This is a genomic window from Lachnospira pectinoschiza, assembly GCF_020564355.1.
Classification (GTDB): domain Bacteria; phylum Bacillota; class Clostridia; order Lachnospirales; family Lachnospiraceae; genus Lachnospira; species Lachnospira intestinalis.
Genome location: NZ_JAJCRR010000002.1, coordinates 519,043 through 576,713, shown reverse-complemented (window position 1 = coordinate 576,713; position 57,671 = coordinate 519,043). Strand labels below are relative to the sequence as shown.

At 41.2% G+C, this 57,671-nt stretch carries 53 protein-coding genes, 2 pseudogenes and 1 other annotated feature (2 of these 56 only partly in view); of the genes and pseudogenes, 6 read left to right on the top strand and 49 right to left on the bottom strand.

Features of this window, described 5'->3' with window-relative positions; all coding sequences use genetic code 11:
- The 24 genes from minE to LI288_RS05765 all read right to left on the bottom strand — a co-directional run.
- A protein-coding gene (gene minE / locus LI288_RS05880) for a cell division topological specificity factor MinE (RefSeq protein ID WP_022432902.1) crosses the window boundary here: on the bottom strand, window positions 1–33 show its 5' end (the start). It extends 243 nt beyond the left edge of the window; only the first 33 of its 276 coding nucleotides appear in the window; it begins with the start codon at window positions 31–33; the stop codon falls past the left edge of the window.
- 30 nt (window positions 34–63) lie between these two features.
- Window positions 64–873 (bottom strand): septum site-determining protein MinD, encoded by an 810-nt coding sequence (minD, locus tag LI288_RS05875; protein WP_022432901.1) that lies wholly within the window; start codon window positions 871–873, stop codon window positions 64–66.
- 70 nt (window positions 874–943) lie between these two features.
- A complete protein-coding gene (minC, locus tag LI288_RS05870; protein ID WP_227089757.1) occupies window positions 944–1,645 on the bottom strand; it encodes a septum site-determining protein MinC in 702 nt (233 codons plus the stop codon).
- A gap of 117 nt (window positions 1,646–1,762) precedes the next feature.
- Window positions 1,763–4,549, bottom strand: coding sequence for a penicillin-binding transpeptidase domain-containing protein (locus LI288_RS05865; RefSeq protein WP_227089756.1), 2,787 nt, complete (start codon window positions 4,547–4,549; stop codon window positions 1,763–1,765).
- On the bottom strand, window positions 4,542–5,060 hold the full coding sequence (gene mreD, locus LI288_RS05860; RefSeq protein WP_227089755.1) for a rod shape-determining protein MreD: 519 nt from the start codon (window positions 5,058–5,060) through the stop codon (window positions 4,542–4,544). Before mreD ends, LI288_RS05865 begins: the two co-directional genes overlap by 8 nt.
- A gap of 16 nt (window positions 5,061–5,076) precedes the next feature.
- Window positions 5,077–5,919: a rod shape-determining protein MreC gene (gene mreC, locus LI288_RS05855; RefSeq protein WP_022432897.1), complete on the bottom strand. Its 843-nt coding sequence runs from the start codon at window positions 5,917–5,919 to the stop codon at window positions 5,077–5,079.
- Window positions 5,920–5,950: 31 nt separating this feature from the next.
- Window positions 5,951–6,973, bottom strand: a complete 1,023-nt coding sequence (locus LI288_RS05850; RefSeq protein WP_227089754.1) for a rod shape-determining protein — start codon at window positions 6,971–6,973, stop codon at window positions 5,951–5,953.
- Window positions 6,974–6,990: 17 nt separating this feature from the next.
- A complete protein-coding gene (gene radC / locus LI288_RS05845) occupies window positions 6,991–7,695 on the bottom strand; it encodes a RadC family protein (RefSeq protein WP_227089753.1) in 705 nt (234 codons plus the stop codon).
- A 44-nt stretch (window positions 7,696–7,739) separates the two neighbouring features.
- Complete coding sequence (locus LI288_RS05840) at window positions 7,740–8,003, bottom strand: DUF4321 domain-containing protein (protein WP_022432894.1); 264 nt, start codon at window positions 8,001–8,003, stop codon at window positions 7,740–7,742.
- Between the two features lie 122 nt (window positions 8,004–8,125).
- Window positions 8,126–9,379 carry an aminotransferase class I/II-fold pyridoxal phosphate-dependent enzyme gene (locus LI288_RS05835; protein ID WP_440311444.1) on the bottom strand — a complete coding sequence of 418 codons (1,254 nt, stop codon included), beginning with the start codon at window positions 9,377–9,379 and terminating at the stop codon, window positions 8,126–8,128.
- Window positions 9,380–9,408: 29 nt separating this feature from the next.
- Window positions 9,409–10,359 carry a tRNA (adenosine(37)-N6)-dimethylallyltransferase MiaA gene (gene miaA, locus LI288_RS05830; protein WP_227089752.1) on the bottom strand — a complete coding sequence of 317 codons (951 nt, stop codon included), beginning with the start codon at window positions 10,357–10,359 and terminating at the stop codon, window positions 9,409–9,411.
- A 163-nt stretch (window positions 10,360–10,522) separates the two neighbouring features.
- The gene (mutL, locus tag LI288_RS05825) at window positions 10,523–12,469 is read right to left on the bottom strand and encodes a DNA mismatch repair endonuclease MutL (protein ID WP_227089751.1); all 1,947 of its coding nucleotides are present in this window, start codon (window positions 12,467–12,469) and stop codon (window positions 10,523–10,525) included.
- A gap of 53 nt (window positions 12,470–12,522) precedes the next feature.
- Window positions 12,523–15,177, bottom strand: coding sequence for a DNA mismatch repair protein MutS (gene mutS / locus LI288_RS05820; RefSeq protein WP_227089750.1), 2,655 nt, complete (start codon window positions 15,175–15,177; stop codon window positions 12,523–12,525).
- Window positions 15,177–16,610 (bottom strand): tRNA (N6-isopentenyl adenosine(37)-C2)-methylthiotransferase MiaB, encoded by a 1,434-nt coding sequence (miaB, locus tag LI288_RS05815; RefSeq protein ID WP_227089749.1) that lies wholly within the window; start codon window positions 16,608–16,610, stop codon window positions 15,177–15,179. The genes mutS and miaB overlap by 1 nt, the downstream gene beginning before the upstream one ends.
- 124 nt (window positions 16,611–16,734) lie before the next feature.
- Complete coding sequence (locus tag LI288_RS05810) at window positions 16,735–18,405, bottom strand: bifunctional diguanylate cyclase/phosphodiesterase (protein ID WP_227089748.1); 1,671 nt, start codon at window positions 18,403–18,405, stop codon at window positions 16,735–16,737.
- A 57-nt stretch (window positions 18,406–18,462) separates the two neighbouring features.
- Window positions 18,463–19,710: a glutamate-5-semialdehyde dehydrogenase gene (locus LI288_RS05805; protein ID WP_227089747.1), complete on the bottom strand. Its 1,248-nt coding sequence runs from the start codon at window positions 19,708–19,710 to the stop codon at window positions 18,463–18,465.
- 70 nt (window positions 19,711–19,780) lie between these two features.
- On the bottom strand, window positions 19,781–20,323 hold the full coding sequence (locus LI288_RS05800; protein WP_227089746.1) for a 5-formyltetrahydrofolate cyclo-ligase: 543 nt from the start codon (window positions 20,321–20,323) through the stop codon (window positions 19,781–19,783).
- A 17-nt stretch (window positions 20,324–20,340) separates the two neighbouring features.
- The gene (locus LI288_RS05795; protein ID WP_022432885.1) at window positions 20,341–20,607 is read right to left on the bottom strand and encodes a DUF896 domain-containing protein; all 267 of its coding nucleotides are present in this window, start codon (window positions 20,605–20,607) and stop codon (window positions 20,341–20,343) included.
- A gap of 17 nt (window positions 20,608–20,624) precedes the next feature.
- Window positions 20,625–21,833 carry a hypothetical protein gene (locus LI288_RS05790; RefSeq protein WP_227089745.1) on the bottom strand — a complete coding sequence of 403 codons (1,209 nt, stop codon included), beginning with the start codon at window positions 21,831–21,833 and terminating at the stop codon, window positions 20,625–20,627.
- Between the two features lie 19 nt (window positions 21,834–21,852).
- Window positions 21,853–22,701, bottom strand: coding sequence for a glutamate 5-kinase (gene proB, locus LI288_RS05785; RefSeq protein WP_022432883.1), 849 nt, complete (start codon window positions 22,699–22,701; stop codon window positions 21,853–21,855).
- Between the two features lie 85 nt (window positions 22,702–22,786).
- On the bottom strand, window positions 22,787–24,406 hold the full coding sequence (locus tag LI288_RS05780; protein WP_227089744.1) for an NAD(P)/FAD-dependent oxidoreductase: 1,620 nt from the start codon (window positions 24,404–24,406) through the stop codon (window positions 22,787–22,789).
- A complete protein-coding gene (locus LI288_RS05775; RefSeq protein ID WP_227089743.1) occupies window positions 24,393–25,670 on the bottom strand; it encodes an NAD(P)/FAD-dependent oxidoreductase in 1,278 nt (425 codons plus the stop codon). Before LI288_RS05775 ends, LI288_RS05780 begins: the two co-directional genes overlap by 14 nt.
- Before the next feature lie 147 nt (window positions 25,671–25,817).
- A complete protein-coding gene (locus LI288_RS05770; protein WP_227089742.1) occupies window positions 25,818–26,216 on the bottom strand; it encodes a hypothetical protein in 399 nt (132 codons plus the stop codon).
- An 81-nt stretch (window positions 26,217–26,297) separates the two neighbouring features.
- Entirely contained in the window at window positions 26,298–27,185 is an 888-nt protein-coding gene (locus tag LI288_RS05765) for a LysR family transcriptional regulator (RefSeq protein WP_022432879.1), read from the bottom strand.
- 248 nt (window positions 27,186–27,433) lie between these two features.
- Between LI288_RS05765 and LI288_RS05760 the strand changes: the two genes are divergently transcribed.
- Window positions 27,434–28,120, top strand: coding sequence for a DUF6198 family protein (locus LI288_RS05760; protein ID WP_227089741.1), 687 nt, complete (start codon window positions 27,434–27,436; stop codon window positions 28,118–28,120).
- Here LI288_RS05760 and LI288_RS05755 read toward each other — a convergent pair.
- The 8 genes from LI288_RS05755 to LI288_RS05720 form a co-directional block, all read right to left on the bottom strand.
- Window positions 28,106–28,624, bottom strand: a complete 519-nt coding sequence (locus LI288_RS05755; RefSeq protein ID WP_022432877.1) for an HD domain-containing protein — start codon at window positions 28,622–28,624, stop codon at window positions 28,106–28,108. The two genes, LI288_RS05760 and LI288_RS05755, sit on opposite strands and share 15 nt — an antisense overlap.
- 110 nt (window positions 28,625–28,734) lie before the next feature.
- Window positions 28,735–29,364, bottom strand: a complete 630-nt coding sequence (upp, locus tag LI288_RS05750; protein ID WP_227089798.1) for a uracil phosphoribosyltransferase — start codon at window positions 29,362–29,364, stop codon at window positions 28,735–28,737.
- Window positions 29,365–29,418: 54 nt separating this feature from the next.
- Window positions 29,419–30,831: a uracil-xanthine permease family protein gene (locus LI288_RS05745; protein ID WP_227089740.1), complete on the bottom strand. Its 1,413-nt coding sequence runs from the start codon at window positions 30,829–30,831 to the stop codon at window positions 29,419–29,421.
- 112 nt (window positions 30,832–30,943) lie between these two features.
- A complete protein-coding gene (locus LI288_RS05740; protein WP_227089739.1) occupies window positions 30,944–32,995 on the bottom strand; it encodes an MATE family efflux transporter in 2,052 nt (683 codons plus the stop codon).
- Between the two features lie 24 nt (window positions 32,996–33,019).
- Complete coding sequence (locus LI288_RS05735; RefSeq protein ID WP_227089738.1) at window positions 33,020–33,325, bottom strand: hypothetical protein; 306 nt, start codon at window positions 33,323–33,325, stop codon at window positions 33,020–33,022.
- A gap of 64 nt (window positions 33,326–33,389) precedes the next feature.
- The gene (locus tag LI288_RS05730; RefSeq protein ID WP_227089737.1) at window positions 33,390–35,057 is read right to left on the bottom strand and encodes an endonuclease NucS domain-containing protein; all 1,668 of its coding nucleotides are present in this window, start codon (window positions 35,055–35,057) and stop codon (window positions 33,390–33,392) included.
- A 61-nt stretch (window positions 35,058–35,118) separates the two neighbouring features.
- Entirely contained in the window at window positions 35,119–36,156 is a 1,038-nt protein-coding gene (locus LI288_RS05725; protein WP_227089736.1) for a virulence RhuM family protein, read from the bottom strand.
- Between the two features lie 218 nt (window positions 36,157–36,374).
- Complete coding sequence (locus tag LI288_RS05720) at window positions 36,375–37,073, bottom strand: metallophosphoesterase (RefSeq protein WP_227089735.1); 699 nt, start codon at window positions 37,071–37,073, stop codon at window positions 36,375–36,377.
- Window positions 37,074–37,184: 111 nt separating this feature from the next.
- On the opposite strand from LI288_RS05720, the pseudogene LI288_RS05715 reads away from it, so the two are divergent.
- Window positions 37,185–37,340, top strand: a pseudogene (locus LI288_RS05715) (transposase domain-containing protein); the annotation flags it as partial.
- An 85-nt stretch (window positions 37,341–37,425) separates the two neighbouring features.
- Here LI288_RS05715 and LI288_RS05710 read toward each other — a convergent pair.
- The 5 genes from LI288_RS05710 to tnpA all read right to left on the bottom strand — a co-directional run bounded on the left by LI288_RS05710 (window position 37,426) and on the right by tnpA (window position 40,958).
- Window positions 37,426–38,835, bottom strand: coding sequence for an Alw26I/Eco31I/Esp3I family type II restriction endonuclease (locus LI288_RS05710; RefSeq protein WP_227089734.1), 1,410 nt, complete (start codon window positions 38,833–38,835; stop codon window positions 37,426–37,428).
- A gap of 261 nt (window positions 38,836–39,096) precedes the next feature.
- On the bottom strand, window positions 39,097–39,279 hold the full coding sequence (locus LI288_RS05705; protein ID WP_227089733.1) for a hypothetical protein: 183 nt from the start codon (window positions 39,277–39,279) through the stop codon (window positions 39,097–39,099).
- Window positions 39,280–39,301: 22 nt separating this feature from the next.
- Complete coding sequence (locus LI288_RS05700; protein WP_227089732.1) at window positions 39,302–39,460, bottom strand: hypothetical protein; 159 nt, start codon at window positions 39,458–39,460, stop codon at window positions 39,302–39,304.
- Between the two features lie 278 nt (window positions 39,461–39,738).
- Window positions 39,739–40,446 carry a hypothetical protein gene (locus LI288_RS05695; protein WP_227089731.1) on the bottom strand — a complete coding sequence of 236 codons (708 nt, stop codon included), beginning with the start codon at window positions 40,444–40,446 and terminating at the stop codon, window positions 39,739–39,741.
- Window positions 40,447–40,529: 83 nt separating this feature from the next.
- On the bottom strand, window positions 40,530–40,958 hold the full coding sequence (tnpA, locus tag LI288_RS05690; RefSeq protein WP_227089730.1) for an IS200/IS605 family transposase: 429 nt from the start codon (window positions 40,956–40,958) through the stop codon (window positions 40,530–40,532).
- A 393-nt stretch (window positions 40,959–41,351) separates the two neighbouring features.
- Between tnpA and LI288_RS05685 the strand changes: the two genes are divergently transcribed.
- Window positions 41,352–41,492: a hypothetical protein gene (locus tag LI288_RS05685; protein ID WP_227089729.1), complete on the top strand. Its 141-nt coding sequence runs from the start codon at window positions 41,352–41,354 to the stop codon at window positions 41,490–41,492.
- Between the two features lie 284 nt (window positions 41,493–41,776).
- Entirely contained in the window at window positions 41,777–42,280 is a 504-nt protein-coding gene (locus LI288_RS05680; RefSeq protein ID WP_227089728.1) for a hypothetical protein, read from the top strand.
- A gap of 34 nt (window positions 42,281–42,314) precedes the next feature.
- Here the strand turns inward: LI288_RS05680 and LI288_RS05675 are convergent.
- The 8 genes and pseudogenes from LI288_RS05675 to LI288_RS05640 all read right to left on the bottom strand — a co-directional run.
- Window positions 42,315–43,240: pseudogene (locus tag LI288_RS05675) on the bottom strand (IS3 family transposase); the annotation flags it as partial.
- Window positions 43,241–43,457: 217 nt separating this feature from the next.
- On the bottom strand, window positions 43,458–46,487 hold the full coding sequence (locus LI288_RS05670) for an Alw26I/Eco31I/Esp3I family type II restriction adenine-specific DNA-methyltransferase (protein ID WP_227089727.1): 3,030 nt from the start codon (window positions 46,485–46,487) through the stop codon (window positions 43,458–43,460).
- Between the two features lie 12 nt (window positions 46,488–46,499).
- Window positions 46,500–46,964, bottom strand: a complete 465-nt coding sequence (locus LI288_RS05665) for a hypothetical protein (RefSeq protein WP_227089726.1) — start codon at window positions 46,962–46,964, stop codon at window positions 46,500–46,502.
- Between the two features lie 14 nt (window positions 46,965–46,978).
- The gene (locus LI288_RS05660; protein ID WP_227089725.1) at window positions 46,979–47,176 is read right to left on the bottom strand and encodes a helix-turn-helix domain-containing protein; all 198 of its coding nucleotides are present in this window, start codon (window positions 47,174–47,176) and stop codon (window positions 46,979–46,981) included.
- Between the two features lie 335 nt (window positions 47,177–47,511).
- On the bottom strand, window positions 47,512–48,684 hold the full coding sequence (rlmD, locus tag LI288_RS05655) for a 23S rRNA (uracil(1939)-C(5))-methyltransferase RlmD (protein ID WP_227089724.1): 1,173 nt from the start codon (window positions 48,682–48,684) through the stop codon (window positions 47,512–47,514).
- 272 nt (window positions 48,685–48,956) lie between these two features.
- Entirely contained in the window at window positions 48,957–49,310 is a 354-nt protein-coding gene (gene rpoZ / locus LI288_RS05650; protein ID WP_022431229.1) for a DNA-directed RNA polymerase subunit omega, read from the bottom strand.
- Window positions 49,311–49,313: 3 nt separating this feature from the next.
- The gene (gene gmk / locus LI288_RS05645) at window positions 49,314–49,949 is read right to left on the bottom strand and encodes a guanylate kinase (RefSeq protein WP_227089723.1); all 636 of its coding nucleotides are present in this window, start codon (window positions 49,947–49,949) and stop codon (window positions 49,314–49,316) included.
- 66 nt (window positions 49,950–50,015) lie between these two features.
- On the bottom strand, window positions 50,016–50,894 hold the full coding sequence (locus LI288_RS05640) for a YicC/YloC family endoribonuclease (RefSeq protein ID WP_227089722.1): 879 nt from the start codon (window positions 50,892–50,894) through the stop codon (window positions 50,016–50,018).
- A gap of 157 nt (window positions 50,895–51,051) precedes the next feature.
- Between LI288_RS05640 and LI288_RS05635 the strand changes: the two genes are divergently transcribed.
- Complete coding sequence (locus LI288_RS05635) at window positions 51,052–52,785, top strand: Rqc2 family fibronectin-binding protein (protein ID WP_227089721.1); 1,734 nt, start codon at window positions 51,052–51,054, stop codon at window positions 52,783–52,785.
- Here LI288_RS05635 and LI288_RS05630 read toward each other — a convergent pair.
- The 3 genes from LI288_RS05630 to mtaB all read right to left on the bottom strand — a co-directional run bounded on the left by LI288_RS05630 (window position 52,738) and on the right by mtaB (window position 56,976).
- Window positions 52,738–53,922, bottom strand: coding sequence for a hypothetical protein (locus tag LI288_RS05630; RefSeq protein ID WP_227089720.1), 1,185 nt, complete (start codon window positions 53,920–53,922; stop codon window positions 52,738–52,740). The genes LI288_RS05635 and LI288_RS05630 overlap by 48 nt on opposite strands.
- A 42-nt stretch (window positions 53,923–53,964) precedes the next feature.
- Window positions 53,965–55,188: a tyrosine--tRNA ligase gene (gene tyrS / locus LI288_RS05625; RefSeq protein WP_022431234.1), complete on the bottom strand. Its 1,224-nt coding sequence runs from the start codon at window positions 55,186–55,188 to the stop codon at window positions 53,965–53,967.
- A 126-nt stretch (window positions 55,189–55,314) separates the two neighbouring features.
- Window positions 55,315–55,567: a binding site (T-box leader), on the bottom strand.
- Window positions 55,568–55,647: 80 nt separating this feature from the next.
- Window positions 55,648–56,976 (bottom strand): tRNA (N(6)-L-threonylcarbamoyladenosine(37)-C(2))-methylthiotransferase MtaB, encoded by a 1,329-nt coding sequence (gene mtaB, locus LI288_RS05620; RefSeq protein WP_227089719.1) that lies wholly within the window; start codon window positions 56,974–56,976, stop codon window positions 55,648–55,650.
- Between the two features lie 100 nt (window positions 56,977–57,076).
- Between mtaB and LI288_RS05615 the strand changes: the two genes are divergently transcribed.
- Window positions 57,077–57,310, top strand: a complete 234-nt coding sequence (locus tag LI288_RS05615; RefSeq protein WP_022431236.1) for an HPr family phosphocarrier protein — start codon at window positions 57,077–57,079, stop codon at window positions 57,308–57,310.
- A gap of 90 nt (window positions 57,311–57,400) precedes the next feature.
- Here the strand turns inward: LI288_RS05615 and thiI are convergent, their stop codons facing one another.
- Window positions 57,401–57,671, bottom strand: partial view of a tRNA uracil 4-sulfurtransferase ThiI gene (gene thiI, locus LI288_RS05610; RefSeq protein ID WP_227089718.1) — the end only. The gene runs 908 nt beyond the window's last position; 271 of the gene's 1,179 nt are visible here — the last part of the coding sequence; the start codon falls outside the window, past its right edge; the stop codon is at window positions 57,401–57,403.

Genomic DNA, 57,671 nt, shown 5'->3' with positions numbered 1-57,671 from the left:
GCCTTTTTTCTTGAATAAATCTAATAAGCTCATTTATTTCCTCCATATGACTGCGTCATTTTCCTACTTTTTTTCGCCTTTGAATAAAGCAGAAAGTTTTTTAAAGAAGCCGCCCTTGCCGTTTAAGTCAAGAAATGGAACTTCTTCCCCAATAATTCTGTGGCAGATATTCATGTAAGCCTGTCCTGCCATGGTATCGTCACCAACTAAAGGCTGTCCTTTATTGGTAGCTACAACGATATTTTCATCGTCCGGAACGGCACCGATAACATTTAACTGTAAAATGTCGTTGACATCGTTGATAGACATCATTTCACCGCGGTTTACCATATCCATGCGGATTCTGTTGACAATTAAGTCTTCATGGTCTTTTAAACCATGTGCATCGAGTAAGCCAACAATTCTGTCGGCATCGCGGATAGCCGATACCTCCGGTGTTGTAATGACTAATGCCCTGTCAGCACCTGCAATAGCATTCTGGAAGCCCTGTTCAATTCCGGCAGGACAGTCTAAAATGATATAGTCAAATTCTTCAGGATCATTTTTTAATTCATCTAAAAGCTTAATCATCTGTTCCGGTGTAACAGCAGACTTATCACGGGTCTGTGCAGTTGGTAATAAGTACAGCTTCGGACATCTTTTATCTGTAATTAATGCCTGCTTGATCCGGCAGTTGCCTTCTACAACATCAACCAGATTGTATACAATACGGTTTTCAAGTCCTAATACGACATCCAGATTTCTTAATCCGGTATCGGTATCAATCATGACAACTTTTTTTCCAAGTTTGGCAAGTCCGGTACCGATGTTCGCTGTTGTTGTTGTTTTGCCGACACCGCCTTTACCGGATGTGACAACGATTACTTCACTCATTTTCTTTCCTCCAAAACTTTATCAATATTCTATTATTATGCAGATTTTTTGCGATGAAATCAATAGTATTTTAGCAATTTATCCGAATATCCTCAAAAACTTCCGGACCTAAATCTTCTATGTAAATGTTACTGTCATCGACATAAGCAATCTTAGGCGCAATGCCCTTGCTTTTTTTGCGTGGTGCAGAATCTGAACTTCTGGCAATGACTTCACCGATCTTAATCTGCATCGGATTCATTTCCAGTGCAACGACAAAACAGTCTTCATTGCCGCCGGCTCCGGCAAATACGTTGCCACGCAGACTGCCAAGGATAATGACACTGCCGCCTGCAATAATTCTGCCGCCAGGATTCACATCACCGAGTACGATAATACTGCCTTCCGTTTCAAGTACCTGACCGGAACGCAGACAGCCTTTGTAGAACTGACCGTCATTTGTACCGGTCTGCGCCGGAGCTGCCACAGCACCGGCAGAAACCGTCTGATCAATGGCGGCCTTAAAAACAGCATCCTGTGCTTCATCATGGTCGATAATACAGATAATATTTAACTGTGATACGTTGGCAATAATGTCTAAAACTTCCCGCTGCTGTTCATCGGATAACACCCGGCCTTCAAAACCAAGTGCCATATCTGCACTGCCAAAAAACTTTGCGGATGCTTTAAATTTTTCCTCTATCTGAACTTTTAAATCTTTAAATTCAGCTTCTGCGTCGAGTACAACAATAATTCCATGTTTGTTGCCCTTAATAACAACCGGTTGACTCACTATACTAATCTCCTTTTTCATATTTTTTATTCACACTAAACTCATTCCACAGGCATTTTAATGCCTGCGGAATCGCGGACTGAATTTATTCAGTTCTGCGATAAGAGCCACTAGACACTAGTTTCTTGGATACAGACTGTAATAAATATTATAAACGGCTTTTCCAAGTTCCGTATTTCTTGCAGAATCGTATCCATGCGGCAGAACGATTGCCATGGCAATTTCCGGATTTTCGTAAGGTGCATACGTAATCAGTGTTGCATGGTCAGGTTCTGTCAGACGTTCCTGTGCTGTACCGGTCTTTGCTGCGATAGAAAGTCCGGATACTTTTAAGGATGAATAACTGTCACCGGCCATTTTCATGCCGGTGTGAACGGCATCCCATGTAGATGAACTGATGTTCATTACATGATCTACTTCTGCGGAATTGTCACGGATCAGCTCTCCGTCGTGGTCAGTAATCTTATCAACAAGTGTCAGATTATAACACGTACCCGAGGTTGCAATCGTTGTAACATAGCGTGCCAGATTCAGACAGCTGAACTGGTGGTTACCCTGTCCGATTGCTGATGCAATAGAGTTTACGGAAGAAGCATGTGGTGTTTCTTCGTAAATTTCAATACCGGCTTTCGTTGCAAGACCTAAATCTTCTGCATAGCGCTTTAAGATATTCGTTCCGGTTGTACTGTTATAAGAACCTGTTTTACTGCATGCAAGCTTGTAGCCTACATTATAAAAGTATACGTTACATGAATCCCTGATTGCGGTTGTAACGGTTTCACCACCGTGACCGGATAATCTCCAGCACTTTGGAGAAGGTGTTACTTCTGTAAATGCACCGGAACAGTTAAATACTGTGCCGGTTGAAATAATACCGGTATCCAGTCCAGCAATAGAGGAACACGGTTTAAACGTAGAACCCGGTGCGGACTGGGACTGGGTTGCCCAGTTGAAAAGCGGTTTGGCATTGTCGTTAGACAGCTTGTTGTAATATTCTGTATCAATCGTACCGGATAATTTGTTATTGTCGTAGCTTGGGTAAGAAACCAGCGCTAAAATATCGCCGTTGTCCGGGTCTGTGATGACACAGGAGCCGGAGCAAGGCTGCAGGGCAAGCTCACCCGGTGTAATTTTCTTGGTCTGAATGGCATTGTACATAAAATCATAAGCGGATACAGCACCGGATGAAAGGGAGGCATAAGAGCCGTCATCGGTTAAATAGCCCTGCTCATATAACAGCATACAGACCTGTCTGCCGGAAAGCTGTTCATTCTGAATCATGTATTTGTACAGTTTCTTAAAGAATGCCGTGTCTGTCTGCAAATTGGACACAATATAGTCTGTCAGAAGTTCGTAGGATTCTTCCAGACTGGTATAAGACTGTGAAGTCAGTGCAGACATATCAATCCAGCCGTTTGAAATACTCTCCGTCAATAGCTGTCGGATGCTGACAGAATTGCTGTCTGTCCATGCTGTGTATACATCATTGGATGTATCAATGGAGTCTTTATTTAAAACACCTTCGTTCATCAGCATTTCATAGACATACCATACATAAACCTGATTTTCCTCTGAAAGGCTTCCATACGGTGTATTGCCGTCTAAGAGTTCGGAAGACAGCCAGCTCATGACAGAATCCTGTTTTGATAAAAATGAACTGTATACACTGCGTTCATTCTCCGTGTCACCTTCTGCAATTTTAGACATTGATACTAAATTATTGTCAATCAGCGCAAAATAAACTTCCTTAATCGGAATGTATACGTGGGATACATTTCCGGTTGTAGAACTATAGGCGTATTTCGTATCGTTACTGACAATGTTGGAAAGCAGAATTTCTACCAGCTTATCTTCAATTGCCGTATAAATCTGCTTTTGCAGATTTACATCAATGGTCAGGTAAACATCATGTCCCGCAGCTGCATCGGTTTCGTCAATGACTTCTGTAATACGTCCGACGGTATCAACATAGACTTCTTTAGAACCCTTCTCTCCCGCAAGTTCGGATTCGAGGGTCTGTTCAATGCCGGTCTTACCAACAATGTCATTGGCTTCGTAAGAATCATCTTCTGCCTTTAATGTGGCAAGTTCAGTTTCTGATACCGTACCGGTATAGCCGATAATCTGGGAGCAGTATGTACTGTCAACATAATGCCGCACATACTGTTCTTCAACGGTAACGCCTACCAGTTCATCGGAATTTTCAAGAATCGCTGCAACCGTTTCATTAGAAACTTCGTTGGCAATTGTAAAGGACATATAACGGTTGTAAGAGTTTGCCGACATGGAAAGGCGCAGGCTTAAAATCTCCAGAATATGTTCCGGGGTAAACGCTGCGGTATCCACACCATACCGGTCAAACAGGTAGTCCATCATTTCATTGGCAGTTGCCGCCTTTTGCTCATCGGATAATTTATCTACGGAAGTAACGCCGTAAACATCTCTTTTAAAACGCAGCACGGCAGAATTGGATACATTAAATTCGTACATTCCGTCACCGGCATAGCTGATTTTAAAATCTGTTGAATACTGGTCGCCCTTTTCTTCGATAATTTCAAGAGTACGGTTGATGGCATTATTGACAGTTGCATTTTTAATATCGGTTGCTTTCATACCGTCTTTATCAGAATATGTACCACTGTCACTGATTTTTACAGCATAAGCAAGTTCATTATAGGCAAGTAAAACACCGTTTCTGTCGTAAATTCTTCCGCGCGTAGCAGCAACGCTCATATTTTTCTGGATGGAGTCCGTTAAATCTGTTACATAAGAAGCGCCTTTGATTATCTGGAGTGAAAATAAACGGTTAATTAAAACCACTACAATCAGGACAAATACCATAATTAATGGAAACAGTCTTGATTTTAATAAACTAATCACATAATCAAAAATATCTTTAATCAACTTTACTGATTCTCCTTTTATCCGTAGGATTTAAGTGCTTATTTAAAAAGGTTACCGGCTTGTATAAAATGACGGCAATCAAAAGTGTGTACACAACCTCCGGCAGAATAAAGCGTGAAATGTAATACATTGCATTCAACCGGTTGTGCAGTAAAAAGTTACCGACATAGGACAGGAAACCGAAACAGAAATCTCCCGCCAGTAATAAGCCAAGCGGAATCAACATTTCTGTTTCTTCGTATTTCTGATAAAAAATGCCGGAGCAGTATCCTATGTATACAAATACAAGGGAAGTAAAACCAAACAGTCCCGAGAAAAATAAATCATAAAAAAATCCGGCAAAAAAACCTACATACATTCCTTCATTTTTTCCATGAAGGAAACCGAATAATACCGGAAGAATAATCAGCAGATTCGGTTTAATGCCGCCGATTGCAATCACTCTGCCGAGTGTGACCTGCAAAAGGTAGAAAAATATGATTAAAATCAATTCTCCGATTTTCCGTTTCATACCCATCTCCTATTTATTATGAATTCTTTTTCTGTGTAATAATCAGAACCTCCTGCAAATGTCCAAAATCTACAGCAGGAACTAAGTACCCTGCCTGTGTCAGATTGTTGGCATCTGCGGTAACATCCTTTGTATAGCCAATGAGAATACCCGGAAGATATTTATCACTGATATTGGAGGTTACGATTTTATCGCCGTTTCTTACAGTGACACTGTTTGCAAAGCCGGAAAGATGAATCAGTCCCGTATCCATTAATTCAATATCGCCTTTTACAATACAGGTATCTCCGGTGTCAATTAACATGCCGCTGACATAGCTGTTATCTTCAATCACTGTTTTAATCTGTGCATAATTCGGACCGACTTCCGTAATAATACCGACAAGACCGCCGCCAGCAATGACATTCATATCTTTTTCAATGCCGTCATTGCTGCCTTTATCAATAGTAAAAGTACTATACCAGTTGCCGGAAGTTGTACCGACAACGCGGGCTGCGACTTTGTTGTATCCAGGATATTTTTCATCCAGTTCATATAAATCGCGCAGGCGGTCTAATTCATAGCTGTCCTGCTTTAGCTGGTTGTTTTCCTCTGTCAGGTCGTCAACCTTTGCCTGTAAGTCTTTGTTTTCTTCAAGCACTGTGCTGATTTCCTGTAAGGTATCATACTTGTCGGATATCCATAATCCGATATAGTTCATACCGCGCTGTACCGGAATTACCACTGTTGAAATGGCATTCCGAAGCGGGGTTGTCAGTTTATCCGTAAAAAAGCTGGTTGCGATAAAAAGCAGACACAGTGCGGATAAACCGATCAGTATATATTTTGAATTCATGAATGAAGCAAGCTTTTTTCTCATGATTCTCCTCATTTCTGAAATGGATTTTTACTTAGTCGTAATTTTTATCCTGTGGTGTGTATGCGACACCGGCAAAATCCGGATTGCTGACAACACCCATCAGACCTCTGACAACACTTTCAGCCGGATTTTCTACAATATTTACGGCAAGGTTTGTTTCCTGATGGATAAACTTCTCCAGATTCCGGATATTGGATGTTCCGCCGGATACATAAATACCATTTTTGATAATATCAGCTGCCAGTTCCGGTGGAGTGCGCTCCAGGATGACTTTAATAGAATCCATAATGGAGTGCAGCGGGTCTACTACAGCTGAATAAATTACATCAGATGAAATATCCACGCTGACAGGCAGTCCTGAAAGCACGTTACGTCCAAAGCCTGGCGCAAAAGTTTCTTCTGCCTGTACGGCACTGCCGAGTTCTTTTTTTAAGCCTTCTGCGGTTTTACTTCCGATAATCAGGTTGTATACTTTTCTGACAGCACTGATAATACTGTCATCTAACTTGTTACCGCCGATTTTAACAGATTTGCTGATAACAATGCCACCTAATGAAAGAACGGAAATTTCTGTTGTTTCAGCACCGATGTTGACAATCATGATACCCTTTGATTTGGTAACGTCTAATCCGGCACCGATGGCATCGGCAACGGGCTTATCTACGATATAGATATTCTTTGCCTTCACCTTGGAATCAGCAACCAGTTCATAAAAAGCTCTCTTTTCTACTTCTGTTACATCCGTTGGAACGGCAATATAAAAGTCTGTGTTACCTGTAAATTTCTTATCGTCATTCATTTTGTTGAAGAAACGAAGAAGCAGTGTCTGCATATTTTCAATATCGGCGATAACACCAAATTTTACAGGAAAGGAAACTTCAATGTGTTCTGGTGCTTTCTCATACATTTCATATGCTTCGTCACCGAATGCTAAAATATCTTTCTTATTTGCAATTGCAATGATATTTTTCTCATTGATAATCTTATCCTTATCTTTACAGCACATTTTAAAGTTGCTGGTACCGATGTCTACACCATAAATATTCTGTCCCATTTTTGGACTCCTTTCGTCTACATATATTCTTTTTCTTTCAGACTGGTATACGTATTGTCACCGATAATAATGTGGTCGATGACCTGAACTCCTAAAATTTTTCCTGCCTGCACGATTCTGTCCGTTACCGCAATATCATTGTGGCTGGGTGCTGCATCACCGCTTGGATGATTGTGAAGCAGCACAACAGAAACGGCATTGTACTTTAAGGCTTCCGCAAAAACTTCTCTCGGTGTTACAAGTGAAGCATTGACGGTACCGACGGAAAGTACGGTGTCTGCAATTTTACGGCATTTACTGTCAAGCAGAACAAGAATCATATGTTCTTTTTCTAAAAGCCGCAGATCCTGCATATAATAGGCAGCGATGGCTTCCGGTTCGGTGAATTTCAGCTTTGCGGAAGCACTCTGCTTGGCTGTGCGCCGTGACAGTTCACAGATACATTTAATCTGTACGGCCTTGACTTTTCCCACACCCCTGATTTTTAGCAGTTCAGGAATCGTGATGGATGAAAGCCCCAGTAAGCCCTTTGACCTGCAGCACACAGAAAAAATGTGCTGTGCAAGTTCAATGGAATTCATGCCGGATACGCCTGTCCTTAAAATGACAGCCAGCAGTTCGGCATCGGAAAGCGTTTCTGCACCGAGTGTAAGGCATTTTTCATAAGGACGTAAAACGGTATCCGTTTTTTCTGTGCGTATACAGTTGTTTTTTGTGTTCATAGGTCTGCCCTTTCCGGACAAACGGATAATCCTTGTACAGGCTGCTATACAACCTTGTAAATAATGATTGCGAGTATCACGCCAATAATACTTGCAATGGTAATCTTAATCTGCAATGCAAATGTAATGACAAGCACCCCCAGATTAATGACTAAAGGGCTGTCCAGCCCAAAGGTATTGCCATATGACAGCCAGCTTAAAGATTCAATTCCGGCAGTGGACTCTGCAATCAGACCGCCCAGTACAATGCCAATCATAATAAACAGCAGTAAAAACCAGCCGTTCTTATACTTTGATATATTGCTCATGTTTCTCCATTTCTGTCTGTATCAGACTAAACCAACTTGAATTATAGCATAGAATATTTTTAATGTATACAAATAATTGCCATTTTTCTTTCAAAGAAGTTCGTCTTTTTTCGACAATGATATTAAAAAGACAAAATTCCGGCTTCGTATAACTTCTGCATACTCATCATAATGCCGTATTTTGCATGGTACCATGTCAGTCCACCCTGAAAGAACGCTGTATATGGCGGACGAAGCGGACCGTCAGCACTTAGTTCAATGGAAGAACCCTGCACAAATGCGCCTGCTGCCATGATGACATCGGAATCATATCCCGGCATTGCCCACGGCTCAGGAGATACAAAACTGTCAACAGGGGCAGCTGCCTGAATTCCCTGACAGAAAGCAATCAGTGCTTCCGGTGTGTTTAATTCAACCGCCTGAATAATGTCATGGCGGCTTTCGGTACTGTCAGGAATGACCTTGTAGCCTAACTTTTCATAAGCATTTGCAGCAAAAATCGCACCCTTTAAAGCACCTGCAACAACGGTCGGCGCAAGGAATAATCCCTGATAGAAGGACTGGTTGACACCGAGTGTTGCACCGACTTCTTTTCCAAGCCCCGGTGAGGATAAACGGTAAGCCGCCTGCTCCACACATTCTTTTGTACCGGCGATGTAGCCACCGCAAGGAGCAAGCCCGCCGCCCGGATTTTTAATCAGTGAACCGACAATCATATCGGCGCCGACTTCTGACGGCTCAATGCGCTCTACGAATTCGCCGTAGCAGTTATCGACCATGCAGATGATGTCGGGACGGATATTTTTAATAAAGGCAATCAGCTCTCCGATTCTTGCAACGGAAAGTGTCGGACGGCTGGCGTAGCCTTTGGAACGCTGGATTGTGACAAGCTTTGTACGTTCATTAATTGCATTTTTAATACCCTCATAGTCAAAATCACCGTCTGGCAGCAAATCCACCTGGCTGTAAGTAACCCCATATTCGGCAAGACTGCCCTTTGAAGGACGGATACCGATAATTTCATCCATGGTATCATATGGCTTGCCGACAGGTGAAAGCAGTTCATCTCCCGGTCTTAAATTGGCAGACAGTGCAATATTTAATGCGTGTGTACCGCACATAATCTGAGGACGGACAAGCGCCGCTTCCGTGTGGAAGACATCAGCATAAACCTGCTCTAAGGTATCTCTGCCGTCATCGTTGTAGCCGTAGCCGGTGGTGCCGTTTAAGTGCATTTCAGCCACGTGGTTTTTCTGCATGGCGGCAACGACTTTCATCTGATTATATTCTGCGGTTTCATCAATTTTTGCGAAACGCTCTTTTAAATTTTCAAGCAGTGTCTGACTGTAGTCATATACTTTTTCATCAATTCCCATCTGCCGGATATACATTTCTTTTGTTGTATTCATCTCTTTATGATTCCTCTTTCCTTTATCATTTTTAACATCGCGTCAAGCATTTCTGCCTGTGAATTATTATAGTCCGGGTAATTCATCCAGGTAACATCCTTTTCCCGTTTAAACCATGTAATCTGCCGCTTGGCAAAATGTCTGGTATCCCGTTTGATAATGTAGCGGGCGCGGTCTAAATCGTACTCTCCGTCTAAGCTGGCATAAATTTCTTTATAACCGATGCCCTGCATGGATACAAGATTCCTTGAGTATCCTTTATCACGCAGGGCGGTCACTTCTTCTACCAGCCCCGCATCAAACATGGCATCAACCCGCTTGTCAATGCGGTCATATAAGACGGCACGGTCATTATTTAACACAAAATAAATGTAGTTGTAAGGAGAAGTTTTTGCGGCTTCTTCTTCATTGTGTTCGGAAATGCGCTCTCCCGTCTGGTGAAAATACTCTAGTGCCCTTATAACACGTTTGACGTTATTGGGGTGGATTGCCTGCGCGGCGGCAGAATCTACCTGCATAAGCCGTGCGTGCAGATATTCTGCACCCTTTTCTGCGGCGAGCTGGTACAGGCTTTCACGGTACGCATCGGTCTGTCCGCTTTCCGTAAATGAAATATCATATAAAACAGACTGGATATAAAATCCGGTGCCGCCGACTAAAATCGGGATTTTCCCGCGGCTGTAAATATCTGCCATGGCTTCTTTGGCTTTTTTCTGAAAGACCGTGACATTAAATTCTTCATCGGGATTTAATTCGTCTACAAGAAAATGCGGGACACCCTGCATTTCTTCCGGCAGAATCTTTGCCGTGCCGATCTTCATTTCTTTATAAATCTGCATAGAGTCCGCACTGATGATTTCACCGTTCACAGCCTTTGCAAGGTTAATGGACAGCGCAGTTTTACCAACAGCGGTCGGACCGGTAAGAATTATTAAAGGATTTTTCATATCAATCTCCATTCCGCAGGCATTTAATGCCGGAGGAATCGCGAACTGAATTTATTCAGTTCTGCGATAAGGGCAGTTTTGTGACGCCTGCGGCACAATACTGTTGGGTAAAAAATCTTAGATTTAAGGATTTTTTACCCTTATCTCCATTCCGCAGGATTTTTTATAGAATCCGCTTGAATTTCCGTTCTATTTCGTATTTGGTCATTTTAATCAGTGTCGGTCTTCCGTGTGGGCAGTTGTATGGATTTTCGGCTTCCATTAATTCGCGCATGAGTTCCTCGGCTTCTTTAAATGAAAGACGGTTATTGCCTTTGACTGCCGCCTTGCAGGACATGGATGCCACCTTTTCCGTAATACGCTCCGGGTCGTGGGTGGCAGATTCGTCCGCAATCGTGTCAATTAGTTCAATCAGAAGCTGTTTGCAGTCAATCACGGTCGGCAGTTCTGCCGGAAGTCCGGTCACTTTATATTCTTTTCCGCCAAACTCCTCGATTTCATAGCCGAGTGCTGTAAAAGTCTTCCAGTTTTCTTTTAAAATCTGTTCTTCACGAAGACTAAGCGTTAAAATGACCGGCGGCATAATCATCTGCGAGTGATAGGTTTTTTCATGGAACTGCTTCATCAGCCGTTCATATAAAATCTTTTCATGGGCAGCGTGTTGGTCCATCATGTAAAATGAATCTTCAAATTCAATGAGCCAGTAAGTGTCAAACAACTGTCCGATAATGCGGTAATCCTGTTTGTGATTCACATCTAAAAGTTTGTCTTCAAACAGATTCATCTGCTCTGCCGGTTTTGCTGTTTGTTGTGTATCTTGTGAGTCCTGCACATTTTGTGTATTGTGTGTATTGTGTGTATTGTGTATGTTTTGTATGTTTTGTCTGCTTTGTGTGTTGTGTGTGCCGTATGGAGTAACGCTTTCTGACACGGTGTCGGAAAGTGATTTTTCTGCCGGATCGGGCAGACGTTCTGCTTCAAACGGTTCAGGCAAACGTGAAGGTTTTTGCACAGACATGGACGGTATAGGCGGTTCCGGCTGTGCGGAAGCGTTCTGTTGTGTGGTTGTGTTCTGCATAGCACTTTCCGTAACCGTATCGGACGGCTTAACCTCCGGGATTAACTCCCGCCGATTTAAGGCATCGGTAATCGCATCCAGCACAAACTGATAGACAAACTCATTTTTGGAAAAACGAAGCTCCATTTTGGTCGGATGTACATTGACATCTAAAATGGACGGGTTAATCTGAAAATGCAGTGCCGTAAACGGATAGTTATGCGGCATAATAAAACCGCGGTACGCTTCTTCTATAGCCCTTGTAATAATGTGGCTTTTAATATATCTGCCGTTAATGTAATAATTTTCAAATCCACGGTTGCCGCGGCAGATTGCGGGCTTTCCGATAAATCCCGTGATGTGCATATCCTGCGTGGATACATCCAGTTCAATCAGATTTTTGGTAATGTCCCGTCCGTACACGGAATAAATAATATCCTTTAAATTCATGTTGCCGGACGTATGCAGACGGTTCTGGTTGTTGCTGATAAAACGGAAAGAAATGTCAGGGTGTGACAGGGACAGATGTTCTAACAGCGCATTGATATATCCGGCTTCGGTTGCCGCCGTCTTTAAAAATTTACGGCGCACGGGGGTATTAAAAAACAGGTTACGGATCATAAATGTCGTTCCGTCCGGTGCGCCGACTTCTTCAAAGCTGACTTCCTTTCCGCCTTCAATCACGTATCGGATACCGGTAAAGCTGTCCGCCGTTTTTGTCACCAGTTCAATCTGTGAAACAGCGGCAATGCTTGAGAGAGCCTCTCCGCGGAAACCTAAGGAGGAAACATTCATTAAATCTTCAATGGATTTGATTTTACTTGTGGAATGGCGCAAAAATGCCAGTTTGATTTCTTCGGGCGCAATACCGCTTCCGTTATCGGTAATGCGGATAAAAGAAATACCGCCCTCTTTAATCTCTATGGTAATGGCGGTTGCCCCGGCATCAATCGCATTTTCTACAAGTTCCTTTACAACCGAAGAAGGACGTTCAATCACTTCTCCGGCGGCAATTTTATTAATTGTACTTTGATCGAGTACCTGTATCGGCATTTTTACACCTTCTTTCTAATCTGCTTTATAAGCTGTTTCCCGGTAGTTAACGTTTACCAGCGGTTTTTTACCCTGCCTTGTAATTTATATAACGTATTTAAGGCATCAATCGGTGTCATATTACTGATGTCGAGTGCCTTAATATCTTCGATAATATCATCATTATTGACTGTATCAAAAAGTGACATCTGCTTTACCTCTAAATCATCCACTTTTTTATATGAATCTACCAGTTTTTCCTGTTTCTTGGAATACTGCGCAATATCACGGGCTTTCAGTGAAATATCCGCATCGGATAAATCGGCAACCAGTTCCTTTGCACGTTCGATAACCGTATCCGGTACGCCTGCAAGCTTGGCAACCTGGATACCGTAACTTTTATCCGCGCCGCCTTTAATGATTTTACGCAGGAAAACGATGTCATCGCCGTTTTCTTTGACGGCAATGCAGTAGTTGTTGACACCGTCTAATGTACCTTCCAGTTCGGTCAGTTCGTGGTAGTGTGTGGCAAACAGCGTCTTGGCGCCAAGCAACTTAGTATTTGCGATATACTCAACAACGGCCCATGCAATGCTTAATCCGTCAAATGTACTCGTTCCGCGTCCGATTTCATCCAAAATCAGAAGGCTCTTTGGTGTAGCGTTGCGCAGGATATTGGCAACCTCCGTCATTTCCACCATAAATGTAGACTGACCGGAAGCTAAGTCATCGGAAGCTCCGACACGCGTAAAAATGCGGTCTACAATACCAATATTGGCTTCCTGTGCCGGAACAAACGAACCGATTTGTGCCATCAGAACGATTAAAGCCGTCTGGCGCATATAAGTGGATTTACCAGCCATGTTCGGTCCTGTAATAATGGAAATGCGGTTCTTTGCATTGTCAAGGTATGTATTGTTGGCGACAAACATATCGTTGCGGATCATTTTTTCAACAACCGGGTGTCTGCCGTTTTTAATGTCAATAATGCCTTTTTCGTTAATCGCCGGTTTTACATAGTTGTACTGCTGTGCGACAACGGAAAGTGCCGTATAGACATCGATTTCCGCAATCGCGCGGGCAGTGGATTTGATACGGCGTACTTCGGCGGCAATGCTGTCACGGACTTCGTTAAATAAGTCATATTCCAGACTGCAAAGCTTATCTTCCGCCCCTAAAATAACGTCTTCAAGCTTCTTTAATTCATCGGTGGTGTACCGTTCCGCATTGGTTAAAGTCTGCTTGCGCACCCAGTCTGCCGGAACTAAATTCTTAAAGGAATTTGTTACTTCTAAGTAATAACCAAAGACCTTATTGTATTTGACTTTTAAATTTTTAATGCCGGTTGCTTCTTTTTCTCTTGCTTCTAGCTGCGCAAGCCACTCTTTGCCTTCGGTTTTGGCGCGGCGCAGTTCATCGGCTTCTTTGGAAAAGCCTTCTTTGATAATACCGGCTTCACGGATGGTAATCGGCGGTTCTTCTACGATTGCAGAGGAAATCAGCGAATATATATCTGCAAGGTCGTCTAAATTTGCAAAACATTCGGCGAAAAGATCACTTTCCATTGTGCCGATAAGCTTCTTTATATACGGAAGCATTTCAAGTGAATTACGGAATGCAATCAAATCACGTGGGTTTGCGGATTTACAGCTGATTTTTGTCATAATACGCTCTAAATCGTACACCGGATTTAAGTATTCGCGGATTTCTTCGCGGTCTATTGCACGGTTGTTACACTCCTCGATACCTGCCTGCCGCTTTAAAATGTCTTCTTTATTAATCAGCGGCTGTTCAATCATGGAGCGTAACGCACGCGCACCCATGGCGGTTTTAGTTTTGTCAAGCACCCATAAAAGCGAGCCTTTTTTCTGTTTTTCGCGCATGGTTTCAACCAGTTCCAGATTCCGTCTTGAGGAGCTGTCAATCAGCATATATTTTCCGGTAGTGTACGGCACTATTGAGGTAATGTGGTCTACACTGCCCTTCTGCATTTCATATAGATACAACAGCAATGCGCCTGCAGCAATTGTGCCGGCGGTATAATCCTTTAAGCCAAGGCCGTCCAGTACGCCGACCTTAAAATGAGTCAGCAGCTTTTTAATACAGGTATCTTCATCAAAATACCAGCTATCCAGCGTGGACATGGTAATGCCCAATTTGTCATTGACAGCAGTTAAATCAATACCACTCATTGAAAAGTATTCATTGGTAATGATTTCTGACGGAACAAATTTATTGATTTCGTCAATCAGTTCACTGCCGGAAGACAGTTCGGTTACAAAGTAATCTCCGGTTGAAAAATCTGCAATCGATACACCGATTTTCTCACCGAGATAGACAATGCTCATCAGATAGTTATTTTTGGTTTCGTCTAAAGCTTGTGTATTTAAATTCGTGCCGGGTGTAACGATGCGGATGACTTCCCGTTTTACAATGCCTTTAGCCTGCTTCGGATCTTCGACCTGTTCACAGATGGCAACCTTGTGTCCGTTGGCAACCAGTCTGTTTAAGTAGGTTTCGGCAGCATGAAACGGGATTCCGCACATCGGCGCGCGTTCTGCCTGTCCGCAGTCTTTTCCGGTCAGTGTCAGTTCCAGTTCTTTTGATACGACAAGTGCATCATCAAAAAACATTTCATAGAAGTCACCCAGTCTGTAAAATAAGATACAGTCTTTATATTCTTCCTTTGTTTTTAAATAATGCTGCATCATCGGTGAGTATTCAGCCATTATGCGTTCTCCTGTTCACCCATATAGTAAAAGCCACGGCATTCTGTCAGCCGTACATTGACAAGTGTTCCGATTAAATCCTTTGAACCCGGAAAATGAACTAAAATGTTGTTGGTCATGCGGCCTGTGACATAGCTTGCATCATGGTCGTCCACATCTTCAACAAGTACCTGCTGTACCGTGCCTTCATAGCGGTTACTGATAGAGCGGGATACTTCATTTACGGTTTCCAATAACCGGTTGAAGCGGTTTTTAACAACATCTTCCGGTACCTGATTTTCCATTGCGGCAGCAGGTGTTCCGGTACGCTTTGAATAGATAAAGGTATACGCACTGTCGTATTTTGCTTTTCTTACAACATCTAAGGTTTCTTCAAAATCTTCTTCTGTTTCACCCGGAAAGCCGACAATAATATCGGTTGTCAGGGATACGTCAGGCATTTTACTGCGGATTTTGTCAACCAGTTCCAGATAATGCTCCTTTGTGTAGTTACGGTTCATCAGCTTTAATAAACGGCTGCTGCCCGACTGCACCGGAAGGTGTACGTGGTTGCAGATTTTTTTGGACTTGCTCATAACGTCAATTAAGTCATCGGATAAATCCTTCGGATGCGGTGTCATAAAACGGATACGCTCTAAGCCGTCAATCTTTTCCACTTCCTGTAATAATTCTGCAAATGTAACCGGAACAGAAAGATTTTTACCGTAAGAATTAACATTTTGTCCTAAAAGCATGACTTCCTTGACACCGTCTTTTACAAGACGTTCAATTTCCATGATAATTTCTTTCGGCTCACGGCTCTTTTCGCGGCCGCGCACATATGGCACGATACAGTAACTGCAGAAGTTGTTACAGCCGTACATAATATTAACACCGGATTTAAACGGATATTTACGCATAGTCGGCAGTTCTTCCACCACTTCTTTTGTGCTGTCCCAGATGTCGATAATCTGGTCTTCCTGTGTCCATCTGCTGTAGAGCAGTTCTGCCAGCTTGAAAATGTTGAATGTACCGAACATAATGTCGACAAAGCGGTAAGACTGCTTGATTTTTTCAACAACCTGTGTTTCCTGCATCATACAGCCGCACAGTGCGATAATCATATGCGGATTTTTCTTTTTTAAGCCGTTTAAGTGGCCAAGACGTCCGTATACACGCAGGTTGGCATTTTCACGGACGGTACAGGTATTGTAAAGCACGAGGTCGGCTTCTTCTGTTTCAACCGGAACATAGCCGATTTCCGTTAAAATACCAAGAAGCTTTTCAGAGTCCCTCGCATTCATCTGACACCCAAACGTCTGGGTACAGCAGGTTAAGGGACGTCCTAACTTTTCCTGTAAGTCTGCTACATAAGCTTTGCATTTTTCTATAAAATATAACTGTCGTTCCAGGGAATCCTGTGGAATAACATCGGTAAGTGCAATATTGCCCATTTAAAATACTCCTTATTTCTATAATCTGTCATTGTATCAGTTTAAAACCGTCAACTCATAATTTTACTGAATTCCATAAAAAAAGTCAAATCTACAATGAAATTTTGTAGATTTGACTCTGCTGTTAAATATAGCTGGCGGCAAAATTTCCGGCATTCATCGGTTTGCCGTAGAAAAAGCCCTGAATACAGTCTGGTTTTAATGTCATGACCTTGTCGTATTCTTCCTGCGTTTCGACACCTTCCACGCAGACCTTGATGTTAAAGTTGTGTGCCATTTCCGTTACATACTTGACAAGTGTGTAGTTTTGGCTGCTTTCATTAATATCTTTGATAAACAGACGGTCGATTTTGATAATGCCAAACATCATATCGCGGATATAGCGCAGGTTAGAATAGCCCGTACCGAAATCGTCAATGGCAAGATTTAAGCTTTTGTTATTAAAAGAATTTAACACATGCTTTACGGCAGTATTATTTTCCAGCTCGCCGCTTTCCGTGACCTCAAAAACAACATGTTCGGCAGAGAGTTCATACTGTTCCAGTAATTCTACCGCGTCTTTTAAAATATCACTTTTAATAATCTGTACAAAGGACAGGTTAATATTCATTATAAAATCCGGATAAACCGAAACCCATGCTTTACACTGCCGCACCGCATTTTCAATAATCCATTTGCCGAGCGGGATGATTAAGGCGCTTTCTTCAAGCAGTGGAACGAAATCAACCGGTGACATAAAACCGTATTTCTCACTGTGCCAGCGGATTAAGGCTTCCGAGCCGTAGAGGGTGTTCGTCTGCGGTTTCATAATGGGCTGGTAATAGACTTCAAAGCCCTTAAAATCATTTTCCACACATTTTCTTAATTCTTCCTGAATATCAATTCTGCGGATATAGGAAAGATATTCATCTTCTGAATATGGTGTAAAGGTGTTTTTACCATTTAATTTTGAAACATGCAGTGCAAATTTGGCATTTTTTAAAACATCTTCGTAAGAATCCTCCTGTGTATTAAAGGAAGCCGCACCACCGGAAATCGTGAAAAACATATGATACCCGTTTTTTTCAATTGAAGAATCAATTTTTCTACGGATAGTTTTATACAATTTTTTCGCATCGGCGGTGGTACATGACGGCTGTTCTTTTAAAATCACGGCAAATTCATCCCCGTGGAAACGGAATACATTTTCACGGTTTTTGCAGCAGACGGCAATTGCCTCTGCAACACCGGCAAGCAGAATGTTGCCCATTTTGGTACCGTATTTTTCATTGATTTCGCGGAAATTGTCAATGCCGATTAACAATATCGTGCCGGTAACAGGCTGCGGCTCTGCGATTTTTGCAAGGGCATAACGCTCTTTTAACACATCTTCACAGTAAAGGCTTGTGACATTGTCGTATTTGTTATGCTTTCCGATTTCGCAAATGCAGCCTATCAGCATGAAAGGCTCACCATTTTCATTAAAAAAGGTACGGCTTTTTCCGCTTACCCATATAATTTCATCATCTTTGGTAATCAGGCGGTACTCCAGATTGTGCTGTGCTTTTTCCTGATTGCGCACGGCACGGATATCAGCAGCCAGCCTGTCCCAGTCTTTTGGATAAACCAGAGGTTTCAAAGCGCTGGAAGCTAATTTGATATGTTCCTCTTCCAAAGTAAAAGTATCCAGTGCAGATTTACTTATATGAAACAAATCATTTTCTAAATCATAAACGAACACATAGTTATCAGTACATTCATCAATCAGCGTAAAGACATCTTCATACGCTTTTAAATCTTTAACACTTTTTATCATTACAATTCCCCATTCTGCCGTCAGACGGCATTAAAATTACCTGTAAATTTTTCAAGGCTACTTCCGGACTTGTCCGTTTCCGTAAATGACATATTTGGAAGTGGTCAGCGCATCCAGTCCCATCGGACCGCGTGCGTGAATCTTTTGTGTGCTGATACCGATTTCCGCACCGAAGCCAAACTCAAATCCATCCGTAAAACGGGTCGAAGCATTGACATAGACGGCGGCGGCATCAATTTCATTTAAAAACTGCTGTGCATGGTCATAATCTTTTGTGATAATGGCCTCGGAATGACCGGTATTATAGCGGTTAATGTGTGCAATTGCTTCATCAATGGAATCCACAACCTTTAATGAAATGATGTAATCTAAGTATTCCGTTCCCCAGTCTTCTTCCGTTGCCGGAACAATCCGTGAGTCGGCAGCTATTGCACGTTCATCACCACGGATTTCAACGTTTTTTAATTTTAAGCGGTCAACCAGCTGCGGGATAAATTCACCGGCAATCTTACTGTGGACAACTAAAGATTCACAGGCATTGCAGACACCGATACGCTGTGTCTTTGCATTGAAAATAATATCTTCTGCCATCTTAAAGTCTGCATATTCATCCACATAAATATGGCAGTTTCCGGTTCCTGTTTCAATGACCGGAACAGTGCTGTTTTGGACGACATTCTGAATCAGTCCGGCACCGCCTCTCGGAATAATGACATCAATATATTTATTCATATGCATTAATTCGGTAACAAGCGCCCTGTCGGTATCAGTAACCAGCTGGATGGCATCCGGATTGATACCACATTCTTTCAGGCTTTCGGTAATTACGGAAACAATTGCCGTATTGGAGTGAATCGCATCACTGCCACCTCTTAAAATAACGGCATTGCCGGATTTTAAAGTCAGTCCGAAAGCATCGGCAGTAACATTTGGACGGGATTCATAAATAATGGCGATAACACCTAACGGCACCTTTTTTTTACCAATCATCAGACCGTTTGGACGCTGCTTCATGGAAGTGATTTCACCAATCGGGTCGTCTAACTGCACAATCTGATACAAGCCTTCTGCCATGCCTTCAATTCTGGCATCGGTCAGTGTCAGACGGTCAATCATTGCCGGTTTCATCTGATTTTTCTTTGCGGCTTCAATGTCTTTTGCATTGGCAGCCTGAATGGTATCACGTTTTGCAAGCAGTGCATCTGCAGCTGCTTTTAAAGCATTATTGCGTTCGGTGATTCCGGTTTTTGCAAGCTGGGCGGCGGCTGTTTTTGCACGCTGTCCCATTACGGTAAGTGTTTCCATATTTTTTCTGCCCTCCATAAAATTTTTATATTTTTACGATTCTTTATTTTGCAGGCATTTTCGTCTGTTGTTACAGAACCGCCTGTTCAGTAATAATACAATCCGGTTTTAAGTCGTAGCTTTCGGTTTCGATATGGTCTACAATCTGAAAAGAAAAAGCTACAGCGGCTTTGTAAAACACCGGGTGCTGTTCTAAATAGCGGTCGTAAAATCCGCCGCCATATCCGGCACGGTGGTGTTCTTTATCAAAAGCAAGTCCGGGCATAATCATCAGCCCCTGCTCCGGTTCACAGATATCAGTATTATCGGGTTCTAAAATACCGTATTTGCCGGGCTTTAATTCTGACAGCGCCGTAATCTGGTGGAACTTCATATCCCTGCCGTAGACCTTTGGCACAAGCACGGTTTTGCCCAGGGAAAGACAATTGTCAATAAAGGAATGGGTTTCCACTTCCTGATTGTAACTGACATAAGTAAGTACGGTATCTGCGCTGTAAAAAAAATCCTGTGAAATAAGCCGATCTATGATTTGACGGCTGTTTTCATGAATCTGTGCCGGTGTCATTTTATTTTTTTCTGCTTTTACAAATACTCTTGCCTGTTCTTTAGTCATAACTGCCTCGTTTTGTCTTAATTGCCGTATTTTCTGGCATTTTCCAATGCTTCCTGTTCCAGCCGCTTCATTTTTTCTTCATGCCGCTTCTTGACATCAATCATAGAACCGTCCGGGTTCTGGATTTTAATGGAATCGAGCGTTCCTCTTAAATTGTTGCGGAATGCTGCAACGTACTCTGCACGAAGCTGCTTCTGTTCCTCGGCTTCGGCGCTTGTTAAGCCTTCTGCCTTGGACTTGCGGTATAATTCGTTAATCCGGTTAATAGTGTCCTGTGTTACCATACAAATGTTCTCCTGTTCTAATTGGTAAAAATCAGTAAATCGTCAAAAAATGCGATACAGTCTTTATATTTTGCACGCGTCTTGAAAATGGAATGGTGCATATCCGGGTATCGGAAAACCTCAATGTAATAGTTTTCCTTACGCATAAAAAACATTTTTTTAACATGGTGCTGCGTAACAATTAAATCCCTGCGGATAAATTTAATACGTACATCACCGCTTAATTTAATGTCGGTTTTCTGTGTATTCAGATTAATTAAACGCGTATTTTTGTCCGTATTTTTAATAATATACGGGGTATCATTTAAAATATACGTATGATTCAAATCGGAAATCCTGGTAATATTGCTGTTTAAGCGTACTTTCTTCACTTTTGTTTCATAATCGTATATAATAACTTCTTCTATTTTTTTTGAAACATCGACTTTTGAATAGACAATATCATTGTCATACTGGCGGATGTATGGAAATGTAATTTCCTCAGAGCCTTCATCTAAAATTTCCAGAAATGCATTGTTCTGATTTAACAGCAGTTCGGAAATAAACTGCTTGATATTGACAATGCCGATGATTTCTTTCTGCTTAAAAGGCTGTATGGCAGTATCAGAAAAAACCAGTTCTTCTAACATCGGACTCCCCAGTTTGATAATACATAAATTACCTGAAAGAGGAATCAGTTTTTCAATGCCGGATGTGGCAATCACAGAATCTTTTAGTAAACGCTCTTTATTTTCCTGTATTTCTTTTAAAAGCATTTTATGTGTACCCATGCCGTTGCTAAACAGTCCGGTACTGCTTAAATTTTCTCTGGAATATGTAATTTCATCAAAAATACAGTAGTTTTCATCCAGTACAAAAGCTTTTAATAAAAGCACATTGCCGAGTTTCGTCAGGTCTGCCACGGTGGTATGGATAATATGATACGCACCGGTACTGACATCGTAACGGTAGTAAGAAATCTCTACCTGTGTTTCATTAATACTGCTTGCGGATGTAAACAGTATATGGTTATGGGAAACTGCTGCATAACTGATGTTTGCCAAATTGTATTTATGAATTTCCGGTAAGATTTCAAGCCGTTCGTTTGTCAGCGGATTCAGCATAAAAATTTTTTTGCCGGGAAAACGTCCAAGACGGTAATTGGCATCTACGACCTGAAGCAGAAGCTGCTCATTAACCGGGATGTAATTACCCTCTTCAAAATTTTTGACAAGTTTGATGTCCATTCATTCCTCCCACAGCGTTTTAAATCAGCTCTTTTAAATCAAAATCCTTATTGCGGTGATTTAAAAAGAGTGTGCCAATATCCTCTCCATTTAAAATTCCAACAATATTTTCTACGTTATTGGCATTGGTAATGACCATATCGGCTCCTGAATTGGCAGCAATCATGGCAGCGGCAATTTTTGATGCCATACCGCCGGTTCCGACACTGCTGCCGGAAGTTGCCTTGCCCATCTGAATCAGGGAGTCATCGATGGTTTCAACATAATGAATAAAGCGTGCATCCGGATTCGTTCGCGGATCATCTGTATACATGCCGTCAATATCCGATAACAGAATCAGTAAATCCGCATCGGTAATAGAAGCAACGACAGCCGAAAGGCGGTCATTATCGCCAAAGGTCTGTACCTGCTCAATTTCCGAAGTCGAAATGGTATCATTTTCATTGACAACCGGAATTGCCCCAAGCTTTGACAATTCGCGGAATGTATTTTCGGCATTCTGGCGGCTGACCGGATTTAACACAATTGTCTTTGTCAGCAGAACCTGTGCCGCAAGGGAATTGTATTCGGAAAAAATCTTCTGATAAACCATCATCAGCTTAGCCTGTCCGATGGCGGCACACGCCTGCTTTACGGATAAATCATCGGGACGGTCATGCAGACCGATGGCATTTCTTCCGACGGCGATTGCACCGGAAGATACCAATATAACGTCTTTTCCGGAATTTTTAATATCGACCAGAATACGAACCAGTTTTTCGATTTTTAATAAATTTAATTTACCCGTATTATCATGCATGAGGGAAGAAGAACCGATTTTTACAACAATCCGTTTCTTCTCTTTCATTCGCTCTCTTATGCTGCTCATTTTTATGTTCTCCAAATTTCATCTACTATATATTTTGCATACTTTTGTTATTTTACACCATTTAAGGTAAAATGTCACGTTTTTTCTAGTTTGTGGCAATCTGCTCGGCAATTTTTAAACCATCAACGGCGGCAGAGGTAATACCGCCTGCATATCCTGCACCCTCTCCGCACGGGTACAGACCGTGAAGTGTCACAGACTGTAAGGAGTCGCCGCGCAGAATACGAACCGGGCTGGAGGTCCGGCTTTCAACACCCGAAAGCACGGCTTCTTCCATGTCAAATCCCTTAATGCGCGTTGAAAATCCGGTGATGCCCTCTTTTAACGGTGCTGTGAGAAACTCCGGTAAAACGTGGTTTAAGTTGCCAAAGGTGTACGCGCCTTTTATGGACGGCGTTACGGCACCGAAACCGGTCGATATGCGGTTGTTCTTGAAATCACCGTATAACTGTACGGGAATTTTGCCGTTTCCCTCCCGCCATGCGAGGTTTTCAAGTCTGCGCTGGAAGTGCATGCCGTCTAAAATGTTACTGCCGAAATCCTCCGGCGTTACGGTGACGATAATGGCACTGTTGGCATTGTCACCGTTTCTGCCTGAATAACTCATGCCATTTACGGCAATGCGTTCTTTTTCGGAAGAAGCGTTGACCACGTAACCGCCCGGACACATACAGAAAGAATACACGCCTTTGCCGGTGGATGTCTGAAATGTTACTTTATAATCGGCAGCAGGCAGTTTATAGTGGCAGTCGCCATACGCATTCTGATTGATAAAGGACTGCGGGTGTTCCATGCGCACACCGACCGCAAAAGCCTTCGGCTGCATGGAGATTCCCTGTGCCAGAAGCATTTCAAAGGTATCTCTGGCACTGTGACCGATTGCAAGACAGACGGTATTACAGGCGTGGGTGAAGGATTTGTTTTCTGCACGGTCAAAGACGGTAATGCCGTTTACTGCGCCGTCTTTTTCATGAATTGCCGTGAGTTTTGTCTGGAAATGCACCTCGCCGCCGCAGGCAGTGATTTTTTTACGGATATTCTGCACAACCTTGGCAAGAACATCAGTTCCGATATGCGGCTTATTCACATATAAAATCCGCGAATCCGCACCAAATTCTGCAAATATGCGTAAAACTTCGTGGATTCTTCCGGTTGGGTCTTTAATCGCCGTATTTAATTTACCGTCCGAAAATGTACCGGCGCCGCCCTCTCCGAACTGGACGTTCGATTCGGTATTGAGTGCGCCGCCCTGCCAGAACGCCTCGACTTCTTTTTTACGCTGTCCGATACTGTCACCACGCTCAAATACAATCGGGCGCAGTCCTGCTTCGGCAAGCTTTAATGCGGCAAACATACCCGCAGGGCCGAAACCGATAATGACCGGACGGTCTTCTTCTTTTAAAATCTGCCTTGATACGGCAGGGAATGTGTATCCTTTTTGGGTAACCGGTGTAATGTCACGGTTCTTTAACTTTTTAATCCATGCAGCTTCGTCCACCGGCTTTTTGCCGTTAAGCAGAATGTCGGAAACATGCACGCTGTATATGTATAAGATATCCGGTTTATGTCTGGAATCAATGGACTGCTTTGCAATCTCAATGCGGCAGGTATCCTTCGGTGAAAGGCGCAGTGCCTTGTAAACTGCCTGGTGTAATGCCGTTTCCGGGCTGTCCGGTTTTAAACGAATCTGACTAATTTGAATCATAGTGAGTTCCTTTCTGTGAAATACAATACTGTGCGGCAGAAGTTCCCGCCAGATGTCCACTGCTCCATGCCCATTGCAGGTTGTAGCCGCCGCATTTTCCGTCTACGTCTAAAAGTTCTCCCGCAAAGAAAAGTCCGGGACATAAAAGAGACTGCATGAACTGGGAATCCACCTCTTCAAGAGATACACCACCCTGACAGATTTGTGCGGCATCAAAGGAGCGGCTTCCGGTAATGTCAAAGGAAAAATCTTTAAAAGCTGTTATCATTTTTGCAATACCTTTTTTTCCAAGTGCGTCCATAGCCGTACCGGCTGGATAACCGCAGCTTTTTGCCACTGCCTGTACAAGCTTTTTGTTAAGCAGTCCCGAAAAGAACGTGACAATATCCTGCGTATTATGCTGATACATGCGTTTTATCGATTGTGTAATAAGGGTTTCCGCTTCAAAGTCCGGAAGCATATCCACAACTGCCGTCACGATTCTTTTACTGTCTGCGGCTTTGACGGCATAGCGGCTGACCTGAAATACGGGAATCCCCGAAATGCCGTAGTCCGTATACTGGATTTCTCCGGTATCCGAAGCAACAGGATTTCCGTCTGCAAAAACAGTAACCGTTCCTGTACTGCGCACGCCGGACATCGCTTTGCACAGCGGATTGTCGGAAGTAAGCTGTACGAGTGCCGGAAGCGGTTTTATAATGTGGTGTCCGAGTTTTCTGGCAAGCGTATAGCCTGAGCCGTCCGAGCCTGTCTTTGGTGCGGCTTTTGAGCCGGTGGCAAGAATACAGGCGTGGCCGCAGAAGCTGTCGGTATCGGTCGTCACATAAAATGAACCGTCTTTTTTTTCAACGGACAGAACAGACTGTTCGGTAAACACGGTCACACCGCTCTGTTCGACTTCATACCGCAGTGCGGACTGCAAAGAAGCCGCCGTTTCCGAATGGGGATAGACATATCCGTTTCTGTCCTTGTGGTAAATGCCTGCATTTTCAAAAAAATCAAGGGTATCCTGTACCGGAAAGGTATTTAAAACCTGCATGACAAAGTCAGGATTGCCGTTCTGATAACAGTCTGCCTGCATATGCAGGTTGGTAAAGTTACATTTTCCGTTGCCGGTCTGGAGTATTTTTGAACCCAGCCGTGCCGTATGTTCTATTAAAATGACAGATGCACCGCCCTGTGAAGCGCAGACAGCGGACATCATGCCCGCGGCGCCGCCGCCGATAACAATGCAGTCACAGGTGTGCCGGTTTAATTTTGTCATAAAAGTCCTCGTTTCGTGTATTTTTATTTTTAATCTCTATTATTTAAGCTGTGTTTTAAGCTGTGTTTTAAGATGTGTTGGCAAAAGCAAGACATCTGTCTGAATCTAGTATCATATTTTATCAGACGTATAGTTTCCGCGCAATATTTAACTGCTGTAGGTCTGTAAAAATTCGTAAAGTTCCTGCTCTCCGGTGATGTACAGGCCGTATTTTAACTGCTCCCGTATTTCAACCGGCATGAGGTTTACCGCTACATCGGCGTAGTCGTAAAAAATCTTGTCATCTCCCCGGTAAATGCACAGGCGGTCTTCACTGTAAATCAGGTAAAAGGTTTCTTTTTTGGTCTGTACTTTTCCGTTGGCATAAATGCCGGCAGAGGTGTCGGCCAGACTGGTGCTGTCAGTTTCTGCCCGGTAGACAAAGGTTTCCTCTTTGGTAATATTTTTTGTATTTTCCTTTGAAGCAAAGAAAAAGATACAGCCAAAGCCGGAGATAAATAACAGTAATATTCCGGCAGCGGCGCTTATCCATTCCAATCGTTTCATAAATCTGAACCCTTTCTGTTTGAAGTTTGATATTCTTATTTTTTACAGAAATGTCAGATTTATACTTTTTTGCAAAATGTTTTAAGAAATGCGGTTTAATACAAAATTGCGGAAATTTTCCACGGCAGGCGGCATATACACGGAACCGTCATGCACCAGATAAAAATTGCGTTCGTAATCCGGTGAAAGAATCGGCAGAATCCGAACCGGCAGTTTTGACAGCAAATCCATATACGGAACAACGGCAATACCGAAGTCTTGTGCCACCAGTCCGGCAATGACTTCATCTTCTTCTGTTTCGTAAACGATATTGGGAATCACATTTTCCCTGTGGAACATATCGTCAATGACACTGCGGATACCCGAAGTCTTTGTAAAATAAATGTGCGGGTACGAAGCGGTGTCGGAAAGACATATACCGTCCTTAGCGGAACGTGCGGCAAGCGGGTGATTCTGCGGCACGATGACAACCAGCTCCTGTTTCTGAACCGGAACGGCGGTAAATTTTAAGTCGTCCTGCGGCTTGGAACAAAACAGCAAATCTACCTTCCGCTGTGCCAAATCATCTAACAGGTGCTGGGTAATGCCGGTATGAAAGGTAAAACGGATATCATTTTCAGGATATGCCCGTAAGAAATCTGCCGCAAGGTGCGGGACAAATTCAATCCCCAGCGGACGGACAAAGCCCAGACGAATCAGTCCTGAACCGCGCGCACTGCGCTGTAAGGAAGCAATGCCGTCATCAAGCGTGGAAAGTGTATGCTCCGCGCACGATAGAAATTCCCTGCCAAACGGCGTGAGCATGGTATTTCTGCCATTTTTCTCAAATAACGGCACACCCAGTTCTTTTTCCATCTGTGCAATGGCGTGGCTGAGGCTTGGCTGTGTAATGCAGAGCTGTTCTGCTGCTTTGGTATAGTGTTTGACGTGTGCAAGGGTCACAAAGTATCTTAAATAAAATAAATTCAAATAAATTCCTCCAGTGTGTCCGGTAATCTCCGGCAGGTAGTAAATCTAAATATTTGATGTGCAGTTACATTTATATATGATACCAGGGACAAAAGTCCCCAATCATGATAAATATATAATATTCAATAGATACAGTCTATAGTTTGATGAAATTTATTTATTTGTTATTTATAAAAAGCGTTTGTATACTGAAAAGCTGTAAACAAATATGTAGGGCAAAATGCCTTAGAACAGGAATGGTGAAAAGTATGAATAATAATAATGCTGACACAATGCTTCAGGAAACGGACAGGCGGACACTGCGCGGGGAGCTGGCTTTGATAGCGGCGGTTCTGATTAACAGCTTTGGTGTGGTATTAATGCTGTATTCCGGTGCGGGGATTTCAGCAATCTCAAGCGTGCCGTTTGCATTTTCAGAAGTCTTTACTAAAATTTCCCTCGGAACATGGACGTATCTTTTTCAGGGGTTACTGGTTCTGACATTAATGATTCTGCGTAAAAAATTCGTACCGCAGTATTTATTCAGTTTTGTTGTCGGATTTGCTTTCGGGGAATTTTTAGATGTACATGAATTATGGATAGGGATTCTGCCACAGACGATACCGTGCCGGATAGTATACTTTGTGTTAAGTTATATTCTGATTTGTATTGGAATTGCATTATCCAACCGATGCGGATTGCCAATTATTCCGACAGATTTATTTCCAAGGGAATTTTCCGATATTATCCGTGTCGGATATCCTAAAATCAAAATTACTTTTGATGTAATCTGTCTGACAGTAACTGCCTGCATGACAGGATTTCTTTTAGGACATCTTGACGGACTAGGAATCGGAACAATTCTTGCTGCTTTCACGATGGGAAAATGTATCGGCATCATTGGAAACTGGATGGATCAACGGTATACATTTGTGTCTGTCTTAACTCAGAAATAAAGCTTTAATCATACGGGCACGTAATACCTTCCACATCAGCAGCGGCAACAGGGTTTCAACTGTTGCACAGTATTTATCAGCCAGACACAGAATCCATGCTTCCTTATACCGCGGCGGTATCGGGGTCAGTGGAAACATGTGTCTGGCTATCATATTTTCTTCAATTGGATTCAAATCAAAATCTTCTTTGGCATTTCTTAAAGCTGTTGATGGGTGATAAAAGCCATGAAGCCGATGACTTTTATCCTTTTCATGCCAGTCATAAAGAAAGTAATCATGAAGCAATGCACCGCGGATCAGTGACTTTTCATCAATATTCAGACGGAAACGTCTTGCAAAATACAAACTTGTATAAGCTACTTTTACACTATGTTCATAAACAGATGTCGAGCCGTGCTGTATATAGCTTTTCTCCATTGTCAGCCGTCCTTCCTTTTCCAGTGTACGGATGGCAGTTGACATTACTGTAAAAATACTTCTAATGGGTCTATTTTCAGGGTTCATGTACTTCTCCATTTCATTTTTGTGAACCATTACTTTGCTACCTATGCAGATTATACGCAAAAATGTATTTAATTACAATACCTGAAGCCAATTTATTTCTTAAGAATTTCTTATTTTGTTCCGAAGATTCTGTCGCCTGCATCGCCAAGTCCCGGACAGATGTATGCATTTTCGTTTAACTGTCTGTCTAATGCACCGACATAAATCTGGATATCCGGATGTTCCCTGTGCAGTCTTTCGAGTCCTTCAGGAGCTGCAATAATGCACATGAACTTAATGTTTTTGCCGCCGTGTTTTTTAATCTGGTTAATCGCATCAATCGCAGAACCGCCTGTTGCTAACATCGGATCACACACAACAATCGTTCTTTCAGCAATCGGGTCCGGCAGTTTGCAGTAATATTCCTGCGGTTCGTGAGTTTCTTCGTCACGGTACATACCGATGTGTCCGACCTTTGCGGACGGAACTAACGCTAAAATACCGGAAACCATACCAAGTCCGGCACGAAGAATCGGCACAACGGCAAGTTTTCTTCCGGCAATCATCGGTGTCATGCAGGTTTCAATCGGCGTTTCGACTTCTACGTCTTCTACCGGCAAATCTGAAAGAGCTACAAAGCCTTCCAGCATGGCAATTTCATCAACTAACTGACGAAATTCGTTTGTGCCGGTTCTCTTGTCACGTAAGATTGAAATCTTGTGCTGGATTAAAGGGTGTTCAAAAATAGTTACATTTTCCATTTTATTCATAAAAATCTCCATTCCGCCGTCAATGCGGCATTTTTATCTTTTTTATTACTCTGCTTCATCTTCGCTGTCGCTGTTTGCAACATAGACCCCTCGGCTTCTGTCACCCTCCGGATTTTTACCGAACTGGTAATCATTTCCCGGTAAAACGGCATTGAGGAAAATACCTGCAATCGCAGCTACGGCAAGGGCTGTCAGTGTAATTGAAGTGCCAAAGACAGTAAAGGTCAAGCCGTCTGAAAATCCAAGTCCGCAGACAAAGATGACACCGGCAATAATTAAGTTTCTGGACTTTGTTAGGTCTACCTTATTTTCAACGACATTTCTCACACCGATAGCGGAAATCATACCGTAGAGCATGAAAGACACACCGCCGATAATTGCCGCAGGCATTGTTGAAATAATTGCCGAAAACTTCGGAATAAAGGACAATACAATTGAAAAACATGCCGCAATACGGATAACACGCGGGTCATAAACTTTGGAAAGTTCAAGAACGCCGGTATTTTCACCGTATGTCGTGTTGGCAGGTCCGCCGAGAAATCCGGCAAATGCGGTTGCAAGTCCGTCACCCATTAAGGTACGGTGCAGACCTGGTTCTTCAATAAAATTTTCTCCGACTGTAGCGGAAATGGCGGACATATCTCCTACGTGTTCCATCATCGTTGCAATGGCAATCGGTGCCATAACAAGAATGGCTGTGATGTCAAATTTGCAAATCTGGAACTGAGGCAGTCCAATCCAGCCGGCGCCCGATACAGATGCAAAATCTAAAATCGCTGTGCCATCAGGATTTGTGATACCGCAGGCATTTAAAATCACCGCAAGCCCATAGGAAATCAAAACACCCATGAGAATCGGGATAATCTTAAACATGCCTTTTCCCCAGATATTGAAAATGATAATCACCGCTAATGCCGTAAATGCAATCCACCAGTTGGTTGAAGCATTTGAAATAGCTGACGGTGCAAGGGATAAACCGATGCAGATGATAATCGGACCGGTTACAACCGGCGGTAAAAATTTCATGACACGGTTGACACCGACCAGTTTGAATATCAGCGCCACCACCAGATATAAAAGTCCGGCAACAACAATACCGCCGCAGGCATAAGCCGCTTTATCATTGACATTCATGGTCGCATAAATACCGTTTTTTAAGTTGGCAACGGTATAAAATCCGCCTAAAAATGCAAAGGACGAGCCTAAAAACGCAGGCACTTTCAATTTGGAACAAAGATGGAAAATCAGTGTGCCAAAGCCTGCACAAAATAAAGTAACAGAAACGGTAAGGCCTCTTGTCAAAGGTTCACCGCAGGCATCTTTAAAATAGCCTGCCACAAGAATCGGTACCAGAATTGTAGCACCAAACATCGCAAACATATGCTGGATTCCGAGAATCAGCATTTTCGGAATGCCGAGCTTACGTGCGTCATAAATGGGTTCATTTGAGTTGTTCATAGAATTCTCCTGCTGTTAAAATAGTATTGATAAATAATCCACAAAGTATGATATCATTTTAACAGGAAATTGGCAACCGGTAATGTTTAATCCGTGTGGCTGATTTTACACTTTATACGGCGGAATCTGTCTGTGTGTGTCCTGTGATATACCGGACAATGAATTGTGCCGTTTTTTCAACACCGTCAGAGGAATCGACCGTTAATTCATAATTTCTTGCATCCCCCCAGTGTGTGCCGGAAATATGCTCATAATATGAAGCCCTTGCCTTATCGGAACGCTCAATGTTCACCCTTGCTTCTTTTGGCGTGTCGCCGTATACATCCATAACTCTTTGAATTCTGTAATCCTGCGGCGCATGGATAAATATGCGGACAACATTGTCGTAATCTTTTAAAATATAATCTGCTGCCCTGCCGACAATGACACAGGAGCCGTTTTCCGCAATTTCACGGATAATGGCATCCTGTGCTTTAATCGCGTATTGCACTGCATTGGAACTCAGATATAAATCACGCATGATATCCGGCGAATTTTTGTGAATATCGGAAATGAATTCGCGATTTAGTCCACTCTCTTTTGCCGCCAGCGTAATCATTTCTTTATAATAGAAAGGAATGCCTAAGGCATTGGCGACACATTTTCCAATCTGCTTGCCCGATGAGCCGTGCTCTCTTGCAATCGTGATAATGACGCCGGGTTTGGAAGGCTTTAAGGCAATATCAGGATTGTCAAGATTATCGATATTGTCATGACTGCCTGTACTGTCTGCGCCAGTTATGGCGGCTGAGATATGTGTGGCGGCGGTGACATCTGTGATGTTTTTACCGCCAGAAGACTCAGTTTCCCGTACATAATCCTTGTTTAAGAATTGACGGTAAAAATAAGCCCCGGTAAGGCTGGTGATAACTTCCGTCACCGGATAAGTCAGCCAGAACCAGTTTAATCCGAATCTGGAAAATAAATATGCCAGCGGAACAAATAATATCACGGTGCGGATAACCGTAAGCAGTGAACTTTTAAGGCTTGAACCCACCGCCTGAAAAAATACCGGGAATATCAACGAAGTGACCATTGGCAGAAAGCTGATGCCGACAAAGCGGAAGCCGACCCGTCCGATAGCAATAACCAGTTCATCGGAAGTAAATACCCGCAGCATTTGTGAAGGAATACAGACAAAGCATAGTGTTCCCAGTGCCATAAGGGACATTCCGAACACAATGGAAGCCGACAGGGTCTTTTTACAGCGCTCAATATTTCTTGCCGCATAATTGTAGCTGATAACAGGAACAATGCAGGTCTGCATTGCGCCGAGCGGGATAAAGAAAAAGGTCTGCCACTTATAGTAAAGTCCCAGTGCGGTTACTGCCTGGTCTGAAAAGGTTGCAAGAATCAGATTCAATCCCAGTATGTAAAAGGTATACGCCGACTGCATAAGAATATTCGGAATACCCAGCTGGAAGATTTTGGCAATGTGGTGTGGGTAAACCTGTCTGTGCGGGGATTTGCGAAAGCCTTTTTTCATGACAATCAGTGCCGCCATAATCTGTCCAGATACTGTCGCCACCGCCGCGCCCGCAATGCCCATTTTCGGAAATCCGAACATACCGAAAATCAGCAGAGGGTCTAACACGATATTCGTAATCGCGCCGATAATCTGCGCTGTCATCGGCGTTTTCATATCGCCGCAGGATTGCAGAACCTTTGTCCAGATACTTTCCAGAAACAGTCCGAAACTGAATACACACACAATACGTCCGTATACGATGACATCGTGAATGATGACTTCGGAATTGGTTGACATTTTTGCGTAAAACGGCATGGCAAACCAGCAGATGACCGCAAATAAAAGCCACATAAAGCCTGCTAACGGCGTGCCGACACCGGCATACTCATCGGCTTCTTTTTCATTGCCGACACCCAGCTTTGCCGCCATAACCGTGTTAATGCCCACCCCCGTTCCCACGGCAAGGGCAATCATTAAAAGCTGGAGCGGGTAGATAATTGACAGTGCCGTCAGTCCCGAATCGGAGTATCTGCCGACAAACAGGCTGTCAATGATGTTGTAGAGCGCCTGTATCAGCTGGGCGAGCATGACCGGTGGCGCCAGTTTTAAAAGTATTTTGCTGATTTTTTCTGTTCCAAATAAATCTGTCTGTCCCATGATTTTGTTTTACCTCGGGTTTGTTTAGTCTTCAAAAAGTTCTATGGATTTTTCCTGTAAATCCATTCCGATATCTTCAAGCTCGCGCAGTTCATTTTCACTAAAACCGCTGTTAAAGTAAAAAGCACCGTAAATATCAACCAGTGCCGCCGCCAGTTTTTTAGGAATCAACGGCTCTCCCTTGTAATACTCTATTGCAAAATCCAGTGCTTCCTGCACCTGTGCAAGCAGTTCCCGGTCGAGTTCATGGTATGCCCGTAATTTAACCGGAACCGATTCTTCACTTACCAGACCTGTGTAAATAAGCTCTACTGCCTGTTCGATGTTCATAGTGACCTCCTTAAAAATGTTGTGATTAAGGAAAGTATAGCATATAATGATTTTCAATGAAACATCAGATGAAAGTATATCCTTTGGCAGGCATGTCCTTTTCAAACAGGTCAACGATTCGGTTTATTACACTGATGTTTTGGGTAAAATATTCTGTAAGAGCTTTCATTGAGGAAATTTCATCACATTCTGTAAATTCATAATCTAAATATTCATAATGCGTTGATTTGCCATAGATATTGCTTGTTTTATATACACCGTAACCCAGTCCTAAATCCTTTGCAATTTGTACATCATTTGGCAGGTAACCACCCCATGTCAATGAAAACGCTAAATCCCATAATGTTTTTCCAAAATATTTTTCTATAACAATATCAAAATCCTGAATATTTCCGGTATGTTTCATTTCGCCAAAATATACGTCCGTCTGATCCGGATATTCCACGACAATGAAAAAACAAGGTGCCCAATTCATAATATTATTATGTGCAGCTATCAGATAAAGCGTGTATAAGGTATGCATAGGATTATAAATATATATCTTCCCTTTAAATGATTTTTTATCACATTCGTCTATCAGCGTATCAAGAATGGTTGTAACAGGTACTTTCCATTGCTTGTTATCCTGTAAACAATAACTGACTTCTCTTTTCATTTTTTTCAGTGCAGTAATATTTTCCGAATCAAATTCCAATAAATATTTTTGGCGCGTACCGCCTCGTGCACCACACAATTCGTCCAAAATGGTTTCGTCCGATAAAAATTCATTGTTAAAGATTTTTCCTCTGATAATTTTTTCAACCGTCCAGTTCTGGTTATAAATATAATTCTGTAATTTTGCGGCATAACCGATATCTTCAGTATCACAGGACGGAACAGGGGCAACAGAATTTATTGCATAATCATGAAGGTCTGACAGATAATCTTCTTCGTCAGAATCTTCTGTAAAAAATTCTGATACGTTTGAATAGATGTCAGCATCTTTTTTTAATATATCCCAGTAAATATCTTCAGATTGTAACTGGCTTGCAGAATAAATAATAAATTTATAGTCGGGATAGTGTTCATGGTTGTGGGTTGACATATAGGCTCTATCTTCCTGAGAGTAGCCGACGTAGGGCATTTCCATGGCAGCAAGCTCTTTTTCTCTATGATTTTTTGGTGCTTTTAATATAACAAGAACGTAATCATAAATTCCTTTTGTTTCAAAAGATGTAATATGTTCCTGGATTGCCTGTTGTAATTTCTGTTCTGTAGTATATGCACGCAGCATATGATGTTCACAAAACAGACGTTCATGATTGTGCATAATAGGCTGTACTCTTTTTACAGATGACAGTGTACGATTTTCAGATACCTGAATACGATACCCCTCGATATTAACGGTACTGTTCTGACAAAGAGAAGAAAAAGGAATGAGCAGCTCATCCCACTCGGTAGACAAAATCAGTAAACGGATTTCATCGTCCCGCAGTCCTTTGTTTATTTTTACACCTTCTAGATATTTAAAAACTTCATGGATTGCTTCCCGCGCAGTAGAATTACTTTTCTTTACTTCTATAACCGTCAGATGATCTTTGCAGTCTTTTGCCAGAATATCAACAAAGCCTTTTGTTCCTTTATAATTCGGCAGATAATGTTCTGTATCTATTAATACCATGCCGGGTTCAATACATTGTAAATTGTCAGCAATGATATCTCTGATTTCGGATTCTGTATATTTTCTGGTCATGTTTGTCCTCTTATTTTAAAAATTTGTTGATTAATTGTACGCATACGCACAGAAACAGACATCATTTCTTTACGTTTTCTTCTAATTCCAGTATGTACTTATCAAAATCGGACATAAATAATCTGTCCTGAATCACACGATACTTTTCAAATTCTGTTTCAGCTTTTGCCTTGGCAATCTCCGCTGTGATTTTCCCTGCATCTTGAAGAACTTCTCTGTCATCTGCCATCAGGAATAAATCCAGACGCTTTGACCAGTCCTCCATTGTCATCGGAATGTGGCGTTCTGCACGGTCTTCTGCCAAATCTAGGTAAGCAGATACAATACGCTCTAATGAACGCATTTCTTTATCAGTAAGATAATTCTTTGCAATGCTTACATCACTTTTTACAATTTTACCCTCCGGTGCTGTTGCCCATGTGGTAAGTCCCATATGAGGTTTTTCCGCATCAGCGCGTTCATAAATCAGTTCTGCTGCCGTATGTCCGTGTACCGCATAATGCATTTTATTCTGCACCTTAGCAAAGAACTGTTTGGTTGTTCTGGCTGTGCGGTCATAGTCAAGTGCCGTAGCATAAATGTCAGTTATTTTCTGATAAAATCTGCGCTCTGACAGGCGGATTTCACGAATCTGTTCAAGTAAACGGTCAAAGTATTCAGTTGTAAGTACAGAACCGCCGTTTTTCAGACGTTCGTCATCTATAACCCAGCCCTTGATAGTATAATCCTTCGCAATTTGATTCACCCATTTACGGAACTGTACCGCACGCTCAGAATTGACCTTGAAACCTACGGCAATAATCATCTCCAAGGAATAGTGATTTGTATTGTAGCTTTTCCCGTCAGGAGCAGTTATTCGAAATTTTCGAATAACTGAATCTTCCTGTAGCTCACTATCCTCGAATATCTTTTTAATATGATAATTAATTGTATTTGTTCCTACATCGTACAATGTGGCCATCATCTTCTGTGTCAGCCATATATTTTCATTCTCGTAGCGCATCTCAATGCTGTCCTGCTGGTCACCAATGGAAGCAACATAGGTCAGATATTCTGCTGCGCTGGAACGGATTGTTACTTCATCTTTTTTCTTTTTCAAATTGAATTTCCTCCTTCAGCTCAAACTAATACAACATTTCAAACATTCTCTCAATAAAAAATTGAATTTCTCTATTTACACAATTTTTCATATGCTTTCATTACGATTTGGACAATCAAAATTCTACGCTGATTCAAAAAATCAGGATAAGATAACTGTTCGCATTTCTCTGGAAGGGCATTCTGTGCGCACGCCAACTTATCTTCTTGAATTCGTAATTACCTCTGTATTAATGAAAGTATATCATATAAGCAGAAAAAAGAATCTGCTATTTTACAATCTTTATGAAAATGTCCAAAGTACCATGCCTTAAAATCAGTATGGTCGGCTACCTGCTGTAAAAATTCTCTTAAAGGTGCTTCTTCGTTGCGACCGGGTAAATCTTTATATCCCATTTGGGAAACAATGTTTTTGGGTGCGGTATGGGTAAGAATATAGTCGACCTTAAAACCCGATTTTTTCAAATTTTCCCAGCCTTCTAAATATTCCTGCCGGGAGGGAAGTTCTTCCGGAAACCATGAAATACCCTCCTCCCGATATGCTCTGTCAGGACTGTATGCCCCGCCAAAAGTAAAAAATGTAATGCCGCTTAAATTAAAAATCTGTCCACGCATCAGATGAATAATATCTTTTTCAATAAAATGGACATTGCCGCCATGCCATTTTTCAACCGGAAAGGCATTTAATTTTTTAAAATCTTCATGGTTTCCGTCTATAAAAAGCGTTGTAACCGGAAGATTTCTTAAAATGTGCCTGACTTTGGTTTCTTCTGTTTCAGAGTACCCGCAAATGCCGGTATCTCCGCAGATTATGAGATAATCTTCTTTTGTGTAAGTTGTATTCTGTTTTTGAAAAAATGTTATAATTTTATCAAGGTCAAATGTTCCGTGTGTGTCGCCGGATAGGATGAGTTTCATGGGAGGTGTCCTTTTTTGCTATTTCTAAGTCAGCAACCACCAGTTCAACTGGTGGTTTGTTATAAGCCCTCAAAAGGGCTATGCTACTGCTCGCCCCAAAGGGCGGTGCCGCAAGCTAATAACTTAAAGCCTTATGAGTACTTTGAATATCTGTTGACCCAGATACCGGCACATATGGACGATACAGACCGCTCATTTCTGGAAGATTTTCTTCCATGGTCACCAAAGCTGTCAGAATATATCAGAAAACAAAAAGACCGTGGTTAGCGGTCTTTTAAAAGTCATGGTACATGGGATGGAGCATTTACAATAGAGGGGGTAACCGTGGTGAGTTACTCCCTCTTTAGTGCTCTTATAAGCTAGAAATAATACGTCTTTCGATGCTTTCGACAAGCTGAGAAATCATTTGTTTGCAATCACTTGGTTTTTTACAAGATTCTATTACAAAACAAATCTTGGTAAGAGTAGATAATTCTGTTGCTGTTAAGTCGTGCTTATTATTTCTGTTATCTTTGTCGCTGTAATCATAGACAGACTCAATGGCTATTCGTTTATATCTATCTGTTTCGTGTTGATTTCGATCTGTGTAATGTCTTGGTTCCTGAGATATAATTTCTCCCTTTTCGTTAAATTTATAGGTATATTTGAAATACTGGTAATTAGGGACAAGATAAGTATTAACCAGAAAATCCTCGCCATAGTTTGGACAGTTTTCGAGTATTGTTCTTAAAATATGCATAAAATTAGCCATATTTTGTTTGAGTGCATCGCGATAAATGGTAGGCACTTTATCTGGGAATTTGTTGTAGTTTGATTTTATAAATTCCCAAATTAGTTTGGACTGCCATGACATTGGGTATATACCAGTACGATGTTCAGTTTCAATAATTCTTTCAATATCAACAATCTGTAATCTATCTCTTTTTGAAGAGTTATCTCCTCCTGGCATAGGCTGCAAGTATCTTGGGTCGTGGATAAAGCCTAAAGAGATAGGACCTATATGATCCGCGGATGTACCATCAAAAAAACTGCTACCCATAAACTGATTTGCAGCATGAATATTACCATCACTCCAATATTCATATGCGCGTCTGTCTTTTGTGTAAGACTTCAAATTTTCTTTTGATCGTCCTTTATCTTGAGTAGCTCGGCAGCATCGATTGTATGTATGGAAGCCATCATATCGATCTGGGAAATTTGACATAGCACCAGGGCCAAGGCATTTTTTGTCACCTTTACGGCAAGCGTATTCTAAAGCATCAATAATTTCTTCTTTAGTTGCAGTAGCGGCATTTAGATTAAGAGAGCCCTTTGATATTAAGAACGACGCAATTTCGACCTTTCGTATTCCTTTATTGGTTAATTCATCCCATATATCACTAATATGGTCACAGTCTGTAAAATCGGAGTTAAATTGTTTATTTAAGGATTTAAGAAAGTTTGCGTTCGGATAGTGGTAGTATAAGGACATTTCCCTACCACAAATTTGGCAGACTTTCCATTTAGTTGGGTGAATTTCCAACATTACATCGGCGTACATTCCTGGATAGGCTTCGTGTTCTACAATAAAACCAAGTTCTTGCCCTTTTGAGATGCACCAATCTATTCTTTGTCGACCAATATCAGATTTTGCAGTTGCTATCCATGCATATGAACCGTCGGGTTTCTTTTTGATAGCTAATCCTTTGTAATTTTGATGGTTTACGATTTTCTCCATGTACTTTAAAAATCTGGGATGCCATTGTTTTTCATCTGTAGACATTTTAAATCCTCCTATTTATATAAATGATCTCTCGGAATCTCTAAACCAGTAAATATAAGACTTTCAGATTCCCTTTTTATTAAAATCCCCCACTTTTTTTGTCAAAAACACTTGACAAATCTATCGAAAAATGCGGCGCTCCGCGCCTATTAATTAGTATGAACCGTCGCCCGCGGCGGCAGATATCTTTCGATTGGAGGCGATTTTTTATGTTACCTGTTAACTGTGGCAGTCATGCCGACTACCAAAATTTTGTTGTTACTAATCTTCGTAAATGTCTGAAACATACTGACCTCGAAGGGTAGCATATCTTCCTTGCAGAAGATTGCATTCAGCTGCTTGCTCTTGAAGTTCCAATATCTGTCCAAGTATCTCTCTTCTTGTGGAGGTTGCTGCCGATATTTTTTCTTCAGTTACTTTTATGCTATCGATGATTTCCTGCATTTTTTCTTCTACATCGATACCATCAAAAAGAGCAAGTTGTTCTTCGAGAGCTTTTTTCTTTTCTGATATTGCTACTATTTTTTTGTTTACATATTCTTGTTACATTAACATTATTCTGACCTGTTTGCTGTATCGATGGTGGAGCAGAGCTGTTGATTATTGAATTATTATTTTTATTCATTTGCCATCCTCCTATAATTTGATGTTTATCGTTCCGTTATTGGTCAGATTAATGTTGTTATCTCCGTTTTGAACAACATTTGTCTGTTGCTGAATGATGGTTGTGTTTTCGGATTTAGTATCTTCTTCTGGAAGAGGATATAAGCGAAGATATAAATCTCTTATTTCACATCGCAGTCTGTACGACTCTGGCTGAAGAACTTTTCTTAGTTGTTCGCCTTCCTCCCATGATTCGTTTCTAAACCACAAGATGTTTCTTCCGGGAATCACGCGAAGGAATTAAACTGAAAGATAGTAAGTGTATTCACTTAAAATATCCATCGGATCCTTTACTAAAGTTTGAAAGGCATAATCTTCAATTTCTCGATATTCAAATTTCCAACTATTGATAAAATCCGTAATGTTATCTGAAAGGAATAAGTCCGTTGCTTCTGCAGATGGGTCATTATCAATACAGTATTTGAATAAAGGTTTTGCACCTTCTCTAAATCTTTTTAGAAAAAGGGGGTCATTCTCACTTAATTTATTTATGACAAGCCTTGGTTTTTCGGGTTGATCTGCTTTCCCTTTTTCCATATCATCAGCCAGAGTTTCCATTACTTTTCCCCAAGCATCAGTTGCAGCTTTCCCGGAAACAAGAATCTTATCTTCAATTCTTGCTTTTGGAGTTTTAGGTTGATTTTCAGATTTAACTACTTCAACAACATCATCTGTAGGAAAGGTGTCAGAGGTATTTGCACCTTCAATGGTTGTTTTTACGGCAAAAATTTTCTCATTTGTAGTACGAACAGAAGACACAAACTTCCAAGGTGATTTCTTTCCGCTTTGGGTATGCCATTTCTCAAATGTTGCACGGCCTTTTGTGTTATCAGGTCTTTGTGTGTTGACAAAGTGCAATACTGAAAGCAAGAATACCGGAAGTTCAACATCTGTAATACTATTTAAATTTTCCTTTGTGACGCTTTTAGTCAGCAACCACCAGTTCAACTGGTGGTTTGTTATAAGCCCTCCAAAGGGCTATGTTACTGCTCGCCCCAAAGGGCGGTGTCGCAAGCATTTTTACTGGTCCGCTATAAAGCGGTACTTCTTGAATCTTCTTTTCCCGATTCTTCTGCTTGCTCTTTTATATATTTTTGTACTGCTTCGTCTGTGATATTACCGATTGTTTCTACATAATATCCTCTTGCCCAAAATGCTTTATCCCATTTGCTTTGCAATTTTGGATGACGGTCGTATATCATCAGGGTACTTTTGCCTTTTAAATATCCCATGAAATCTGAAACACTTAACTTTGGTGGTATTGCAATACTTATATGTACATGATCTACACAAACTGCACCTGCTATTATTTCGACATTTTTGTATTTGCACAGTGTGCTCAGAATTTCTCGCACATCTTCTCTTACTTTTCCATACAATACCTTCTTCCGATATTTTGGAATAAATACGATGTGATATTGGCATTTCCATTTTGTATGTGATAAACTTCTATTGTCCATATGGACCACCTCCTGTGATTAAGTTTGGCTTGCGACACCATTCTTAATATATCACAGGAGGTTTTTTATTGATATCCTCACCGTTTCCAACTATTCCATTCTCCCCAGCATAGCTGGGGGATTAGACTTTTCATTTAGTAACCTTAGAAAGCTTAGAAAGACGAAAACAGGGAGTTAGCCTGTTGACGAAAACCTTAGCCACTATAGGTTTATAAGTGAAGATTGAGATAAGACGTGGAAATGTTTAGACCTACCGCATCAACACTTTCTCAATATTATATCAGAAAAATATGAAAAAATCTACACTTATCAAGTTTTGATAAGTGATTGTGAAGGAAATCTCGTAAAACTGATATAAATCTTCAGACCAAAATTAAAGTGAGGTGATTGGCAATGGCTAAGAACTCAAAGCAAACATCCAAGGCAGTTGCTTCGAAAGCAAGAAAAGTTCTTCGTGATGGAATATTCAGCAAGACATCAAAGTCTGTTGCTGGAAGTGCATTAGCACAAACAAGACCAGAAAAGCGTAAGTAATACTGGCAACAAGGGTGGACAGAGCTGGATTGAATAATCAACCAGTCCATCTCCCTTTGGAAAAATATCAAATAGTAAATATCACAAGGCCTGATTAGCTATAAGGGCATTGGGATACAGATATCGGCATTGATCACAGGATAACCTGTGAAAGGTGCGATAGAAGTACCCTTATTTCCTTATGCCCTTTTTCAGGCAATTCATGGGTCGGCACTTCTATAAGCACTGACCCTATTTGTTTCCTATGTCCTTCTGCAAGAACCAGGCAGAAAGGCAGGAACTTTATGAAAATCAAGATTCGTTACGAGAACGAGTATCAGACACTTGAGGTCGAAAATATGGAATTGGAGAAATGGTTAAATATCTCCATTTCAGAAGAACAAAGTCAGGAAGACTACGAAAAGAGAATCCAAGATGTAATCGAAGAGAGATTTAACAGACCTGATTACAACAGCTGGCACAAGCATGACCGTCATACTGGCAACGCTTATATGAAGAGCAAGGACGGGACAGTTGAGGTCAACACAGAAGAGGCAATCATGTTCAGAGCAGCTGATAAGTCAGCCTTTAACATTTCTATTGATGGCGTACATAACCAGCTTGAATACGAAGAATGCTGTGAAACATTGAGAAGTCTTCTTAAACCTGCAGTAGCAGATATAGTTATTGCCATTGCACTTGACGGATACACCGTTGGCGAGTATGCAGCCTCAATCGATGAGGATGCCAATCCGGTAACACCTCATCTTCTCTATTCACAGTTCATGGATGATGGCAATGAAACGTAACGAGTAATGGCTATAACTTTGGCTGTCTCTGCTATCCCTTATGGCTCAGGGAACGTTCTATATGAAACGTTTCTAGCAGTTCCTCAATCGTCTCATTTTTAAATTCATTTCCCCGGTCTGTGTGGAAGATATGGATTTCCGACAGATTGCCTTCTACTTTCCTAAATGCCTGTTTTACAAGCTCTGCTGTTTTATGTTCTTCTGCACTGTATCCAACGATTTCCCTGTTAAAAAGGTCTATCAGTATACAGATATAATTCCAGTGGTTTCCTACCCTTACATAAGTTAAATCACTTACCACCACATTACGGTATGGCTGGTTTTGAAATTGTCGGTTCAACACATTTGCCACTTTTGATTCATTACATCTGTCTTTTTGCGGCTTAAACTGAGCTGTAGTATAGCTTGATATCAAACCTTCCTGTTTCATGATCCGTCCAATCCTGCGTCTTGATACCTGTTTCCCGCAATCAACCAGTTCTTTCTTGATCTTTCGTGTACCATAATGGTTCCGGCTTTTTCTAAAAATTTCCTGAATGTCTGCAGTAAGTTCTGATACATCTTTTTTTGTTGCTGCTTCATAATAATAAGTGCTTCTATTTACCTGTAGGACGCGGCACATTGCTGATACAGAGTATTTGTGAGCATTTGCTTTGATCACATTTACTTTCGTCCTAAGATCAGCGCCGCTTGTTTTAAAATATCATTTTCCATTCTTAACTGCTGGTTTTCTTTCCGAAGCCGGATCAGTTCTTCCTGCTCTGGAGTCCGGTTATCTTTTTCATGGAAAGAGCCGGAATTGGATGCCTGCTTTACCCATTTGTCAAACAGGGAAGTAGAAATGTCATATTCACGGCAGATATCGCATCTGCGTTTGCCAGAACGATATAGTTCCACCAGTTGCTGTTTGAATTCATCGGTATATTTACGAGGTTTTCTTCGTCGTTTTGGTTCGGTCATAATGAGTGCTCCTTTGTGTATTTATTATAGATTATATGACCTTAAAAAATCTGTCCAGTTAATTGTAGCCTATCCAACCTCCTGAAAAATTTGTGATAGTCGCACGAATTGTACAATTCGTTAAAATCGTACAACTTGTGCAACTGTATTATTATGGTTATATCAAATTTTTCGGGATATTTACAGGTACATGGGATGGGGCGTTTACCCTCTATTTTTACAACAAATCAAGCAAACTAAGTTGGTCATATTTGGGTTCTTCTTCTAAACCTGCTACTTCTTTATCATCTGAAGTCATCTTAGATATATATTCATCATAAGATATAGTTCCTTTAAAGAATTTGAGTATTTCTGATTCATTAGTTTCAGAATATCTAGCATTGTTTCCACACTCAACATTTTCCAAATCCGATATTGTATCCCTAGCTGTAACCTGATTACCATTTATGGTGATAGGCTTTGGAAACAACTCACTAGGATATACTCCCAAATCCTGCCTTGTACATATAATAATCACCCTTTTTCTTCTTTGAGGAACCGCATATTCACTTGCCAATAGTGTTCTTCCCTCAGTGTTATAACCTAATTCAGAAAATAAAGCGTGTACTTCTCTATAGGTTTTCCCCCCCTGATAACTTAGTAATCCCTCAACATTTTCAAACACAATGACTTTAGGATTTACCCTTTTTACAATGTTCACGAATTCTCTAAACAGCTGATTTCTGGGGTCATCCTCAGCTCTAAATCCAGCCATAGAAAAGCCTTGACAAGGCGGTCCGCCACATATTAGGTCAGCACCTCCTTCATGTGCAGCTTTCACTAATTTCGCCTTTGTTTCTTCTTGAGTAATATCTCCACATAACACATCAATTTCAGGATTGTTGATTTTAAGAGTAGTACAAGCACTCTCTTCAATGTCATTGCTCATTAATGATGAAATGCCTGCCGCTTTAAATCCAGCTGTCATTCCTCCAGCTCCGCAAAACAAATCAATAGATTTTGAACATCCTGTTACATCCTTAATCTTCTTACCGATTTGATAAGCTAATAAAGTAGGAACCGCATTTCCAACTTGTTTAAGCTGTTGTGTTTTATTTCCAAAGAAATAGTAATCATCTCTAAAAGCCTGGAAACGAGCAGCTTCTCTTACAGATAATACTCGTTCGTGTATCGGATGCACGTATGTGCCATTCCCAGGCCTATTAAAGTATGTTGTTATAGTATAACTTGGCTTTTCATAATCTATTCTTCCGTACAATGTTGTACGTCCACCTGTTTCTGTTATACGTTTTAGGCGTTTGGATTTTTCAACCGTTTCCATCGGAATATCTTTCCAACTTCCTCCTTGCGGAACATACTTAATCATCTCTAAATCCAAATCACTCAATTTAAATGTAGTATGGTTTAACAAATATCCATTGAACAATGCAACATATTTACTCGTGATCCCACTTACTACATTGAAATAAAATTTGTTCAACCCTTCACAAAACGCATCAATTTTAACTTCGCCAAATAAGATTTGTTTAGCTGTTTCTTTATCAATGCCCGGCAGTATATTTTGAATTGCACTCAAGTACTCATTGATATACGTATTATCCTCCATCTCATCATCTCCTAGTTCATTATTTAGTCCATATGCATTTTCAGCAAGACGTTCTATCTCGTCTAAAATCACAGTGTCATCAGTATCCAAATATCCACGTACTAAACTTGAGATTCTTAATAATTCCTCTTTGGCACCGATAGGTATTGGGAAACAATCAATTTCATAATTATTGACATGATTATTGCTACTCGTTAACTTAAACAACCAATTGATTATTTTCGTATTTAGCAGACCCAATAATGCAAAAATATCAATACCATATTTATTTGTCGAAACTGAGATAAAATTACATGAGTTTCCTAAAACATTACCTGCAGGCACATATGAGAAAGTCACTCTTCGCTCTTTATTCATATTAGCAATTTGTTGACAAATAATTCTCTCATGTTCAATGTATATTTTCTTCTTTGTGGTATTAACGAAATCTCCCAACACAAAATCATCAGACCCGTTTGGGAGCAATTTGTAATACCCTATATCTCGTCCTCTTAACAAACGATATCCAGTATCCGCTTGTACAATATTTTTCTTGTTAGTAGTCAAATCAAGTTCGCCACGTAAATTAGCAATAAAATCCAGCTCTTTGATAACTGGAAAATTTCGCAACTTCTTTAAAACTTGATACTCTTCTTCTGAAACTGCAAGAATAGCATTTCCTGTGTTTTCGTTAATTATATCTTTTATTGAAACTCTTGCAATATCGTTTGGTTTTTCACAGTAATCTTTAGTAATATCAATTACATCTGTCATCTTCCCTTTTTGCAACAAAATTGCACTTAATGCCTGCTGTGCGTCTATATATTGACTCCCTTCACTAATCACCTTGACTGAGAGAACTTTTTCATCCATCAGCATATGCGTTCTTAATTTCTGACAAGTCTTATCAGACATAATTGATGAGGGTATTAACAAACTAACATACGCCTTATCACTAGCATACTTATCAATAATCTCCTCGACAAATAATTTGTACAAATTAAGTACACCGCTAGTTGAATACAAAAATCTAGATGATACAATTTTTGAAATTTCGGAGTACTTGTCTTTATCCTTTTCATACTCTTCCTCACTAGCATATTGATTTCGTTCGGCTTTAAGATTTTTATATGGCGGATTAGTTGCTACAATATCAAATCCCCCATTTGATGCTTGTTCTGGGAAAACAGTTTCCAAACCGATGTATTCTAGCACATTGGCAGTAACGTCTACCAACAAACCCGTACCTGTATGTGATTTAAAATACTCTTCTGTCAGTTCAATGTTCCAATATAACAATGCTAACGTTCGTAAAGATTCAGCATACCCCTTTATCGCATCTTCATTTATATCTGAAACATATATATTGTTCAAAAGAATAATCGCATCTGGTTTGCTTATACCCGTTTCTTTTATAGCTTTAATATATGAAAAAACGAAATTTCCTGCTCCAACGCAAGGTTCAAAGAAACTGTATTCAATCAATCTTTTTTTGCCTTGCTTTAAATTTTGCACTAACTCTTCCATCATAACATCTGTCAATTGCAGATCAGTATAATAACTTCCAGTACGCTTTCTTTCCAATGAGTCCATTTTATTTTCAATAGTTCGACTTTTTGCATTTAAGGAAGTCCATAATTCTAATTCTTGTTTTTTTTCCATTAAGGCTCTCCTTTAATTTTTACATATTAAATTGCTAGAAATATTTGAGAAATCATGAACTATCTTTTTTCCTATCGGTTTAAGGTTCATTTCTAAATAATTCAACAGTTCAGAATCATCAATATAATAGTACATTTGTGGAACAACGAATCCTGGTAAATCTACTCGTAATTTTTCTAGGGATATACTATTAGTTTCCTGAAATTCTGTTATCTCCATAGCATATTTATGATGTTCTAAATAAGCATCAATACGAGCAATAGCATCCGTATCATAGAAATATTTATCTTTCCAGCTTTCAATACTAATCTTATTCTCCAGTTTTATTATTCCAACTATGGCCTTTACAGGAGCACTAACATATAAGTATGCTAGAATAGGTTCATCAGGAAAAACTTTTCTATGTTCGTATATTTTTTCTCCCGTTATAACCCTCTTATAAACATCTGCCTTAAAACTTAAAAGCATTGTTCTCATTTTAATATCACTCCTTAATCATCAATTGCCGCTTGACCGCTTTTTACCCAAATATCCAAGTCCGACTTTTTGAACTTCCACAATTTACCAATCCTATGAGCTGGGATTCCAGTATTTTTTTTTATCCAATTACGGATTGTATCTTTATTAACGCCTAAATAATTAGCAGCTTCTTCTATACCTATCCATCTATCATCTATTATTTTTTCCATATCGAATACCTCTCTTTAAAATCAGCCATGATTTATTTTACCACTTTCTAATACGCTTTTCAATGTATTTCATATGATTTTGTATGATTTTATATGAATGCATATGAATATATGAAATTTTGTTTAATTCCAATTATCATAATATCAAAAATGCTGTACTAAAAAACAGGCAACTAAATTCAATATTTTTATCTACCCAACCCCAAATCAATACTTCTGTCTATCCAACTATAAAAATCTGCCTCTTGGCAGCTCTCAAAACGTAGAAAATCCGAGGACTTGTATTTACGTCCAAGCCCTCGGAAAAGCACTTATTTCAAGCCTTTTTCACACTTTTACTTCTGTACTTTAGTCAACAGAATTACGCTCTCAATATGAAAAGTATGCGGAAACATATCATACCCCTCGCATTTTTCCACCTTATAACCGCCTTTTTGCAGTACGCGCACATCACGTACCTGTGTTTCCGGGTTGCAGGAAATGTAGACGATGCGTTTCGGCTTGATTTGCAGAAGGGATTGCAAAAACTCCGGGGTAGAGCCGCTTCTTGGTGGGTCCATGATGACAACGTCTGCCCTGCCGCCCTCGGCGTAGCGGACTAAAAAGTCACCGGCATCTTCATTGACAAACTGGATATTTTTAATGTGGTTTAAATCGGCATTGGTTTGTGCATCCTTGACCGCCTGCGGATTTAACTCTACGCCGATAACCTTTTTGGCATGGGAAGACAGCGCAATGCCAATCGTTCCGATGCCGCAGTACGCATCAATGACCACATCATTTTTTGTAATGCCGCCCAGCCTGATAGCCGTTTTGTACAGCTTTTCGGTCTGTGACGGATTAATTTGATAAAAAGATTCCGGGCTGATACGGAAGCGGCAGCCGCACAGCACGTCCTCAATATAACCTTTTCCATATAAAACCTTATTGGCTTTGCCAAGAACCATGCTTGTAGAGTAATCGTTGATATTCTGCACAACGGTTGTAATGTCCGGGTGCTTTTCAAGCAGTGCCTTGAGAAAATTATTTTTGGACGGAAATTTATTGTCGGCGGTCACCAAGACAACCATCATTTCTTTCGTGGAAAATCCGCGGCGGATTAAAATGTGGCGCATAAATCCACGGTGCGTATCTTCGTTGTACGGTACATATTTAAAGGAAGCAAACAGTTCTCGCAGTGTTGCAATAATGCTGTCAGCCTTCTGGTCTTCAATCATACAGACATCGACCGGGACAAGGCGGTGTGTGCCTTCCGCATAAGTTCCGGTCACAATGCCTTTCTGCTTGTCAAGACCGACAACGGCATGCACTTTGTTGCGGTAAAATGCAGGACGATACATACCGTGTACTTCTCCAACGGTGCAGATCCCTTCAAAAAGCTGTTTTAAATAGGCACTTTTTTTCTTTAATTCCTTTTCGTAAGGAATATCAACGTACTGACAGCCGCCGCACTGCTTACAGACAGAACAACTGATAGACTGATTTGATTCATTATATTTTCCGCTCATAGGACACAACTCCTTTTTATTTTATCTGAAATATTTAATATACAATTATAGTATAAAATGCGAACTAACGCCACTAATGACAATATTGGTGCTAAATCTGATTGCAATACCTATATTTGCCACTGACAATGCGCCGCCAATGAATAAAATAAAAGAAAGCCTGAGATACACTCACATATCGGAACATATCCCAGGCATCATTTAAAAATAATCCGCACCGTTTACAAAATATATAAAATATATCTGCCACAGTGCATTATTTTATATTGGCTTTATTCATCTTCGCTGATGTCGTTTGCGTTGTTTACAATCTTTACCTTGCCTTCGTAGAGTTCTTCTACGGCGATTGATAAAGGCTTCATGTTGCTTGACTTCGGAATAGTCGGCTCACCGAGCTTTAAACGGAATTCTTCGTCATCGGAAAGTACCGGTTCACTGACCTTATCCTTATCCTTTTCAGGCATTTTCAAAAGTTTTTCTTCAATGGCTCTGGAATCAATAATCTGCTTTGCACGGGTAGCAGCAGCCTTTACAATTGAATAGCGGCTCTGTACTAACGGCTGTTCGCCTTCTTCTACCTCGCTGTTGATAACGTTCATTAATTCTGAATACGATGGATGTATCATGGTTTATTCTCCTTTTGCATAGATTTTTAAGTCTTCTCTGATGTCTTCAATCAGAGTCAGGTTGTGGGAAGCTTTCATCTTCTCACTGGTAACAATTTCGTGGATACGCTGTGTACAGGCATCGACCGTATCATTGATAACAATATAGTCATACCCTTCAACGCCTTCCGCTTCCTGTGTCGCACGGGCAAGACGCGCTTTAATCGTGGCTTCGTCTTCTGTTCCCCTGCCACGCAGACGATTTTCAAGCTCTGCCGCAGTCGGCGGCATTAAAAACATCAGCACTGCATCAGGAAACATCTTTTTAATATTAAAAGCTCCCTGTATCTCAATTTCAAGGATGATATTCTTACCGGCTTCAAGCTGTTCCTCCACATAGCGGCGCGGTGTGCCGTAATAGTTGCCCACGTACTGCGCATATTCGATCAGTTCGCCTGTGGCAATCATCTTCTGGAATTCGGAAGTGGATTTGAAAAAATATTCCCTGCCGTCGGTTTCACCTTCTCTTGGCGCTCTTGTGGTTGCAGAAACAGATACCGCATATTCATCCGGATACGTCTTTAAAATGTTCTTTACAACCGTTCCTTTACCGGCTCCTGAGAATCCGGAAAGAACAATTAAAATTCCTCTGTTATTCATGGCAATCCCTCTATTTTCATTCGTACTCTTTATTATACATAAGTTTCCGAAAGCTGGCAAGCAGTTTTATTCAATATTCTGAATTTGTTCGCGTACCTTTTCGATTTCTGTTTTTAAATCAATCGCCTTATTTGAAATTTCAAGGTCATTTGCTTTCGATAAAATGGTGTTGGCTTCGCGGTTCATTTCCTGTGCGATAAAGTCCAGCTTGCGGCCGATACCGCCGTCTTCGTTCAAGCAGCTTTTTGCATGGTCAATATGGCTTCTTAAACGGACAGTTTCTTCATCAACACAGATTTTATCCGCATATAAAATAACTTCCGCCGCCATTTTATTTTCATCAAACGGATTTTCTCTGAGAAGTTCTGTCACTTTCTGCTCTAATTTGCCGCGGTACTCTTTCATAATCTGCGGACTGCGTGCTTCGATAAAATCAACCAGCCCTGCCATATTATCAAGCTTATCAAGCAAATCTTTCTTTAAATGTTCCCCTTCGGTAATGCGGGCGGCAACAAACTGTTCACACGCGGCGCATACGGCTTTTTCAATAAAATGCCACAGTTCTTCTTCATCGACCTTGACTTCCTCTGTCGTAATGACCTCCGGATATCTTGAAAGTGCGGAAACCGTCATATCATTGTCAAGATGAAACTGTGATGCCATCTGTTCAAAAATATCCATATATTCTGCCGCAATGTCGCGGTTATATTTTAAATTGACATTGGTTTCGGAAAGGTCTTCATAGGTAATGAAAATGTCAATCTTTCCGCGCTGTGCATATTTTTTTAATAAATCACGGATACGCGCCTCAAAAATGTTTAATTTCTTTGGCATTTTGATACCCGCTTCCAAATATCTATGATTAACTGACTTCATTTCCACGGAAATCTTGCGTTTCCCCTCACTTATTTCACTGCGACCAAAGCCAGTCATGCTCTTTATCATTGTGTCCTCCAATCCAAACTGATGTTTCGGTAGTTTTATTTTGATTATATCAATAACCAATGTATTATAGCAACTCCTGTGCAAAAGTACAAGACACCAGTTAAAAAATGTGCTATCATGGGACTACATAAAAAATAGATATAAAGGAATTAAAACAATGGCTTTAGATGGAATTGTAATTGCAAATATCAGACAGGAATTAGAGCAGACCTTACTTGGCGGCAGACTTTATAAAATCGCACAGCCTGAAACCGATGAACTGCTCTTTACGATTAAAACACCAAAACAGCAGTACAGGCTTGTCATTTCAGCCAATGCCAGCCTGCCGCTGATTTATCTTTCAGAAGAAAATAAACCGAGTCCGATGACGGCACCGAATTTCTGTATGCTTTTACGCAAGCATTTAAACAACGGCAGAATTATCTCGATTACACAGCCGGGACTGGAGCGAATCCTTGATTTTGAAATTGAACACTTAAATGATTTAGGTGATTTGTGCCGCAAGCACCTGATTGCCGAATTTATGGGAAAGCACAGCAACATCATTTTTTGTGATGACAAACAGAATATTTTAGACAGCATTAAGCACATTTCTTCGCAGACAAGCTCCGTGCGTGAGGTGCTGCCGGGACGGACGTATTTTATCCCGCAGACCATGCATAAAAAGAATCCGCTGCAGACAAACGATGCCGAATTTGCAGAAGCTGTTTTTACAAAGCCGATGCCGCTTTCAAAGGCGGTTTACACCGGCTATACCGGTATCAGTCCTGTCGTTGCGGAGGAAATCTGCTATGAAGCTTCTGTTTCAAGCGAAAAACCGGCAAACTGTCTGGAGGAAAATGAGCAGCTTCACTTATACCACATTTTTTCGGACTGCATGGAACAGGTAAAAAGCGGTCAGTTTGCGCCGAATATTTTTTATGAAAACGGTGAACCAAAGGAATTTTCAGCGATTCCGATGGCGATGTATGCGGACTGTACGCCGTTTGATTCTATCAGTGCCCTGCTTCGAAGCTTTTATTCGGAAAAAGATAAATTTACGCGAATCCGCCAGAAATCTTCGGATTTGCGACGGATTGTATCAACAGCACTGGAGCGTTCCTATAAAAAGCTGGATATTCAGGAAAAACAGTTAAAGGATACCGAAAAGAGAGAAAAATTCCGTGTATACGGGGAATTGATTAACACCTACGGTTACAATATCCCGGAGGGTGCAAAGTCTTTTACGGCATTAAATTATTACACCAACGAGGAGATTTCCATTCCGCTTGATCCGATGCTCACACCGTCTGAAAATGCCGTGAAATATTTTAACCGCTACAATAAGCTTAAACGTACATTTGAAGCAGATTCCAAGCTGATTGAGGAAACAAAAGCGGAAACACAGCATCTGGAATCTATTGCAACGGCACTTGATATTGCGGTCAATGAAGAAGACCTTGTCGAATTAAAAGAAGAACTGATTCAGGCAGGCTACATTCACCGCAAGGGCAAAGGCGGCAAAAAGGAAAAAGTGACGAGTAAACCGTTCCACTACATTTCTTCGGACGGTTTTGATATGTATGTCGGAAAGAATAATTTTCAGAATGATGAGCTTACCTTTAAATTTGCAAACGGCAATGACTGGTGGTTTCATGCAAAAAAAATGCCGGGTTCCCACGTTATCGTAAGAACCGGCGGCAAAGAACTGCCTGACCGCACCTTTGAAGAAGCGGCAAGTCTTGCGGCTTATTACTCCAAAGGACGCGACCAGGACAAGGTTGAAATTGATTATGTAATTAAGAAAGAGGTTAAAAAACCTGCTTCTGCCAAACCGGGATTTGTCGTTTATTACACGAATTACTCAATGATGGCTTCCACGGATATTTCCGCGATAAAGCAGGCCGATTAATCCGATGACATCTGCAGCGGCGGCGGTAATATACATTGCCGGAAGCCCCGCGGTAAATCCGCAGATAAGAATCCCTATGATACTGACTGCTGTGGCAATGCCGCAGACAGCCAGTATTTTTTTTGTACTGCCCTGCTCCTGCAAAATCATAACCACAAGGGCCATTAAAAAGACCATATCCAGAATGTAAACGAGCATATAAAGCGGATATGCACTTTCAATGACATCACACAGTTTTTCATCAAACGTCAGATACCCGAACAGCGGCGGCGCATTGAATAAATACACGATACTGCGCACGACACCGATAACCGTTAAAATGCCAGGCACAAGCCATGCAGAGCGTAATTTTTCAGGCAATGGCAGTTTGACTTTGGAAAGCACAATGACACCCAGTACGGTAAGAATCAGATACAATACATACGGATAGTCAAAAAACCATTCCCACTCAAAATAATAACTTCGGATACACGCATAAGCTGAAGCCGTGTAAGTATCTCCACGCTGGCACAGCACGGAAATCAGTAATTCCCGCAAAAATTCAAAGATCACACTGCCCATAAGCACCGGAATAAATACGCTGTAGCAGGCGGCTTTACTGTTACTGCTGTACGCTTTCATTTTGTCAAGCCGTGTTCCCTTTACAATCACCAGGCAGAACACACCCAGTACGATTAAAAATACACCGGCCATCCAATGCAATCCCAATAAATGCTCCGGCGCTACGGTCTGTACGTCTTTTAAGTAAAAATGAACCACCATGCGGCGCAGTGCGGTATTTCCTTCAAAAATACTGCAAAGGACAATATATGCACCGGTGACAACAGCAGATGCAGAGCTTAATACCGCATAAATACCGGCACCTTTTAACTTAAAAAACATGGCGGCGGTTGTCAGAATCAGTCCGAAAACCGTGACTGCATATAAAATCCGGTAAAGGACATCCAGTCCTTTATAAAAATAAAGGCTGTAAATTGCGGCATCGGCATTGCTTAATTGCAGTGTATTGTCGTTGATACCGTTTGCAATGCGCTGAAACAGTCCGCTCCCGGCACCGAAAATCAGAATCAGCGCCATCAGTGCCGAAGCACCGATGACGGTTAAAATCCTGACATAGATAATTTCTTCTTTTTTCATAAGGCACAATCCTTTCCATGAAAATCCTTAAAACGTTTATTTTTAAGAAATTGTCACCTTGCGGAAAGTCTTTTTACCTTTCTTTAAGACCGCACCTTCGCCTTCAAAAATGTCCTTTGCAAAAGAAGCATCAATTTCCGTTACTTTTTCACCGTTTACGGAGATACCGCCCTGCTGTACGGCACGTCTTGCTTCGGAACGTGAAGCAGCAAGTCCTGCCTGATGTACCAGTGTTATGACATCGACAACACCATCTTTGAAAGCATCTTCTGTTAAGACTGCGCCCGGCATATCTGCGGAATCGCCGCCGGTAAAGATTGCTTTGGCTGTGTTTTCGGCTTTCTTTGCTTCGTCTTCACCGTGAACCATTTTTGTGAGTTCAAATGCAAGAATTTCTTTTGCCTTATTTAACTGTGCGCCTTCCCATGAATCCATTGCATCAATTTCTTCAAGCGGAAGGAATGTCAGCATACGGATACATTTTAATACATCGGCATCGGCAACATTTCTCCAGTACTGGTAGAATTCGTACGGAGATGTCTTTTCAGGGTCGAGCCATACGGCACCGGACTGTGTCTTACCCATTTTCTTGCCTTCCGAATTTAAAAGCAGGGTAATGGTCATGGCACTTGCATCCTTGCCTAATTTTCTACGGATTAATTCTGTACCGCCGAGCATATTACTCCACTGGTCATCACCGCCGAACTGTAAATTACAGCCGTATTTCTGGTATAACATGTAAAAGTCGTAAGACTGCATAATCATGTAGTTAAATTCTAAGAAGCTTAAGCCCTTTTCCATTCTCTGCTTGTAGCACTCTGCACGCAGCATATTATTGACAGAAAAGCATGCGCCGACTTCGCGGAGCAGCTCGACATAATTTAACTTTAACAACCAGTCTGCGTTGTTGACAAGAAGTGCTTTATCGTCTGAGAAATCAATAAAACGGCTCATCTGCTTCTTAAAACATTCGCAGTTGTGTTCAATCTGCTCGGTTGTAAGCATTTTTCTCATATCGGAACGTCCTGACGGGTCACCAATCATGGCTGTACCGCCGCCAACGAGTGCAATCGGCTTATTGCCTGCCATCTGAAGACGCTTCATTAAGCACAGTGCCATAAAGTGTCCGACATGAAGGCTGTCTGCCGTTGGGTCAAATCCGATATAAAAGGTTGCTTTTCCGTTGTTGATTAAGTCTTTGATAACGTCTTCATCTGTTACCTGGGCAATCAGTCCTCTTGCCACTAATTCATCATATAATGTCATAAAATCCTCCGTTTCCGCAGACACCCTGTCTTACCTGTGCGCACTTGCAAATCATTTAGATTTACGGCAAGGGCGGGTGCGGTGTCTGCATTTAAAATTCTAATAAAAAAAGCTTCCGCCCTTATTTAAAAGGACGAAAGCTGATGCTTACGTGTTACCACCTTTATTCATAAACAGCTCACACTGCTTATCTTATGAAGTACAAATATACTCCGGGTACGATAACGTGTACCAATCCGTCACTGCCTACTTGGGTACTTTCCTGTTCGGAGTGCTGCTCCGGAATGTATTCATATCTGCTTCCGGTCTGCGCCTCTCACCTGCCGGCTGCTCTCTGTTGCTTTTCACAGATACTACTTGTTTCCTTCATTGCTTTGTGAAATATATAATTATGGGTCTGATTATAATATATCATTTTATAAAATGCAAGCACTTTTAATATGGAAATTTTTACCGGGATTAAGAAAGTTCGCCGATAATATACAGTTCATCTTCTGTTATCTGCTTACAGTTTATGTTGACAATGGTATTGACGGCGGCTTCTGTCATCCGGTCACTCACCGGAACTAGCACGCGGATATAATTTTTCGTATATCCTGCCATGTAGTCTGTGCCGTTGTAAGTCATCTTTTCTTCGATTAAAACCTGCATCGTCTGACCAAGACTTTCTTTGCGGTATGCCGCAGACATTTCCTTTTCAAGTGCTAAAAGGCATCCACTTCGCTGTGTCTTAATCTTTTCATCGACCTGACCGTCCATTTTATCGGCAACCGTGCCTTTTCTTCTCGAATATTTGAAAACGTGCATTTCATAAAAATGAATCCGTTTTACAAAATCATAGGTTGTTTCAAATTCTTCTTCCGTTTCCTGCGGGAAGCCCACAATAACATCGGTTGTAATCGCCGGATTGTTAAAATATTTACGAAGGATACGACAGCCTTCTTCATATTCGGCAGTGGTATATTTGCGGTTCATGCGCTTTAAAACGCTGTCACAGCCGCTTTGCAGGGAAAGATGAAAATGCGGGCATACTTTTTCCATGGCGGCGAGTGCCGATACAAATTCTTCCGTCACAACACGCGGCTCTAATGAACCCAGACGGATTCGCTTCACACCTTCGATTTCATGAATCCGTGAAATGACTTCTAACAGACTGCCCTTCTGATTGTCCACACCGTAAGAAGTCAGGTGGATTCCGGTCAGGACAATTTCCTGATAACCGTTGTCCGCAAGGCGGTGTACTTCCTTTAAAATGTCGTCTAGTTCGCGGCTGCGGATTCTGCCGCGGGTATAAGGAATAATGCAGTAAGAACAAAACTGGTTACAGCCGTCCTGAATTTTAATATAGGCTCTGGTATGTTCACTGACCTTATCAATTTCCAGTTCCTCATAAGGCTGTTTTACCGATAAATCCAGTACACTGATATGGGATTCATGGTCAGCGGCATAATTTTCAAGAGCTTCTACAATATTAATTTTACAGTTATTGCCAAGTACAAGGTCTACCGCTTCATCTTTCTGTACACCTTCACTGTCGGACTGTACATAACAGCCTGCGGCAACGACAATGGCATCCGGGTTCATCTTCTTTGCCTTGTGAAGCATCTGGCGGGACTTGCGGTCGGCAATATTCGTTACGGAACAGGTGTTGATAATATACACGTCTGCCGGAACATTTTCATCAAACGGAACAATGGAATAACCTGCGGCGCGAAGCATCTGTTCCATAGATTCCGCTTCATAAGAATTGACCTTACAGCCCAGGTTATGAATTGCAACTTTTTTCAATTTTTCTGCTCCTGTCTTTTATTTTTGTATTGACATAATTTTACCAAATAGATATTATAACTAATAGAGTAAATATTATTTGGTAGGAGGTATTTTCGCAATGAAAACCGTAAAAATTTCGTTAAATTCTATCGACAAAGTAAAGTCTTTTGTAAATGACATTACAAAATTTGATGTAGACTTCGATCTTGTATCAGGCAGATACGTTATTGATGCAAAATCTATCATGGGTATTTTCAGTCTGGACTTATCAAAGCCAATCGACTTAAATATTCATGCCGATTCTGATGTCGATACAATTCTTGCTGTATTAAAGCCATACATGGCAAACTAATTACAGTTTTACATAGTGATTTTAATAAAAATAAAAACTGCCGCTCAAAGCTTCTGCCTTGCCGCGGCAGTTTTTATTTTGTAAAAAATCTTATTCAATGCGGATTTTTTCGGTTGTTTCAATGGCTGTCTTAAACAGTTCGTCAATACAGTCATCTAAGTTATGTTCATCACGCTGGATAATATTTAAGTTCGGCTTTGTAACCGGGTGCTTTGCCACGAAAATCGTACAGCAGTCTTCAAACGGCTGGATAGAGGTTTCGTATGTACCGATTTTTTCCGATAAATCAATGATTTCCTGCTTATCAAATCCGATAACCGGACGAAATACCGGCATCGTACATACTTCGTTGGTGCAGTAC

Coding starts and splice junctions, on each gene's coding strand:
- tnpA (WP_227089730.1), bottom strand. CDS start 40,958: ATGGACAATAGAAGTTTATCACATACAAAATGGAAATGCCAATATCAC.
- LI288_RS05760 (WP_227089741.1), top strand. CDS start 27,434: ATGAATAATAATAATGCTGACACAATGCTTCAGGAAACGGACAGGCGG.
- LI288_RS05790 (WP_227089745.1), bottom strand. CDS start 21,833: ATGGACATCAAACTTGTCAAAAATTTTGAAGAGGGTAATTACATCCCG.
- LI288_RS05780 (WP_227089744.1), bottom strand. CDS start 24,406: ATGATTCAAATTAGTCAGATTCGTTTAAAACCGGACAGCCCGGAAACG.
- LI288_RS05705 (WP_227089733.1), bottom strand. CDS start 39,279: ATGCAGGAAATCATCGATAGCATAAAAGTAACTGAAGAAAAAATATCG.
- LI288_RS05745 (WP_227089740.1), bottom strand. CDS start 30,831: ATGAACAACTCAAATGAACCCATTTATGACGCACGTAAGCTCGGCATT.
- mreC (WP_022432897.1), bottom strand. CDS start 5,919: ATGAGAAAAAAGCTTGCTTCATTCATGAATTCAAAATATATACTGATC.
- LI288_RS05835 (WP_440311444.1), bottom strand. CDS start 9,379: ATGGGAATTGATGAAAAAGTATATGACTACAGTCAGACACTGCTTGAA.
- miaB (WP_227089749.1), bottom strand. CDS start 16,610: ATGGGCAATATTGCACTTACCGATGTTATTCCACAGGATTCCCTGGAA.
- LI288_RS05850 (WP_227089754.1), bottom strand. CDS start 6,973: ATGGGACAGAATATTTATGGTGTAGACATCGGTACCAGCAACTTTAAA.
- LI288_RS05670 (WP_227089727.1), bottom strand. CDS start 46,487: ATGGAAAAAAAACAAGAATTAGAATTATGGACTTCCTTAAATGCAAAA.
- mutL (WP_227089751.1), bottom strand. CDS start 12,469: ATGCCGATACAGGTACTCGATCAAAGTACAATTAATAAAATTGCCGCC.
- LI288_RS05730 (WP_227089737.1), bottom strand. CDS start 35,057: ATGACCAGAAAATATACAGAATCCGAAATCAGAGATATCATTGCTGAC.
- LI288_RS05770 (WP_227089742.1), bottom strand. CDS start 26,216: ATGAAACGATTGGAATGGATAAGCGCCGCTGCCGGAATATTACTGTTA.
- proB (WP_022432883.1), bottom strand. CDS start 22,701: ATGAGCAGCATAAGAGAGCGAATGAAAGAGAAGAAACGGATTGTTGTA.
- rpoZ (WP_022431229.1), bottom strand. CDS start 49,310: ATGATACATCCATCGTATTCAGAATTAATGAACGTTATCAACAGCGAG.
- LI288_RS05630 (WP_227089720.1), bottom strand. CDS start 53,922: ATGAAAAAAGAAGAAATTATCTATGTCAGGATTTTAACCGTCATCGGT.
- tyrS (WP_022431234.1), bottom strand. CDS start 55,188: ATGACATTATATGATGAATTAGTGGCAAGAGGACTGATTGCCCAGGTA.
- LI288_RS05660 (WP_227089725.1), bottom strand. CDS start 47,176: ATGGAAAAAATAATAGATGATAGATGGATAGGTATAGAAGAAGCTGCT.
- LI288_RS05685 (WP_227089729.1), top strand. CDS start 41,352: ATGGCTAAGAACTCAAAGCAAACATCCAAGGCAGTTGCTTCGAAAGCA.
- LI288_RS05615 (WP_022431236.1), top strand. CDS start 57,077: ATGAAAACCGTAAAAATTTCGTTAAATTCTATCGACAAAGTAAAGTCT.
- LI288_RS05635 (WP_227089721.1), top strand. CDS start 51,052: ATGGCTTTAGATGGAATTGTAATTGCAAATATCAGACAGGAATTAGAG.
- mreD (WP_227089755.1), bottom strand. CDS start 5,060: ATGAAACGGAAAATCGGAGAATTGATTTTAATCATATTTTTCTACCTT.
- radC (WP_227089753.1), bottom strand. CDS start 7,695: ATGAACACAAAAAACAACTGTATACGCACAGAAAAAACGGATACCGTT.
- LI288_RS05710 (WP_227089734.1), bottom strand. CDS start 38,835: ATGTCTACAGATGAAAAACAATGGCATCCCAGATTTTTAAAGTACATG.
- LI288_RS05640 (WP_227089722.1), bottom strand. CDS start 50,894: ATGATAAAGAGCATGACTGGCTTTGGTCGCAGTGAAATAAGTGAGGGG.
- LI288_RS05800 (WP_227089746.1), bottom strand. CDS start 20,323: ATGACTAAAGAACAGGCAAGAGTATTTGTAAAAGCAGAAAAAAATAAA.
- LI288_RS05740 (WP_227089739.1), bottom strand. CDS start 32,995: ATGGGACAGACAGATTTATTTGGAACAGAAAAAATCAGCAAAATACTT.
- LI288_RS05840 (WP_022432894.1), bottom strand. CDS start 8,003: ATGAGCAATATATCAAAGTATAAGAACGGCTGGTTTTTACTGCTGTTT.
- LI288_RS05665 (WP_227089726.1), bottom strand. CDS start 46,964: ATGAGAACAATGCTTTTAAGTTTTAAGGCAGATGTTTATAAGAGGGTT.
- rlmD (WP_227089724.1), bottom strand. CDS start 48,684: ATGAGCGGAAAATATAATGAATCAAATCAGTCTATCAGTTGTTCTGTC.
- LI288_RS05775 (WP_227089743.1), bottom strand. CDS start 25,670: ATGACAAAATTAAACCGGCACACCTGTGACTGCATTGTTATCGGCGGC.
- mutS (WP_227089750.1), bottom strand. CDS start 15,177: ATGGCTGAATACTCACCGATGATGCAGCATTATTTAAAAACAAAGGAA.
- LI288_RS05720 (WP_227089735.1), bottom strand. CDS start 37,073: ATGAAACTCATCCTATCCGGCGACACACACGGAACATTTGACCTTGAT.
- gmk (WP_227089723.1), bottom strand. CDS start 49,949: ATGAATAACAGAGGAATTTTAATTGTTCTTTCCGGATTCTCAGGAGCC.
- LI288_RS05795 (WP_022432885.1), bottom strand. CDS start 20,607: ATGGTAACACAGGACACTATTAACCGGATTAACGAATTATACCGCAAG.
- LI288_RS05735 (WP_227089738.1), bottom strand. CDS start 33,325: ATGAACATCGAACAGGCAGTAGAGCTTATTTACACAGGTCTGGTAAGT.
- LI288_RS05700 (WP_227089732.1), bottom strand. CDS start 39,460: ATGAATAAAAATAATAATTCAATAATCAACAGCTCTGCTCCACCATCG.
- upp (WP_227089798.1), bottom strand. CDS start 29,364: ATGGAAAATGTAACTATTTTTGAACACCCTTTAATCCAGCACAAGATT.
- miaA (WP_227089752.1), bottom strand. CDS start 10,359: ATGAAAAATCCTTTAATAATTCTTACCGGTCCGACCGCTGTTGGTAAA.
- LI288_RS05810 (WP_227089748.1), bottom strand. CDS start 18,405: ATGATAAAAAGTGTTAAAGATTTAAAAGCGTATGAAGATGTCTTTACG.
- LI288_RS05680 (WP_227089728.1), top strand. CDS start 41,777: ATGAAAATCAAGATTCGTTACGAGAACGAGTATCAGACACTTGAGGTC.
- LI288_RS05805 (WP_227089747.1), bottom strand. CDS start 19,710: ATGGAAACACTTACCGTAATGGGACAGCGTGCAAAAACAGCCGCCGCC.
- LI288_RS05755 (WP_022432877.1), bottom strand. CDS start 28,624: ATGAACCCTGAAAATAGACCCATTAGAAGTATTTTTACAGTAATGTCA.
- minD (WP_022432901.1), bottom strand. CDS start 873: ATGAGTGAAGTAATCGTTGTCACATCCGGTAAAGGCGGTGTCGGCAAA.